Source organism: Luoshenia tenuis (assembly GCF_014384745.1).
Taxonomy (GTDB): Bacteria; Bacillota; Clostridia; order Christensenellales.
The window spans coordinates 55,083-112,753 of the sequence record NZ_JACRSO010000005.1; the positions used below are offsets into that span (position 1 = coordinate 55,083).

Consider the following 57,671-nt stretch of genomic DNA (forward strand, 5'->3'; position numbering starts at 1 on the left):
GACCCGCATCGGCCGGGTGGACCTGATCGACCGGGGATATGAGCACATCGAGCAGGACTTAAGCGCCCTGGGCGCAGACGCGGTGCGCATCGAAGGATAAACAAACCCGAAGGTACGAAGGAGAAATTAGAGCCATGGCCAAGGCATCCAAAGAAAAAAAGAAGATGAAAAAACCCAGCACCCTGGTGACCTGGCTGCTGGGCCTGCTGCTGGCGCTGACGCTGGCCGCCATTTTGAACCTCGAGGTGCTGATCGTGCGGGACGTGCAGGTCTACGGCAACGAGACCGTGGCCACCGAGGACATCGTGGGCATGGCGGGCGTAGCCCTGGGGGAGAACATCTTTAAAGTCAACCTGGATGCGGTCAAGGCCAATATTGAGGAGAACCCCTATCTGGTGGTGGATCATATCGGCTACAAGCTGCCCGATAAGATCAGCATCGTCCTGCACGAGCGCAAGGCCCGCGCAGTGCTGGAGTACCTGTCCAGCTATATCCTCATCGACGAGGAGGGCACCCTTCTGGAGCTGAAAAGCAAGGGGGAGGACGTGCCGGAACTGCTGGTCAAGGGCGTGGAGGTGGTCTCCTTTACCACCGGCAAAAAGGCGGAGCTGAGCAACCCCTACCAGATGGAGGCCTGCGGCATGGTGCTCTCTGAGTTTTATACCCAAAACGCCCAGGAGCTGATCAGCGAGATGGACCTGAGCAACCCGGACGACATCACCCTCAAGACCACCGCCGGCATCGCCGTGCGCTTTGGCCAGGCCAAGGATGTGGAAAAGAAGGTGACCTGGGTGCGCACCCTGATCCCTCAGCTTCAGGCCGAGGGCAAGGTGGGCACGCTGGATGTGACCGCCGCCGAGACCGGCGCTAGCTTCCGCGAAGAGCCGGTGAGCTGAGTTTGTAAGCGCGCCCAAATAGCCGCTGCTGCGCCCCGCTAAAAAAGCGGGGCGTTTTTGCACGCCTTAAAGCGGTTTATCGGTGGGGGTGAGGATATGCCGCGCTGTCATTCCGAAGCGTCAGCGAGGAATCTCGTGCATGGACGGGAAAGCGCCGCTCGACCTGCGGCTGCGCGGTGCAGGCACGGCCGGGCCTTACATTAAAGTGCATCCGTTAAGAACGCACAAGGCCAAGAAAGGAAAAAAACTTACTTTGGCTCTCTGCCGCCCCCAAGGGCAACGACGGGCAAAGGATAACGTGCGGGCCGGGCCGCATGGCCCACGCTTTTGTGCACAAGCCCGGGCGAGGCTCCCATCCATCCGGGCCAGGGGCGGGGAATACGGCGGCTGACGCGCGCATATGTTTTCCCGGCCAGGCGTGCGCCGCGCGTTTGGCAGCCATTTAACCAGAGGATGCAGGCAGGTTTTTCCATAAAAATAATTTGTATTTAAACTGTAAAAAGCACATTTTGCGGTTTATTTCTGGGCGAATTTCTGATATGATAATGGTTGATATAGGCTAGGGAAGCTAAAGGCAGGCCCGGCCATGCGCAAAGAGGGGGAAGCGGGCGTGGATCACGGCGCTGCGGTTTTAGACTTTGGCAGTTCCAAAGTGATTTGTGCCTACGGTACCGGCGCCCCCGGCCGTGCGGTGCAGATCAGGGGGGCAAACGCTGTTTATTACCGGGATTTCGCCATCGGGAGGGACAGCGCCAGCCCGCAAAGCTGGCAGGTAGCCGCGGCCCAGGCCGTGGAGCGCACGCAAGCGCGCGCCGGCGTATCGTTTGACAGGGCCTATCTGGTGCTGCCCGGGCCTTACTCCCGGGTAACCTGTTTAAACGCCAGCGCGTCCGTCACCGGGGAGCGGGTAACCCCCCGGGATATGCGGACGGTGCTGGATCAGGCGGCCTCTCTTTACCAGCCGGACCGGTACGCGGTGGCCCACCGCACCCCCATGTATTATACATTGGACAGCGGCGAAAAGCTGCTGGACCCGGCGGGAGCCGTGTCGGGCCATCTGCGGGTGCGCGCGGCGCTTACCCTGGCGGATCGGTTCTTCGTCCAGCGCGTAGGCGCGGTGATGGACGCCCTGGGTCTTGAAACGGCGGGCTTTGTGCCCAGCGCCCTGGGGCAGGCGTTAAAGCTGATCCCCGCGCAGGTGCGCGACGGGCTGTGCATCCTGCTGGATGCAGGCTATCACGAAAGCTGCGTTTCGCTGGTCTATGCCGACAGTGTGATCTTCTCTTCCACCATCCCGGTGGGCGGGTGGCACATGGCGACCGATCTGGCGCTGCAGCTGAACATCTCCCTGGCCCAGGCCGAGCGGATTAAGCGCAGGTTCGCCTTTGGGCTGGACCCGGAGGCGCCGGACAGCGCGATCCTTGTCCAGGTGGCGGGGGGGCGCGTCAGCCGCTTTGACTATGGCGCTGTGTGTGCTATAATTGAAGCGCGGGCGATGGAGATCGTCCAGGAGGCGATGCGGGCCGTGGCGCTTAGCGGTTACACCGTCGGGGCGGACAAGCCCCTGGTGGTGACCGGCGGGGCTATCGCGCCGCTGCGGGGGGCCAAGGCCTGGTGCGCTGATGTCACCGGGCGCAAGGTGTCCATGCCCATTCCGGTGGGCGCGGTGCTCAATACCCCCATGGATACCGCGGCGGTAGGCGGGCTGCACCTGGCGCTGCAACAAACGGAAGACCCGGAAAAGGAGGAGCGATCTTCGCTTTTCCATAAACTCATTCGAAAGCGGTTTTAAATGCTAAGGAGGTAAACATCCTATGATGGAATTGGACAATGCTGTAAACGCGTCTTTTGCCAAAATCAAGGTAATCGGCGTTGGCGGCGCGGGCAACAACGCCGTGAACCGTATGATCGAGAGCCAGCTGCGCAATGTTGACTTTATCGCGATCAATACCGATCATCAGGCGCTGACCATGAGCAAGGCCGACGATACCGTGCAGATCGGCGAAAAGCTGACCAAGGGCCTGGGCGCGGGCGCCAACCCCGATGCGGGCATGAAGGCGGCCGACGAGAGCCGTGAAGAGATCATGAAACATCTCCAGGGCGCGGACCTGGTGTTCATCACCGCCGGTATGGGCGGCGGCACCGGCACCGGCGCGGCCCCCGTGGTGGCCGAGATCGCCAAAGAGATGGGTATTTTGACCATCGGCGTGGTCACCAAGCCCTTTATGTTTGAGGGCCGCCAGCGCATGCTCAATGCCGACCGCGGCATTCAGGAGCTAAAGAGCAAGGTGGATACCCTGGTCATCATCCCCAACGATAAGCTGCTCCAGGTCGTCAGCAAGGCCACCTCCATCGTAGAGGCCTTCCGCGTGGCGGACGACGTGCTGCGCCAGGGCGTGCAGGGCATCTCGGATCTGATCACGATGCCGGCGCTGATCAACCTGGACTTTGCGGACGTGCGCGCCACCATGTTCGAGCAGGGCATCGCCCACATGGGCATTGGCACCGCTGCGGGTGAGGATCGCGCCATCGCCGCGGCCCGCGGGGCCATCGAGTCTCCGCTGCTGGAGACCACCATCGAGGGCGCTACCGCGGTGCTGATCAACATTACCGGCAACGCCGACACCCTGACGCTGATGGAGGTCAACGATGCGGCCAGCCTGATCACCTCGGCTGTGCATCCTGAGGCCAATATCATCTTCGGCGCCGGCTTTGACGATACCCTGGGCGACGAGATCCGCATCACGGTCATCGCCACCGGCTATGCCGATGCCAAGCAGGATCGCGCGGCGGAGCCCATTTTCTCCCAACCCCGGGCGACCGCGGGTTCGGCCCGCCAGGCCAGCGATGGGCTGAATATGCCCAACTTTATGAATCCGCCCCAGTCCGTGCGCCCGGCCGCGCCGGCCCAGCAGGCGCAGCCGTCCAACCCGGCTCCCCAGCAGGCGCCCCGCCAGGCCCCGCAAACCGACGATAACGGCCTTCCGTCCTTTATCCGCCGGCATAAATAAGCCTACAAGTATGCAAAGGCCCAGCCATACGGCTGGGCCTTTTTTTCTTTGCGCCGGGGCGGCGTTTGTATAAAACCGGTCTTTGTATTATAATATGTAAATAGATCCCGCAGCGTGAGGAGGAGCAAATTGGCACAGTTTACCAAGCAGGCCATCGTGGCGTCCTTTGTTAAATTACTGGGGCAAAAGCCGCTGCATAAGATCACGGTTAAAGATGTGGTGGAGGATTGCGGGGTCAACCGCAATACCTTTTATTATTACTTTCAGGATATTTACGCGCTGCTGGACGAGGTCTTTCAGGAAGAGACCCGCGCCGTGCTGGAGCAGGGGGAGCCCTTTACCTCCTGGCAGGAGGGCGTGCTGCACGCCATCACCTTTGCCAGGGAGAACAAAAAGGCCATCTACCATATCTACAATAGCATGGGGCGGGAGCGGCTGCGCACCTACCTGGACGATGTGATCGCCAAGGTCGCCCTGGAATACGTGCAGCAGGAGGCCAGGGGCCTGAATGTATGCCAGGAGGATATCGAGCTGCTGGCCGAGTTTTACAAGCACGCCCTAAGCGGCATGGTCATCGAGTGGATCCGGCGGGATATGACCACCGAGGCCGAGCCGATGATCCTCAACCTGGCCCGGCTGTCGGAAGGGGCGCTGCGCGCCATGCTGGAAAAGAACGGCCGCAGGAATTCAGACGCGCCAGAAGATGCCTAAAAACCAGACATAGGGCGGGAAATGCCCAAAATTCAGACAATGTTTGTGCCGTGTGCGAAATTCGCACACGGCTTTTTGATTGTCTGCGGCAATCCCGCGGCCCCCTGCCTATAATAGGCTTTGGAGTTTGAATTTAGGGGGTGACAGGATGGCGACGTTGCAAACGGCCCGGGCCTATTGCAGGGGCCAGAGCGACAGCCTGTGCGGCCAGATAGCCGACCGGATACTGGATGCGGCCCTTTCCCAGGACCCGGGCGCGCGGATGCGGGTGGATGTGGCGCTGGCCGGCGCGCGGGCATGGATCGGAGGCGAGCTGAGCGCCGACGCGCAGATCGACTACGCCGCCCTGGTGCGGCAGACCTTGTTGCAGGCCGGCTATCCCGATCTGGCGCAGCGCTGCCAGGTAGAGCTAGCCCTGCGGCCCTTCGCACCGGAGGCGGAGGCCGGGCTGCGGCGGGCGGACGCGGGAGACGGGGACGCGCTGTGCCAGGGGCTGTACACGGGCTATGCCTGCCGGGAGGGGGCGGCGCGCTTTCCGTTGGCGGCCGCGCTGGCCCAGGCGCTTTGCGGGCGGCTGGATGCGCTGCGCGCCGAAGGCGACCTGCCCGGCTTGCTGCCCGATGGAGGGGCCTTTGTGGCGCTGCGCGCGGGGCGGATCGACGCGCTGGTGCTATGCGCCCAGCACCTGCCCTCGCTCTCCACTGACCTTGTGCGCGCGCTGCTGGAGCAAAAGGTGGTCGCCCCCTGCCTGCCCGAGGGGCTGGAAAGCGCGGGGGCGCAGATCTTTATCAATCCCTCCGGCCGCTTTACCCAGGGCGGGCCGGCGGCCTTTGCCGGCAGTTCCGGCCATCTGGAAAGCGGCTATGGCGATGCGCTGGGGCAGCCCTCCCTTGCCGGGCGGGACGCCACCCGCACCTGCGGGGCGTACATGGCCCGCTACATCGCCAAAAACCTGGTGGCGGCGGGGCTGGCGCGGCGCTGCCGGGTCAAGCTGTGCTACGCCCTGGGCCTGGCAGACCCGGTAGCCCTGGAGGTGGAGACCTTTGGCGAGGGCGGGCAGGCGTGGCTGGGGCGGTTGGTCAGCGATACGCTGGATCTGCGGCCCGCGGCCATCATCCGCCGCTTTGGCCTGCGCCGCCCCCTGTACGCGAAGCTTGCGGCCTGCGGGCGCTTTGGGCCGGGGGCGCAGGGCGCGCCCTGGGAGCAGGAGGACCTGGCCGCGGCCTGGCGGCAAAACCTGGACGGAAAGAGAGGCCATGAAGAATGATCAAGTTTGGCAAGGCGGTTGTAAAGCTGCGGATACCGATCCTGATCCTGGCGGTGATCCTGCTGATCCCGTCGGTATTGGGGATGCTGAACACCCGCATCAACTACGATATGCTGGATTACCTGCCGGAGGATATGGATACCGTTAAAGGGCAGAACATCCTGCTGGAGGACTTTGGCAAGGGGGCCTTTTCCCTTGTGATGGTGGAGGGCATGCAGCCCCGGGATGTTTCCGCCCTCAAGGCGCAGATGGAGGGCGTGCCCCACGTGGAGACCGTGCTGTGGTACGATTCGCTATCGGACATCTCCATCCCCATGGAGCTGCTGCCCCAGAAGGTGTACGATGCCTTTAATAACGGGGATACCACCCTGATGGCGGTGTTTTTCGATACCTCCACCTCCGCGGATGAGACCATGCAGGCCATTGCCTCTATCCGCGCCCTGGCGGGCAAGCAGTGCTTCGTCTCCGGGATGAGCGCCATGGTCACCGATCTAAAGGACCTTTGCGAGCGGGAGGAACCCATCTACGTGGGGCTGGCGGTGCTGCTGGCCTGCGCGGCCATGATGCTGTTTATGGATAACTACCTCATCCCCTTTATCTTTCTGGGGTCCATCGGCATGGCCATCCTTTTAAACCTGGGCACCAACTACTTTATGGGGGAGATCTCCTACATCACCAAGGCTCTCTCGGCGGTGCTGCAGCTGGCGGTGACCATGGATTACTCCATCTTCCTGTGGCACAGCTATGGCGAGCAGCAGGCCCGGTTCCCGGGGGATAAAAAGCGGGCCATGGCCCACGCGGTCGCGGCCACCATCACCTCGGTGGTGGGCAGCTCCATCACCACGGTGGCCGGCTTTATCGCCCTTTGCTTTATGAGCTTTACCCTGGGCTTTGACTTAGGTGTGGTCATGGCCAAGGGCGTGATCCTGGGCGTGATCGGCTGCGTGACCACGCTGCCGGCCATGATCCTGCTCTTTGACAAGGCCCTGCAAAAGGCCCAGCACCGGCCGCTTTTGCCCAAAATGGATAAAGCGGCCCGCCTGGTCACCCGCCGCAGCTGGGTGTTCCTCATCGTCTTTGTGGCGCTGCTGGTGCCCGCCTTTTATGGGTACATGAATACCGCCACCTATTACGACCTGGGCGAGGCCCTGCCCAAGGATATGGCGTACGTCATCGCCAACACCAAGCTACGGGAGGAGTTTGACATGGCCTCCACCCACATGATCCTGGCGGACGCGGAACTGCCCCCAAAGCAGGCCCGGGAGATGCTAGAGGAGATCGGGCAGGTGGATGGCGTGAAATTCGCCCTGGGCTTTGATTCGGTGCTGGGTTCCACCGTGCCCGAGGAGGTGGTACCCGATACGCTTAAAGCGGTGCTCAAAGGGGACCGCTACCAGCTGATTCTGGTCTCCTCTCAGTACAAGGTGGCCTCGGATGCGGTCAACAGCCAGATCGACCAGATCGGCGCCGTGCTCAAAAAGTACGATCCCAGCGGCATGCTCATCGGCGAGGCGCCCTGCACTAAGGATATGATCGAGGTGACCGACCACGATTTTCAGGTGGTCAACGCCATCTCCATCATCGCGATCTTCGTGATCATCGCCCTGGTCCTAAAGTCCATCACCCTGCCGGTGATTTTGGTGGCGGTGATCGAGCTGGCCATCTTCATCAACCTGGGGATCCCCTACTATACCGGGGTCTCGCTGCCCTTTGTGGCGCCGATCTGCATCAGCACCATCCAGCTGGGGGCCACGGTGGATTATGCGATTTTGATGACCACCCGCTATAAGCGCGAGCGTGGGATGGGCAAAACGGGGCGCGAGGCGGTGGATATCGCCCTGTCGGCTTCCATCCCATCCATCCTGGTCAGCGCGCTGGGCTTTTTTGCCGCAACCTTCGGCGTGGCGCTGTACTCCAATGTGGATATCATCAGCTCCATGTGCAGCCTGATGGCGCGCGGGGCCATCGTTTCCATGCTGTGCGTGCTGTTCATCCTGCCGGCGATGCTGATTTTGTTTGACAAGGTGATCGTGCGCACCAGCCTGGGCTTCCGAAATAAAAACGCTTGAATGGAGGAGAGACCATGAAAGATCTGAAGAATAAAAACAAATGGGCCGCCGCCGCGCTGGCGGGCACACTGGCCCTTTGCATGGGGGTATGCGCCGTAAGCTACGGGCCGTTGCAGGCCCGGGCGCAAGGGGAGGCCGCCGCGGCGGCCCCTGCACAGGAAACGCAGGTGAAGAGCCTGCTCAGCGGCTTTGTTTCCGGCAAGGATGAGACGGTGTACGTGCTCACCGGGGCGGACGGGGAAGTCCATAAGGTGATCGTCAGCGACTGGCTGAAAAACCCCGATGGCCTGGATACCTTAAAGGATTATACCGAGCTTGAAGATCCCCAGAACGTCAAGGGCGAGGGCGGCTACCAAAAAGACGGGGAGGGCATCGCCTGGGAGGCGGCCGGGGAGGATGTGTACTACCAGGGCACCACCGATAAGGCCCCGCCGGTAGAGGTGCGCTTGAGCTATACCCTGGATGGGCAGCCCATCGCCCCGGAGGCGCTGGCGGGTAAGAGCGGCCGGGTGACCCTCCATATCGATTACGTCAATCACGAAAAGCGCACCGTGGAGATCGGCGGGGAGCAGCAGGAAATATACGTTCCCTTCGTGGCGGTGACCGGGGTCATCCTGGATGGCGAGCACTTTAGCAACGTGGCGGTGACGGGCGGCAAGCTGATAAACGATGGGGACCGGTCCGTCGTCATGGGCTTTGCCCTGCCGGGGCTCAAGGATAGCCTGGGCCTTTCCGATGAGGATGTGGACCTGGACATCCCCGAGCGGGTGGAGATTAGCTGCGATGCCGAGGATTTTACGCTGGATACCGTCATGACCCTGGTCACCGGGGAGATGTTTAACGAGCTGGAACTGGGAGATGTGACGGACGCCGCGGAGCTGACCGGCGCGCTGCAGGAGCTGCAGGAGGCCTCCGGGCAGCTGGTGGACGGTTCCTCGGCCCTGTACGATGGCTTGGCCACGCTGATGAGCAAGTCCGGCGCGCTGGTAACGGGTATCGACCAGCTCTCGGCCGGGGCGCTTCAGCTTAGGGGCGGCGCGGGAGATTTAAAACAGGGCGCCGATGCCCTGGCTACCGGCGCTGCGGGCTTAAAAGAGGGCCTGGAGACGCTGTGTGCCAATAACGATCAGCTAAACGGCGGCGCGGGAAAGGTGTTTGATTCGCTGCTGGCCGCCGCGCAAAGCCAGCTCAAAGCCGCGGGCCTCACCGTGCCTGCGATGACGCGGGAAAACTACAGCCAGGTGCTCTCCTCGGTGTTGGACAATCTGGACGAGGCCAAGGTGCGCGCCCTGGCCACCCAAAAGGCGCAAGAAGCGGTGACGGCCCAGGTGAAGGAAAATTTGGTGACCATCCGCGCCGGGGTGGAATCCGCGGCGCGCGAGCAGGTGCTGGCCGCGGTGCTCAAGGGCGCGGGGCTGGACCTGACGCCGGAGCAGTACCGCGCGGCGGTGCAGGCGGGCGGGATAGATAGCGCCGTGGTCGCGGCGGTGGAGCAGAATGTCAGCGGCCAGATGGCCTCCTCCGCCGTGCAGGGCAAGATCGAGGCGGCCGTGCAGCAGCAGGTGGATGCGCTGATCCAGCAGAATATGCAAAGCGATACGGTAAAAGAGCAGATCGCCTCTGCCGTGGCGCAGGCCAAGTCCGGCGCGGGCAGCGTATCGGCCCTGAAAGCGCAGTTGGACGCCTATAAGGAGTTTTACGACGGGCTGACCGAATACACCGCCGGCGTACAGACAGCCTATGCGGGCAGCGCAGAGCTGGCTAGCGGCGCGGAAGCCCTGTCCGGCGGCGCGGGCGAGCTGCTTGCGGGCGCTAAAGCGCTGTCCAAGGGCGCAGGCGCGCTCAAGAGCGGCAGCGGGCAGCTGCTGGGCGGCGTAGACCAGCTGGAAGGGGGCGCCCTTACCCTTAAAGAGGGCATGGCCCAGTTTGACGAGGCGGGCATCCAAAAGCTGGTCGAGGTCTTTGACGGCGACGTGCAGGGGCTGATCGACCGGTTTACCGCCCTGTCCGACGCGGCCAAGGCCTACCAGAGCTTTGCCGGCCTTGCCGAGGGCATGCAGGGCAGCGTCAAGTTTATCTATAAGACCGATGCCATCGGCGAATAGCCCTGTAAGGCGCATGGGCCTTTACCGTGCGGCGTAAAGCCGACAATTCAGGCAGAGTAAGCGGGGTTTTGGGAAGAAAAGTACCAAAATCCCGCTTTTTTTGCTACAATAATAAACAAGGGTATGTTTTTTTGTTGAATAATTTTATTCCTGCCATTCCGGGCAGCCAGGCTCTTCATGCCGTCATGCCGAAGTGCAGCGGGGAATCTCACGGCAACCGCATCGGCACAGCCCGGGGGCGGCGCGTATTCAAAACGACATTTCAGCCCGGCTGCTCATAGACGTTGGGGGCGGGCGATGAGGGGTTGATCCCCTTCGAATAGGAGAGAGGGACGAATGAAGATTTTATTGGTCATGGACCAATACTACGGCGCCAACAATGGCGCCACCATCTCGGCCCGGCGGTTTGCCGGGGTGCTGATGGCGCATGGGCACGAGGTGCGGGTGGCCTGCACGGCCATGGGGGATATGCAAAGCCAGGGCGAGCGGGCGTATCTGATGCGCAAGCAGTACATCCCGATTTTTGATAACCTGGTCACCGCGCAAGGCATGATCTTTTCAAAGCCGGACGACGCGTTGCTGGAAGAGGCCATTTCCTGGGCGGATGTGACCCACTTTTTGCTGCCCTTTGCCATGGCGCACCATGGCATCCGCATCTGCAAGCGCCTGGGCAAGCCCTATACCGCGGCCTTTCACGTGCAGCCGGAGAATGTTTCCAGCTCCCTGCACCTGGGCAACGTCAAATTCGTAAACGATGGCATCTACGCCTGGTACCGCCACTATATTTATAAGGATTGCGCGCATATCCACTGCCCCAGCCGGTTTATCGCGGGGGAGCTGCAAAAACACGGTTACAAGGGCAAACTGCACGTGATCTCCAACGGTATCGACCCGGATTTTACCTACCGCAAGCAGGAGAAGCCCGCGGCCTACGCGGATAAGTTCATTATCTTGATGATCGGGCGGCTCTCCATCGAAAAGCGGCAGGATGTGCTGATCCGCGCCATCAAGCTATCCCGGCACGCGGACAGGCTGACGCTGGTGCTGGCGGGCAAGGGGCCGCGCAAAAAGCAGCTGGAAAAGCTGATCCGCAAGCTGGAGGTGCCGGCTGCCATCCGCTTTTTTGATAAGAAGGATCTGCTGGACATGATCGCCGTGAGCGACCTGTACGTGCATGCGGCGGATATGGAGATCGAGGCCATGAGCTGTATGGAGGCCTTTGCCGGGGGGCTGGTGCCGGTTATCGCCAACAGCCCTAAAAGCGCCACGCCCCAGTTTGCCCTGGACGAGCGCAGCCTGTTCCGGGCGGGGGACCCGCAGGATCTGGCCCGCAAGATCGATTACTGGATCGAGCACGAGGACGAGCGCAAAAAGATGGAGCATGCCTATAGCGCGCTGGGCAAAAAGTACGACCTGGATACCTGCGTGCGTCAGGCCGAGGAGATGTTCCGCGAGGCGATGCGCGGGGCGTAGCGATATTGGGGAGAGGAGGGCAGAGGCATGAATGCCGTACAGGATAAGCGGGAGGGCCGCACCGCGGAAGATGAGCACGTGGTGCACATGTGGCAGCCGTTTTCCTTTGAAGTCGCGCCGGATTATGACTTCCGGCGGGATGGCTTTTTGCGCCGCACGGTGGGCGTGGCCCTGCGCGGGGCGGCCACGGTCATCCTCTCCGTGGTGGACCGGGTGTTTTTGGGGCTGAAGATCGAGGGCTGGGAGAACCTTAAGGGCCTGGGCGCGCGGGGGGCGGTCACCGTATCCAACCACGTGCATATGATGGATTGCTCCATGATCGACCAGGCGCTGTGGAACCGGCGGATGTATTACGTCACCCTGGAGAGCAACTTCCGCATCCCGCTGGTGCGCCACCTGGTGCGGGTGTTCGGCGGGGTGCCGCTGTCCCAAAAGCCCAAGGCCATGGCACGCCTGTTTGAGGAGATGGGCAAGGCCTTAAAGGCGGGGGCCTTTGTACAGGTCTATCCGGAGGGGGTGCTCTACCCCTATTATCAGGGCCTTAGGCCTTTTAAAAAGGGCGCGTTTTACCTGGCGGTAAAAAATAAGGTGCCGGTGGTGCCCATGGTGATCGCCGCGCGCAGGCCCCGGGGGCTTTACCGGCTGTATAAGCGCAAGCCCTGCCTGAAGCTGACCATCCTGCCGCCCATCTATCCCAAGCCGTTTCTGGGGCAAAAGCAGGCCATCGAGACCCTGATGGAGGACTGCCGCGCCGCCATGGACGCCCAGCTGCGCGACCAGGACGTTAGAGGGCAGGATGAATAAAATTTACGGGCTGCCGTTATTGAACGGCGGCCCTTTTTATAGGCCAAAAGGCATAGCTTTAGGATTGACTGCGTTACCCCAAAACCATATAATAAAAAGGAATATATGGTCTTTATTTGATTTTGTAATTCGTCAGAAGGGGTTGGAGGAGCATACAGAAAGGATGTTACAGATGAAAAAGAGAAGATGGGTGGCCCTGCTGTTGAGCGTGGCCGTGCTGCTGTCGCTCGGCGTGTTGCCGGCCACTGCTTTGGCTGCTGGCGACACCTTTACCGTGACCTACATGACCAATGCGGGCGTGGAAATGGGCACGCTGACCTATACGGTGGACGACCCGGCCAATGCCTTCCCCACGAGTGGGTTTGGCTCCCATTTCCCTGATTTTATGGCCCGGGCCCAGCAAAAGGGCGGGGTGTACCTCTCCAACGATCTGGCACAAAGGTGGTATGAGGATGCAGCCTTTGCGTCCCCGGCAACCTTCCCACAAGGGCAAGCGGGGGAGAATTATACCGTCTACTGTAAATTAACGGTGGGCAATATCGGGGCCGGCAGCGTCCAAAACCAGGCGGCAGATGCCTCCTATGCGGATACATCCATGGCTATCCTCGCCCTATCAGGGCAGTATGTTTCGGGTAGGAACGATGGCTATGAGGGCGCAAAGGCCGTGTTTGAAAAGAAGGTGGACGGCCAGTGGGTGGAGGTGCCCGAGCGGTATTATAACGATTCGACGGGGACGCCCTGGCCCAACGTCATTTGGCTGCACGATGTGGCAGACAGCGGAGTATACCGCCTCAAATACTTCCGCTATACCGCTACGGATAATGCGGGCAACGCGCTTTATTATGTAGATGCGTACGACGCTACCTCGGGCGAGTATACGGTCAGCATTTCTCCGGTTCAGCTGACCCTGACGGGGGTGACGGCGCAGGATCGTACCTGCGATGGAACCCAGGATGTTGCGCTCGCCGGCGGCACGCTGGAGGGCGTGCTGTATGGCGATGATGTATCCTTTGCCCTGGGGACCGGCAACATGGCCGATCCCTACGCCGGTAAAGATAAATCGGTCACTACCAATATTCAGCTTACCGGCGCTAAGGCTGGTAACTATGTGCTGACCCAGCCGGAAGGGCTGACGGTGACGATCACCTGCGCGGCCGAGCGGGTAGAAGAAAAGCCGGCTACCTGCACCCAGGCGGGCCACACCGCTTACTGGTACTGTGCGGCGTGCGACCGGTACTATGGCGACGAGGCTTTAACACAGGTTATCTCGCAGGAGCAGACGGTGTTGGCCGCCCTGGGCCACAGCCCGGAAAAGGTAGAGGCCAAAGCACCTACGGCTACTGAGGCGGGAAACATCGCCTACTGGAAATGTAGGGAATGCGGCAAGGTATTTAGCGACGAGGCTTGTACGCAAGAGATCGCTCTGGCGCAGACGGTACTGCCTGCGACGGGCGAACCGGCGCCCAGCCCTTCTGCGCAGCCCAGCGCTCAAGTAGAAATAGCTGCTTCTGCCACACCCCAAACCGGGGATGACCGGGGCGGCATGCTGTGGATCGGCGTGATGCTGCTGGCCGGCGCGGGGATTGTGGCTGGAACGCTGCTGCGCGGCAAAGAACGCAAAGTAAATAAATAAGCAGGCCACTGCCTTTAGGTTACGGCAGTAAAGTTTAGATGCTCAGCGGCTAAGCGCCCACGGATTTTTTCGCGGGCGCTTTTGCTTACCTGCATACCCCCTGCCAACCAGCGGATGGGATTTGGCATTCCGGGGGGAAGATGATATAATGATTCCTAAATATCCCAAGGTTTTAAGAAGAGGAGAAATTTAAGATGTTTGGCTTTCGCAATTTTATGGCCGGCCGCTATGGCAGCGATGCGCTGACCTATGCGCTGGTGATCTTTTCCCTGATATTGGGGCTGCTGATGAACCTGTTTCGCGTCCCGTTTTTACAGCTGATCATGCTATTGCCGCTGGGGTACTGCTTTTTCCGCATGTTCTCGCGCAATATTGAGCGGCGCGCGGCGGAGAACCGGGCCTTCCTTAAATTCTGGCAGCCCATCGGCAACTGGTTCATGGGCCGGGCCGCCCGCAGCCAGGATGCGGCGCACCGGTACTTCCGCTGCCCCAAGTGCCGCCAGGAGGTGCGCGTGCCCCGGGGCAAGGGACGCATCAACATCACCTGCCCCAAGTGCGGCAATAAGTTTATCAAAAAAACCTAGAAGGTATACTTTCCCACGCAGGTTATCATTTCTCGTTCTGTCATTCCGAGCACAAGCGAGGAATCTTCTTACGCCCTGTTGGCTGTGCCTGCACCGCGCAGCCGCAGGTCGAGCGGCGCTTTCCGCCCATGCACGAGATTCTTCGCTCGGCCTTACGGCCTCCCTCTGAACGACAACGGAGCGAGTACTAAAGTATGGCTTTTCGCACAAGGGAAAGGTCCCGCTCTGCAATGTAGAACGGAGGGCGCAAGATAGCACAGTTCGGCAATTGGAACTGCAGGCGGCGGGCGGTAAGCGAAGGCCAACGAAAAGGGCGGATGCGGTTAACGGGCGCAAGCACCGAAGGGAAGAAGCGGTTTGCTGCCTGCTAAAGCCGTACATGCGCTAAAGGGATTTGCCTGCGCGCAAAGACAAGCGGTTGCCGAAAGCTCCCCCGCCTCAGGCTGGGAATGCCGGTTTGCAGTACGCTGGGCGCCATAATGCGGTATCATTTTCCGCCGCGGGGCATAGAATGCTTAAGGCCGGATTGCGGCCAAAAAGCGTCTATGGAGGGGTGGTATGATGGCACAGCTGTCCACCTATAACGAACTGCGGCAAAAAGAGGTCATCAACGTGATCGATGGCCGACGCATGGGCAACATCGTGGATCTGGAGCTGGACGTGGGAGACGGCACCGTTTTGAGCCTGATCGTGCCGGGTTCCACCAAGATGCTGCAGTTTCTGCGGCCGGAAAAGGATATCATCATCCCCTGGGGCAATATCGTCAAGATCGGGGACGATGTGATCCTGGTCAAGTTTGACGCGTTTTGCGTGCCCCGCGGGCGGGACTAGACGAAAGCGGGCAATATTTTGTATAATAGGCAAAAGAAGCAGCATAAGGAGTACACGTATGAAATGTAGATATTGCGGCTGCACGGAGCTGCGCGTGATCGATTCGCGCCCCACGGAGGACGGGGCCATCCGCCGGCGGCGGGAGTGCACCAACTGCCTGCGGCGCTTTACCACCTATGAGAAGATCGAAACGCTGCCCATCTATGTGGTTAAAAAAGACGGGCGGCGCCAGGCGTTTGATATCGCCAAGCTGCGCGCCGGGCTGATCAAGGCCTGCGAAAAGCGGCCCATCCCTTTAAAGGATGTGGAGGCGCTGGCCCAGTCCATCGAGATGCAGTTGAACAACGAGATGGTGCAGGAGGTCACCAGCCTGCAGCTGGGGGAGATGGTGATGAAGCGCCTAAAGGAGCTGGACGAGGTGGCCTATGTGCGCTTTGCCTCGGTCTACCGCCAGTTCAAGGACATCAACACCTTCCGGGATGAGCTCAACCGCCTGCTGGGCGAGGATAGACCTTAAACATAAGGATGGAAGAGAAGATGCCAAAAAGCGATTTTGAGCCCCGCAGCTACGCCGGGGTTCTTATTTTTAAAATCCCCCTCTGGGAGGAAAAGTTCCCCGAGCTGTACCACGCCTTTTCGACCCGGGTGGGCGGCGTGTCCGATGGGGAGCGGGCCACCATGAACCTAAGCTTTAAGCGGGCGGACAGTGCCGCCGTGGTGCGGGAGAACTACCGGCGCCTGGCCGCTGCGGCCGCCGCCCCTTACGAGGGGCTGGTCATCACCCGCCAGGTGCATGGGGACGATATCCTGCCCGTAAAGGACCGGGCGCTGTGCGGCAAGGGCCTTGCGGACGGCAACATCACCCCGGAATACGATGGGCTGATGACCGACCTGCCCGGGGTAACGCTGGTTAAACACTTTGCCGATTGCGTGCCCCTGTTTTTTTACGACCCCGTGCGCCGGGTGGCCGCCATCTCGCATGCGGGCTGGCGGGGCACGGTCAAGCGCATCGGCGGCAAGACCATTCAAAGCATGGGGGAGACCTATGGCTCAAGGCCGCAGGATATTTACTGCGCCATCGGCCCGTCTATCGGCCCGTGCTGCTTTGAGGTGGACGCCCCGGTGCGGGACGCCTTTGCCCAAAGCTACGGCGGTGCGTCACCCCATATCCATGAGGACGGAAACGGCAAGTTCCATATCGACCTGCAGGCCTGCAACCGGGAGGACCTGCTGCAAAACGGCGTGCCGGCCGGGCAGATCGCCATGGCCAACCTGTGCACCAGCTGCAATGCGGCCACCTTTTACTCCCACCGGCGGGATCGCGGGCATACCGGCACCCTGGCCGGACTGATCGGCATCAGGGGCTAAGGAGCGGCGCGATTTTAGCCCAAATAATAAAACGGCCCGGCTTGCTGCCGGGCTGTTTTTATGCCCTTATCCATTGCGGCAGGGCAGGTACTCGATAAAGCGGCGCACGGCCTTGGGCGCCGCCTTGCTGTCCCGCAGGGCCAGGCCGATCTGCCGGTAGGCGGGCACATCCAGCGGGCGGATGGCCACCTGGTAGGGGACGCGCCGCAGGATCAGCTCCGGGAGGATGCTCAGCCCCAGCCCGCTTTCCACCATGGATAAAATGGCGTAATCATCCCAGGTGGTAAAGTGCACGTGGGGCCGCACGCCGTTGCGCTCCAGCACCTGGGAGATCTCGGCCTTGGCCCCCTTTTCCAGCAGCATAAACGGCGCGCCGTCGAAAGCTGCGATGGGGAAGCGCTGCTGCCCGGCCAGCGGATGGTCCGGGGGCAGGATGGCCAAAAGCGGATCCTGCTCTAAAAAGAGGGTCTCAAACTCCGGCCGGGTGGGCAGACGCAAAAAGCCGCAGTCTACCCGGCCGGCGGCGATCCAGCTCTCGATCTCGGTATAATCCCCCAGCAGCAGCTCGTAATCCACGTTGGGATAATCCCGCTGAAAGGCTTTGATGATGCCGGGCAGCCAATGGGTGGCCACGCTTGAGAAGGTGCCGATGCGGATCAGGCCGGATTGCAGCTCCCCCAGCTCCTCCACCCGGGCCTGCAGCCGCCCCTGCGCCTGGCATACCTCCCGGGCGTAGGGCAGCAGGCGGACCCCGTCAGAGGTCAGCACCACCCCGGCGCGGCCCCGCCGCACCAGCGCCACCCCCCAGTCCCGCTCCAGGTCGGCGATCATGCGGCTGATGCCGGACTGAGAGTAGTTCAGCCGGGCCGCAGCCTTGGTAAAGCTGCCACATTCCACGGCGGCCACAAAGGCCATCAGCTTTTGAAGGTTGTTCTCCATATCCATCCTTTCTATCTGTTTTTATCATGTTATAGATGATAAAAATTCGCTTTAGTCATCGATAGAAGGATGATACACTATTCTCACAGCACATGCAAGGGAGAAAGGGAAAATGGCAAAGCACTACGGCAAGTATTTTCTGGCGCTGCTGCTCTTTGGCTCAAACGGGGTGGTGTCCAGCCGCATCCCCTTGAACAGCTATGAGATCGTGTTTTGGCGCACGCTGATCGGCTCGGCTTTTTTGCTGGGGCTGCTCGGCCTGACCCGGGCGCGGGCGTGGCGTAGGCCCGAGGGGCGGCACCTGTTGTTTGTGGCCCTGTCCGGCGGGGCGATGGGGGCCAGCTGGATCTGCCTGTTTGAGGCCTATTCCACCGTGGGGGTCAGCGTGGCCACGTTGGCCTACTATTGCGGCCCGGTGATCGTGATGGCGCTGTCCCCCCTGCTGTTTGGCGAGCGGATGACCCTGGCCAAGGCCCTGGGGTTTGGGGCGGTGCTGTTGGGCATGTTTTGGGTAAACGGGGCCGCCCTGGCGGGGGGCGCGGCGCCCTTAGGGCTGGTGTGCGGGGCGCTTTCGGCCCTGCTGTACGCGGCCATGGTGATCTTCAACAAAAAGGCTAAAAGCATCACCGGCCTGCAAAACGCGGCGCTGCAGCTGCTGGCGGGCTTCCTTACGGTGGCGGTATATACCCTGGCGCGCGGGGGCGCGGCCCTGCCCGCGCAGATGGGAGAGCTGGCGCCGCTGCTGTTTTTGGGGCTGGTCAATACCGGGCTGGGGTGCTATCTGTACTTTTCGGCCATCGGGCGCCTGCCCGCCGGCACCGTGGCCATCTGCGGCTATCTGGAGCCCTTAAGCGCGCTGGGGTTTGCCGCCCTGCTGCTGGGCGAGGCGCTGTCCCCCCTGCAGTTGGCGGGCGCGGCGCTGATCTTGGGCGGCGCGGCGGCCGGGGAACTGCTGGGCCGCCCTGGAAGATGGGGCATAAAAAGAGCGCCGGGCGGTAGATGACCCGGCGCCCCGCGCTGTAGCTTAAAATTCAGGCAGCTCCGCCTCCGGCACGGGCTGGGCCTCTCCGGACAGGGCGGCAAAAAACGCATCCCCGTCCCGCAGCGCCGCGGGGCAGGCGGTGACGACCCTAAAGCCGGACGGCGTGCGCAGGGTGGCGCCATCAGCGCCCAGATGCACCAGCGCGCGCGTCCCATCTTGCAGGCGAAATTCAAATTGCAGCCCGATAGAGCCGGCCACCGTGTCCGCCGCGGTAGCCTCCCGGCCTAACTGCACCTGCTCTAATAGTTGAAGCAGGGACGCGATCTGCCGGGCGTCCTCCACCTCTTTTTTCATTGCGGCCGCAGGCACCTCGCCGGTGTAGACCGCCGCGCTTTCCACCTGCGCGGGGTCAAAACCCAAAGCCGGGGGCTGCCCGCCCGCGCAGGCCCCCAGCGCCAAACAGAGCAGCAGCGCCATACAGGCGATCAAACATCGTTTCAAATGCGTCCCCTCCTTTTTAAAGCGCGTCAAATCTTTCCCCGCCCCACCAGTCGGGGACAAGCGCCCCCAGGGTCACGGTCTTTCTCCCGGGGTAATCCATCAAGATCTCGATGCGGGCGCTGTCCGGGCCCAGCTGCATCATCAGCTCCCGGCAAGCGCCGCAGGGCGGGCCCACCCGTCCGTCCGGCATCACGGCCACCAGTTTGTCGATCTCCTGCTCGCCGCAGGTGACCATGTTGGCGATGGCCGCCCGCTCGGCGCACATCCCCAAGGAGCTGGCCGTATCCATGCACACGCCCAGGTAAATATTTCCCTTACGGGTCAAAATAGCCGCCGCCACCCCGCCCGCCTGGATAAAGGGGGAGAGGGCGCGGTCCGCCTGCACGGCCCGGGCCGCCTCATACAGCTTTTGCCAGTTATCCATGTTTTCGCCCTCCTTTTTTTCATTATAGCATATTCGTCTGATTTCCCCTTGAGAAAGGGTAAAACCTTTAGTAAAATCGTAAACCTTTTTATAAATCAAAATTTTGGTGCGTTACAAGCGGCGGGATATGTTCTATAATGGTTTCATAGTAAAACGCGGCCGATGAGGGGTTGCCCGCCCGTCGCTGGCCGGTCGATTTAGAAGAATAGGGGGAAAAGCTATGCAACAAACGATACCGCGCCCGGAGCACCCGCGGCCGGACTGGCAGCGGGCCGATTGGCTGAACTTGAACGGCGCCTGGGATTTTGCCTTCCAGCCCCTTAGCGCTGCCACGCGCGCTTGCCCGGAGCTGACGGGCGAGATCACGGTGCCCTTTTCCTGGAGCTGCCCGCTAAGCGGGGTGGCGATCGATCAACCGGGGGTGGGCTGGTACCGCAAAAGGGTGGCCTATGCGCCCCCGACGGGTAAGCCGCGGCTGTTTTTGCACATCGGCGGGGCGGATTATACCTGCGATGTTTACGTCAACGGCCGGTTCTGCGCCCGGCACAGAGGGGCGTACGCCCCGGCCTGCTGCGAGGTCACCCCGGCCTGGAAGGACGGGGAGGAAAACGAGATCCTCTTGCGGATAGAGGATGCCGACGGGGCGGACCAGACCCGGGGCAAGCAGGCCTATGGGGAGATACGCGGCGTGTGGCAGACCGTGTACCTGGAGGCCCGGCCGGAGAGCTTTATCGGCGGCATGCGCATTGCCGCGGATATGCAGGGCCATGTGACGATGCAGGGCGCGCTGCACCTGAAAAGGGCGGGCGAGTATACCCTGCGGGCGGATTTTGGGGATGTGCGCGCGGAAAAGACCATCCATGTCCCGGCGGGGGTGCTGCCGGTGGAGATGGCCTTTGATATTGAAAACCCACGCCTGTGGTCTCCGGAGGACCCCAACCTGTATGAGGGCGCGCTGACACTCTTGGGCGATGCGGTGCAAGATACGGTGGCCTGCTATTTCGGCTGCCGCAGCATTGGTACCTGCCCGTCCCCCAGCGGGAAGTACAGCTGGATTACCCTCAACGGCCAGCCGGTGTACTTAAACGGCGTGCTGGACCAGGCCTATCACGAAAAGGGGCACTTTACCTATCCCACCCAAAAGGATATGCGCGAGGAGATCTGGCGGGTCAAGCGGCTGGGGCTGAATTTGATGCGCATCCACATCAAGCCCGAGGACCCGGTCAAGCTCTACTGGGCCGATAAGCTGGGCGTAATGGTGATGGAGGATATGCCCTGCTTCTGGGGCGAGCCCACGCCCAAAGCCCGGGCCGCCTACGAGCGGGAGGCCCAGGCCGTGCTGGAGCGGGATTTCAACCATCCTTCCATCGTCAGCTGGGTAGTGTTTAACGAGACCTGGGGGCTTTTCACCGGCCAGGGGGAGGAAAAACGCTATCTGCCCGAAACGCAGGCGTGGGTGCGGGCGCGCTACCGCTGGACCAAGCACTTTGACCCCACCCGGCTGGTGGAGGATAACTCCCCCTGCAATAACGACCATGTGGAAAGCGACATCAACTCCTGGCACTTTTACCGCAACGGCTACGAGGTGGTGCGGGATCATATCCGCGAAGTCGTCGGGCAGACCTACGCGGGCTCGGCCTTTAACTACATCGGCGGGAACCGGCAAAACGGTGCGCCGCTGATGAACAGCGAGTGCGGCGCGGTCTGGGGGGTGGATCACTCCGCCGGAGATAGCGATTTAAGCTACCAGTACCATTATATGATCAACGAGTACCGCCTGCACGAGGCCATGTGCGGCTTTATCTTTACCGAGCTGCATGATGTGACCAACGAGTTTAACGGCTATTACCGCATCGATAATACAGATAAGGACTTTGGGTACGACGACTTTGTGCCGGGCATGAGCCTGCGGGACCTGCACAGTCCGGATTTTGTGGCGGTTGACATCGCCCCCTGCACCCGCGTATCCTGCGGGGAGAGCGTGCGCGTACCGCTTTTCGGCTCCAGCTTTTCCCCGGCCCACCACGGCCAGACCATGCGCCTTGCCTGGACGCTGAGCTTTGAGGACCCGGTGCTGGGCCGCGTCACCCTGGAAGAGGGCGAAAAAGAGCTGCCCTGGCCGGGCTATGGCGTGCAGGACCTGGGGGCGGTAACCTTTAGCATGCCGGATTGCGACGCCCTGTGCGTGGCGGCCTTTACCCTGCTGGCCCCGGATGGGGAAGTGGTCATGCGCAATTACACCACCTTTGATGTGCGCAGCGCCAGCGGCCAAAAGCACCCCTGGCCGGGCCGCGCGGTGGAGGTGCCGCTGGAAAGCGCCACGGCGCGCGGGTTTGCCCGCTCTTACCTGGCGCTGGAAAACGAGAAGCTCAGCGCGGGCGGCTTTGGCGCCTTTATCTTCAAGGTGGATACCGCCGCCTTTGCCGGCTGCACGCAGATGGAGGTTTTGTTTGAGGCCTCCGCCCGGCAGGTATTAAAAAAGGATTTGGGGACAAACTACACCCAGGCGGACGACCTGCAGTACTTTGTGCAGGATCTGGGGGATGTGCGCCAGACCAACCCCAACAGTTATTACATGACCGATGAAGAGCGCTTCCCCTCCCGGGTGCGGGTCTACGTGGAAGGACAGTGCATCGGCCGGTGCTATCTGCCGGACGCCCCGGCGGACGCGCGGGGGGTGCTGACCTACCAGTCCCAGCGCAACGTGCGCAGATTGGAGGACGCGGGCTCGTACGGATACCTTTGCCGCTTAAAGGTGCCCAGTCGCCTGCTGCCCGCCATCCTTGAAAAGGGCGAGATGAGCGTGGAGATCCGCGTGCCCAGCAGCGTGCACGGCGGGTTGGCCCTGTACGGGCGCCTTGCGGGGCGCTATCCCATGGGGCTTACGGTGCGCGGCTGGTAAAGTTATTAGGAGATTGCAGGAAATTTGTAAAATGGGCTTGACAGGCCCTTCACCGGAATGGTAGAATAATCATCGTTCCGGTGAACATTGGGGAATAATGTAACGGCAGCATACGTGACTCTGACTCACGGCGTCGGGGTTCAAATCCCTGTTCCCCAGCCAGCGGACGGTGTCCGCGCCCGATATCGCAATTCACTTTTGTGGGTTGCGATATTTTTATTGCCCAAAAGGGAATATCCATTCCGTCAGCCTTTGCCAGCGGCAGGTTGCCGCTCCCAAATTCGCAAACCGCTTTGGTGGTTTGCGGATTTTTTTAATCCCGAAAAGTGGCGTTCATGTCGTCAAAGCGTGCCAGCTGCCCGTAGCTGCACTTTAGTAACGCAGCTTGCATTTGCAATCTGCGGTATTTTTTGCGGATTAGGTTTGCAGCGCAAGGCCCGGCGGGAGAACTTCCCGCCGGGCCTTTGAACGGTTTGGCGCCGCAGTACTATCTAAGCGTTATACCGTCAGTATGCCTTCGCAGCAACGGAAATCGGTATCGATGTTGTGGGCGATCACCCGCGCCCTGAGGTAACGGGTGGGGCAGATGCTCTGCCCGTTGTCGCTGGGCAGGGCCAGGTCCTCGGGCAGGACGAATTTGATGCACTTGACCTGCACATCCCGGCAGGTCGGCTGGTCGTGGGCGGGCAGGGTTATGGCCTTCATGCCGCGCTGGTACTCCAGGCCGTGCTCATCCACCTCGGTGAGGATCACGCCCAGCGCTACCCGCTTGCCGGGGCACACGTTTTTCACGGTCACGTCCATCTGCACGATCCGCCCCAGGGATTCGAGATAGCTGTCCCCCAGGTCCACCATAATGGAATCCGAGCAGCCCACCGTTTCAAAATCGATGGGAACGGGGCAGTCCTCGGGGTTGACCACCACGCCGCAGTCCACCGTGACGCTGGGATCGGGGAAGATCACGATATTGCCCTCGTCGTCGGAGTACTGGATGGAGGCGTTCACCTTTTTAACGCCAGAGCTCTGGCCGGTGTGCTGGATAAAGAACTCCAGCGAGGCGCCCTCGCTGGCGGTTACGCCCAGCTCGGCAATGCGCCATTTCAGCGTGTGCGCATTGAGCATCATCGCCGTCCCCTTGGTGGGAGAGGAAAGGCTGGTGATGATAAAATCGTCGTTTAGTATCTCGTCGATCACGATATTGGTGGCGCCGGGCTTGGTGATGTTGGCCGCAAGCGCGGCAAACAGCTCTTCCAGCTTGGCGTCGTCCGGGGTGACCGCCACGTGGGAGGCGTCCGGGTCGGTCGCCCACTCGTTTAAGGTGTTTACGTCCACCCCATCCGAGCCCACCAGGCCAATGCAGTAAATGATGATGCCTGCCGCACGGGCCGCCGCGGCCACGGGTGCGGGCGGCGCGCCGGTGGTGGTGTTGCCGTCCGTAAACATCACGATGACCTTCTGGTTGGCGCTGGCCGGGTCAAACAAGGCGATGGCCTTGGAAAAGGCATCCGCGTGGTTGGTATTGCCCCCCGCGCTCAGCGCGTCCACGGACGCCTTGAGCGTGGCTACGGAGGTGATCAGCTGCGTATCCGCGGTGGCGGTGCTGGCAAAGCTGACGATGCCGATATGGCTGCCCGAGCCAATCACGCCGTCCTTTACGCCGTCGGTCGCCTCCTCGATGATATCGATAAAGGTCTTGGCGCCAGCCTTCATGTTGGCCAGCGGCGTGCCGGTCATGGAGCCGGAGCGGTCCAGCACCAGAGCGATGTCGGTGGGGTTGGTGGTAATATCCGGCGCGGCCGTTAAGGCCAGGGTCACTTTCAGCGTGCCGTCGCAGCCGATCCGGTCGATACTGACGACTTTGTTGGAATTGGTTACACCCATGATCAATTCTCCTTTCTCGGCCGGGCGCTGCCCGGCCATACTTTAAGATATGTGCAGCGGATATCCGTTGCTACCGAAAAAGGAGATATATGGGAAATATATTTTTTGCCGGCTGGAATATATCTGTAGGGGGGAGAATGAGGGATGCAAAATGGCCGGGGAAGCCAGAAAGAGCGGCATCCCCGACCTTGCAGATGCGGTGAAATTTTAGGCTTTACCGGGCGATCAGAGCCTGCAGGTCATGGATGAACTGGCAGGCGTGGTAGCCATCGCATACGGCGTGGTGCACCTGCAGGGCGAGGGGGATAAGGTATTTCCCATCCGCCTCCACATACCGGCCCAGCGTAAAGATGGGCAGCAGGTAGGTGTATCCCTTTTCAAGGTTTAAGTTGAACCCCTCAAAGGTGGCCCAGGGGATCATGGATACGTTAAAGTGGTTCTCGGGCAGGCCGGGCTTGGCCAAAAAGCCCGGCTTATCGCCATAGGCCGCCAAATCGGCCTCGTAGGCGGCGCAAAAGGCGTCGTAATCCTGGCAAAACGCGGTCCAGATGGTGGAAAAGGTATGGGTATCCTTATGGAATACGGTGTAGCAGGGCAGCATCTGGCTGTACAGGCCCAACTGCCCTTGGGCGTTGATCGCGTAACGGAAGGCTTCGTGGCGGTTGACGGCGGCAGTGATGGCGTAAAGCATGGTTGGGTAAAGCTTTTGTCCCCTTTGCAGGATGGGCGTAATATCCAGCTTTACGCACATGCTATAGGTACAGGGCTGGGCGGAGAAATAGTGCTCAAAATACTCTTCCCGCGCCCAGGTCTCCCGGTTGACCGGGGTAAAAACCATGGTATCCTCTCCTTTAAAGCAGTCTAAAGCGGAGGGCCTGTGCGCTACATCTCCCTGCGCCCGTCAGGGTTGGCGTAGCACATCTCCTCATGGTAGTCCGCCTGGGTGATCTTCTCAGTAGGCAGGTGCAGGTATTTAATGTGCGCCTCGGCCAGCACCTGGCCCTCCAGGTCCAGGATCTGAGCCTGGCTTTCGATAAAGCGCGCAGTGGCCCGCAGCACCTGGCCCCGGCCGCGCAGTTCCACGCCATAGGGGACGGGCTTGCGGTATTTGGTCGTCAGGCTGAGGGTGACGGCCAGCGCCTCGGGGTGTTCCACCCAAAAGGCGCGGCAGCCCAGCTCGTCCAGCATGGCGGTGATCAGCCCCCCGTGCACCCGGCCGGGGTAGCTTTGGTGCTCGGCGCGGTAGCAAAAGGCGCTCATCACGCTGCCATCCTCCATCTCGTAAAAGGGCGCCTGCACGCCGTAAGGGTTGTCCAGCCCGCAGATCACGCACATGCGGCTGTTATTTTGTTTGGATAGGATCTTCATCTTCGTTGCCTCATTTATTTTCGTGATTTTTTTGCCGCGCACCCGGGCAAAAGGGGCGCCGCACCTCCAGTTTACTTCGTCAAAAGCGGCCCTGTCAACGCATGGCGGCGGGCGCAGGCGGGCATACTAGCGCCGAGGTGATACGATGCCGGTAGGCTATATAATCGTTGTGGTGCTGATAATCCTTTTCGCTTTTGACGCGCTGCCGGACTGGGATGCGCGGCTGCACGTCAAAAAGATATGGCTGCTGGCCGCGCTGGCGGCCCTGGCGCTCTCCGGTTTTGCGCGGGGAGTGAACCTGGGGAACCTGCTGTGGTTCAACCCCATCGCCCTTGCACTGGTGCTGGGCTTTGGCGCGGCGCTGATCTGCAAACAGGGCGTGCGGGGCCTGCTGGGGCCGGTGTTTGCCATCATGCTGGGCACGCTTTTGCGGGTGGGCTTTGCCGAGCTTTTGGACCAGTGGTTCTACCCCTCTTTCTGGATGCTGGGGCTGATCGAGGGCGTATTCGCCTTTGGCCTGGGGCTGACCCCCATCGGGTCGGTGAGCTGCGCGCTGATCGGCCCGCCGGTCAGCCAGATCGTCTATGGCATATTTGCGGGTGCGGGCGGGGTATCGGTAGCCATTGGGGACGCCTTCAGCGCACAAATGGTGGCCGTGGCCACTGCCGGTGCGCTCAGCCTGGTGCTGCAGTGGGCGCAGTACCGCCGCCGCGCCAGGCGCCTGCAGGTGCCGCTGCGCTAAAAAAAATCCATTCATGCGTTTATGCCCAGAGATTTTTCCTGCCTCCCTTGATGAAGGGAGGCAGCGCTTTGACTGGGCATTACGTTCTAAACGGATGCGCTTCAGTGTAAAGCCCAATGGCCGTCCTGAGACTCCTCGCTGGCGTTCGGCATGACAGGATTGGAAGTGATAACCTGCGTGGGAAAGTGGGGATTCTCATTTAAGTATATGAAATAAGAACGAAGCAAAAAAGGGAGGATTTTCAGCCGATCCGCTGCTTGCTTTCCCTTTCGCTCACCTCCCTCTGACGAGGGAGGTGGCGCGGCTCTGCCCGCGCCGGAGGGAGAGAAACCTTCCGGCGCAAACCCATCCTTTTCCATGGGCGTCTACCCCCTTGCGCCTTTGCAAAGCGGCCCGCGCTCTGCTATACTTGTAGCAGAGATAAAGGGGGGCATTTTCATGCAGGTCGGGTTATCCACCGCCAGCTTTTACCCGCTGATCTATAACGAGCAGGCCGTAGAGGAGATCGGCCGCCTGGGGATCAGGGATTGCGAGATATTTTTATCCACTTACAGCGAATATACAAAAGAATTTGGAGAGGAACTGTACCGCCGGGTGCGCCATTGGGGGCTGCGGGTGCATAATGTGCACACGCTCTCCACCCAGTTTGAGCCGCAGCTGTTTGCCCGCGTGCCCCGCCAGCGGGCGGACGCGCTGGGGTTCTTCCGCCGCGTGCTGGCCATTGGCCAGCGGCTGGGCGCGGAAAATTACGTGTTCCACGGCCCGGCCAACCTTAAGCGCACGCCGGTGATCCACTATAACTATCCCTTTTTGGGGGAGCGCATTGGCGAGCTTTGCCAGGTAGCTGCCGAATACGGCATGGCCGTAGCCTGGGAGAACGTGCACTGGTGCCAGTTCTGCCGGCCGGAGTTTGCCGCGCACATTCTGGAGGTGTGCGACCACCCCGGCCTCAAGTTTACGCTGGATATCAAACAGGCCATGCAGGCGGGGTGCGACCCGCTTAAGTTTATCCCAGCCATGGGTAAAAGGCTGAACAACGTGCACCTGTGCGATTTTGAGAGCGACGGCACGCTGCGCCTGCCCGGGGAGGGCGGGTTTGATTTTGGCCGCCTCAAGGCCGCGCTGGACGGGGCGGGCTACAAGGGCCCGCTGCTGGTGGAGGTGTACGCCAGCAATTATCAGGATTATGCCCAGCTGGGCCGCAGCGTGCAGCGCATGCGGGAGATCTTCTGCCCCGGGGATTAACGGGGGCGGAACCGGTCCAAAAGCTCCTGCACCCATTCGGCCTTAGGGCCTTCCACCAGCGCAAAGGGCTGGCTGTAAAGCTGGTCGCGCTCAAACATCATCACCACCGGGTCTGTGCGGGCCTGGCCGGGCTCTACCTGCAGGTGGAAAAGGGCGTAGTCCTCATACCCCTCGCAGTAGGCCAGCACGCTGATTTCGCCCCACTCCTGGGGGTGCAGCTGGTCGTAACGGGTATCCCGGAGGATGGGGACGGGTATGTCGGGGGTGTAGCCCTGCTCGTCGGTATGGTAGTGCTCCCCGGTCTCGGCGATCACCACCTCGGCGCCCGGCAGGTCGGCGCCGGTGTGCCCGTCCTGCACGCGGATGCGCAGCGTGGCCTGCGTCTGGGCCTCGGGGGCGTTTAAGCCGCCCAGCGGCGAAAGCCAGGCAACCCCAAGGCACAGGAGGATCACCGCTGCACACAGCGCGGCCGAACCGACGATCAGGATCTTACGATTTGGCAGATGCATATCTATACCCCTTCCGTATCACAGTCTTTTCTACTATATGCGCGGCCTATAGCGCCATAGCCTTAAGAAGATAGTAAAATTATGTAGTAAAATCGTAAAATTATATTGCGAAATGGATTTTGCACTTTGAAACCTGCGCTTTTTCGTCTATAATATTCATTTGAAAAAGAATTGTAAAATTGATATTTCTAAGTAGAGAGAGGATGTATGTTCATGCGCTACGAGGATGCAAATTGGCAAAAGGCGATGCGGCTGAAGGTGGACTACAACAACATGCTGGCCGGCTACTCCAAGGCCGCGGCGGCCATTACCCCTCAGGAGATCGCGGCGTTAAAGGATAAGGCGGCCGAGGCTTTCCAGTTCATCGCCCAGAACCGGGGCAAGGGCACCATGGAGTGGAGCGAGCTGCCCTACAACCAGGATGCGGTGGTGGCGGATATCCTGCAGGAGGCAAAGGCCATCCGCGAAAAGTGCGATACCTTTGTGGTGCTGGGCATCGGCGGTTCGGCGCTGGGCCCCATCGCCGTGCAGCAAGCCCTTAACCATTTAAATTATAACGAGCTGCCCGCCGAAAAGCGGGGCGGCCCGCGCGTGTACGTGCTGGATAATATCGACCCGGAGCGCATCAGCGGCATTTTGGATATTATCGACCCCAAAAAGACGGTGTTCAACGTCATCACCAAGTCCGGCTCCACCTCGGAGACCATGAGCCAGTATCTGATCTTCCGCGAGATCTTAAAGGGCGCGCTGGGGGAGGATTATGCCGGCCATATCGTGGCCACCACGGATGCTGAAAACGGCTATCTGGTCAAGATCGCCGCGCAGGAGGGCTTTAAGGCCTTTGTCATCCCCGCGGGGGTGGGCGGCCGCTTTAGCGAGATGTGCCCGGTGGGCCTGCTGGCCGCGGCGGTAGCGGGTATCGATATCCGCGAGATGCTCGCCGGCGCGGCGGCGATGGATAAGATCGCCAGCAATACCGACATTATGCAAAACCCCGCCTGCCTGGGCGGCCTGCTGCAATACATCGCCATGCAAAAGGGCATGAACATTACCGTGATGATGCCCTATGCCGACAGCCTGCGCTACATGGCGGACTGGTACGCCCAGCTGTGGGCCGAGTCCCTGGGCAAGCAGTATGCCCTGGATGGGAAGACCGAGGTGTTCACCGGGCAGACGCCGGTCAAGGCACTGGGCGTGACCGATCAGCACTCTCAGGTGCAGCTGTATACCGAGGGGCCCTTTGACAAGGTGGTCACCTTCCTGGCGGTGGAGAAGTTCCGCTGCGATGTGACGATCCCCCACGGCCATGAGGATATCCCGGCCGTCGGTTTCCTGGGCGGCCACACCATGGCCGAGTTGCTGGAGGCCGAGATGAACGCCACCGAGTACGCCCTTTATAAGGCCAAGCGCCTCAGCTGCAAGGTCACCCTGCCCGAGGTCAACGCCTTTACCATCGGCGAGCTGCTGTATTTCTTTGAGATGCAGGTCTCCTTCGTGGGCGCGCTGCTGGGTATCGATACCTTTAACCAGCCCGGCGTTGAGGAGGGCAAGGTTGCCACCTATGCGCTTTTGGGCCGCCCGGGCTTTGAAGAGAAAAAGGCGGAGCTGGATGCCCGCCCGGCCAAGGACCCGGCCTTTATCCTGGAATAGGCAAAAGAGCAAAGCAAAAGCGGCATGGCTTAAAGCCATGCCGCTTTTTTTATTCCGCGGCGCTTATATTTCCGCTGTGCCGCCGGCGCCGGCCCCTAGAGGGCGCGATGGCGCGCGCCCTCTCCGGCCCCGGCGGCGGATAGCGCCCCGCCCTCAAAGCGGGCCAGGAGGTAGGCTCTGGCCTGCTGCGGGTTGGCCGCGCGTTTTTGCGTAAGGTATTGGCAGGCGTCCAGCCACTGCGGAGCGGGGAAATCCTCCAGCGCGGTATCCGCCAGCAGGGCATACAGCTTATCCTGCCGCTGAGGTTTACACCGCAGGTCCGACAGATAATCGCACTGCATTTTATAAGATAGGTATTCCAGCAATGTAATCGGTTGGTTCATGCTCTGTCTTTGCCCCTTTCATCGCGCTTGCCGCCTCCTGCGCAGCGGTTTGTGATGCATACACGCGCGTTGGGCAATGGGCTGGTTTGCAAAACCACAGAATAAACATTCTGTGGTACGCGTGTATAGGGTTTTGCTGCACAAAGTACACATTGGACGCTTTTAGTATAGCGCCACTGCCCGTAAAAATCAACCGGCGCCGCTGGAATTCGACAAGTTTCGCCGCGGGTTCCAGCGCAAATAAGCCTGAAGTTCCACATATTTCCAGGCTGTTTTTTTCGTGCTTTTTTACTGGAAAAATCTTCCATACTGCCTCAATAATCCAGTCTTTCTAAACTGCCCCCGACCCGAAGGCACCACAGAATGTTTATTCTGTGGTTTTTTTATTTCCCCCTAAATCACCATCTTCATCTTGCGCAGCGTGCGCTCGTGCTGCCGGGTGCTGGCAGCCACGTAGATGCGGGTGGTCTCAATGGACGAGTGGCCCAGGATATCCGCCAGATGGCATAGGTTGCGCTCAATGGCGTAAAAGCTGCGGGCAAACAGGTGGCGCAGGTTGTGGGGATACACCTTGCTGGGGATGATGCGGGCCAGCGCGCACAGCTTTTTCATCTCATGGCAGATATTGCTCCGGTCCAGCGGCTTTCCGCTTTTGGTGCAAAAGATAGGCCCCCCCTCAAGGCCGCGCTTACGGGCATAGGCCAGCAGCTTTTTGCACAGCTCCTGGGGCAGTAAAATGGTGCGGCACTTGCCCTTGAGGTAGAGCTCCACGCTGCCGCTTTGGGCGGCCTCCACCGTGATGTAGCACAGCTCACTCACCCGGATGCCCGTGCTGCCGATGGTCAGCATCAGGTGGTAAAGCCGCTCCTTGCCGCTGGACCTGGCGGCGGAGAGCAGCCTGTGGTACTGGGCGGCGGTCAGCTCGCGCTTTTCTTCGATAAAGGCGCTGCGCTGAACTTTGAGCAGGCGCACCTTGCAAAGGGGCAGCTGCATAAAGTCCAGGAAGCTGTTGATAGCAGAGAGCTTGGCGTTGATGGTGCTGCTCTTAAAGCCGCCCTTTAACTGCTCCCGGTAGGCCAGGACAGCAGCCTTGCTCAGCGCTTTGCCGGTCAGGAAATGCCCCAGCGCCCGCACCTCGTGCAGATACTTTTCCACCGTCGCGCGCGATTTTTCGCTTTCCACCAGATAACCCCTAAAGGCCGCGAGGTTCTTATTGGTCACAAAAATTGGTCGCATTTCTTATCCTCCAAAATATTTGTTACCATTAAGTATGCCCCATAATTGTAATGCAGCGGTGGATAAAACATTGAGGAGTTTTCGTAGTTTGCTGGAAAATACTGTAAACGACAGTAAAAGGCCCAGGTGAAGCGCCGCTCCAGCTGGGCCTTTTGCAAATTATGCGGTTTTATTGTAGGATAATCTATATCCGGCGCCCTGCGTTGGCCTGCAGCCTCAGCCGCTCGATCAGGCGGCGGGTGGGGGGCAGCAGCACCAATATCAGGCAGATAGCCAGGTCCGGCCCCACCACGGAGGCGTTATAGCCCAGCGAATACAGGGCCACATTGGCCCCCTCGGGCGCGTAGGCGCCAAAAAAGAACACCCCGGCCAGAAAATGGCAGGCAAACCGCCCCAACCCGGCGACGAGCACGCCCAAGGCCAGGTTTTTGCGGAAGAAACCGGCCAGCCCCAGGCAGGCAAAGGCCAGGATATAGTCCAGAAACAGCCCCATGGGATGGGTGACGTAAAAATCCTGAAACAGCTGCAACAGGCCGTAGGCCGTGCCGGCCAGTATGCCCGGCAGCCCGCCGAAGATGAAGCTGAAAACCATGACCGGCAGCATGCTGCCCGGGGTGACCGAGCCGCCCTGAGGCATGCGGTAAAAGCGGATATAGCTTAGGATGAACCCCAGGGCGATGCAGATGGCGGCATAGGTCAGCATGCGGGCGTTCCACCTTTTGCGGCCCAGGGCCAGCAAAAAGGCCAGCGCCACCAGGGCAATAAGCGTCATCCATACCTCGGGCTTAACAAGGCCAAAGCTGGAGAATATTTGGGATAGGTCCATTAAACGCACAGCTCCTTTCAGGGGGCTTGTTGGGCGGCCCCGCTCCCCGTATCATAGGGAAACGGGCGCTGCTTTGTCAAGTACGCGCCCGGCTTTTGAGGGCCCAAGGCACATAGGGAGGAATAAGATGAGACAGAAAAACAGTCCCTTTTTTGCATATATGTCCCGGATGAAGCTGATCCGCCGCTGGGGTTTGATGCGCAACACCCGGGAGGAGGACATTGCCCAGCATTCGCTGCAGGTGGCCATGGTGGCCCACGCCCTGGCGGTGATCCGCAACCGGGAGTTTGGCGGCCAGACGGATCCGGAGCACGTGATGGCATTGGCGGTTTACCACGAGGCCGGGGAGGTGATCACCGGGGATATGCCCACGCCCATCAAGTACTTTAACCCGGAGATTCGCAAAGCATACCACGCCATAGAGGACGTGGCCTGCCATAGATTGCTGGACATGCTGCCCGAAGCGCTGCGCGCAGATTACCAGCCGCTGCTGCTCCAGCCCCGGGAGGGGGAGGCGCACGCGCTGGTCAAGGCGGCGGATAAGCTGTGCGCCTATTTAAAGTGCGTGGAGGAAGAGCGCAGCGGCAACGATGAATTCCGATCGGCCAAAGCGGTTACCCTAAAGGATATAGAGGCGATGGGACTGCCGGAGGTGGAGCGCTTTTTGCAGCTGTTCGGCCAGGGGTTTGGCCAGACGCTGGATGAATTGAACCAGGACGGGGATTAACATTTTCTTAAAGCCGCCGGGGCCCCTCTAGGCGAAGGGCCGCAAATGTGCTATAATAAGGCATATTTTGGATAAACTAAGGGCGCTTTGGGCCCCGAAGGACGATAGCAGGCAAAGGATGTGCTTAGGCTCCATGACGATACCCAATATTTTGACCGTGATACGCCTTTTGATGGTAGGCGTATTTTATTGGCTGTTCCAGTCGGGCGAGTGGATATGGGCGTGCGTCGTCTTTGTGGTGGCCGGCATTACCGACCTTTTGGACGGCTATATCGCCCGAAAGTATAATATGATCTCCAACTTTGGCAAGCTGATGGACCCGCTGGCCGATAAGCTGATGGTGCTGACGGCCATCTTCTGCCTGTGGTCGGCCCATCTGGTGCCCACGGCGGTCATTATCATCATCGTCGTGAAGGAGCTGGCGATGATCGCCGGGGCCTCCTTTATCTTTGGCAAGCGTAAAAAGGTGGTGTACGCCAACTGGGTGGGGAAGATCGCCACAGCCTGCACCTTTGCGGCCATCGTGCTGCTGTTTTTGGACCAGTGGGTGCGCCCGGTGGGTTCCATCGTGCTCTACATCGGCGTGACCTTCCAGGTGCTGGCGCTGGTGCAGTACGCGGCGCTGAACCTTTTTGGCTGGCAGCCCAAACACGGTAAGCTCAAGATTTCCGCCCCGATGAACGACCGGGAGGTTGACAAATAAGGGCGAAATCGGTAATATTATTTGAAAGCCGATGACCGGGAGGAGGGCATGGGCTGCGCATCCCAGGGTAAAAAAGAGAGGGGCCCCCAGGCTGAAAGGGCTCTAAGGGGATGGCGGTCTGCCCGGGTCGCCCGCAAGGCGCCCGCGTGAAAGAGCAGTAGCGCCGGGCCGGTGACGCCGTTACCGTCGCTTTCAAGGAGGGCGCGCCTGTTTGCGCCAATCTGAGGTGGTACCGCGGAAAACGCCGTTTTCCGTCCTGAGCTGTAAGGACGGAAAACGGCTTTTTTGATGGAGGAAGGCATGAATTATCTGTTGGAGCGTCTGGAAGAGATCGGCATCCCGGCGCTTGTTCTGCTGGCGCTGGGCATCGTTTTGGCCTTTGGGGCCAAGCCCTTTTGGGAGCGCAGGGGCAAAGAGGGCGAACATCTGGCGGCGTGCGTGCTCTACACCAAGCTGGCCGCGCTGGCACTGGTGCTGGCAAGCGTGCTGCTGGGCATGGTGTTTTAGAGGGATGTTTGATGGCGACCTGCGCGCTGGGTTTTAGGAAGAAAAGACTTATGTCAAGCGCGTACCCGAACCGCGCAGGTCAAGCGCGGGCGAGAGGCCATGCAGGCGATCCCTCGCCCGTAGCTCTGAAGGAAGCTATCCCCGGGCCTCGGGTCAAGATAGGCCCATCAGCGCGGCTAACGGGCGCTTAAAAATATAAATACACAATGTACGCGATTTTAGCTTTCTGATTTTTAAAGGAGGATGTTTTTATGGCGAGCGCACCCATGGATAAGGTGTACGATCCCCAGTCGGTTGAGAGCCGGCTGTACAAAGAGTGGATGGACAAGGGCTACTTCCACGCTAAGCGGGACCCGGATAAAAAGCCCTTTACCATCGTCATCCCGCCCCCGAACGTGACGGGGCAGCTGCACATGGGCCACGCCCTGGACAATATGATGCAGGACGCGCTGATCCGCTTTAAGCGCATGCAGGGCTACGCCGCCCTCTGGCTTCCGGGCACCGACCACGCCAGCATCTCCACTGAGATGAAGGTGGTGGAGCAGCTGCGGGGCGAGGGCACCAATAAGCGCGACCTGGGCCGCGAAAAGTTTTTGGAGCGCGCCTGGGAGTGGAAGCGCACCTACGGCGGGCGCATTGTCGAGCAGCTCAAGCGCTTGGGCTCCTCCTGCGATTGGGAGCGGGAGCGCTTTACCATGGACGAGGGCTGCAACAAGGCCGTGGTCGAGGTATTCAACCGCCTGTACGAAAAGGGCCTGATCTACCGAGGCAACCGCATCATCAACTGGTGCCCCCACTGCGAGACCTCCCTTAGCGACGTGGAGGTGGAGTACGAGGAGCAAGCCAGCCACCTGTGGCATATCCGCTACCCCCGCGTGGACGGCAAGGGCGAGATCGTGGTGGCCACCACCCGGCCTGAGACCATTTTGGGCGATATGGCCGTGGCCGTGCACCCGGAGGACGAGCGCTATGCGGACCTGATCGGCAAGATGGTGGAGCTGCCCCTTTGCAACCGGCAGATCCCCGTGATCGCCGACGAGTACGTGGAAAAGGACTTTGGTACCGGCGCGGTGAAGATCACCCCCGCCCACGACCCCAACGACTTTGAGGTGGCCATGCGGCACGGCTTAGAGGTGCTGCGCGTGATCGCCGACAACGGCAGTATGAACGAGAAGGCCGGCGCCTATGCCGGGTTAGACCGGATGGAATGCCGCAAAAAGCTGGTGGAGGACCTGCAAGATGGCGGCTTCATGGTCAAGATCGAGGATTATACCCACAACGTGGGCCATTGCGAGCGCTGCAAGACGGTGGTGGAACCCATCGCCTCGGAGCAGTGGTTCGTCAAGATGGAGCCGCTGGCCGGCCCGGCGATCGCGGCGGCCAAAAACAAGGACGTACAGTTCGTGCCCGAGCGATTCGAGCGCACCTATTTAAACTGGATGGAGAATATAAGGGACTGGTGCATCTCCCGCCAGCTGTGGTGGGGCCACCGCATCCCGGCCTGGTATTGTCAGGATTGCGGGGAGATCATCGTCGCCCGCGAGACGCCGGAAAGCTGCCCCAAGTGCGGCAGCCACAGCTTAAAGCAGGATGAGGATGTGCTGGATACCTGGTTCAGCTCGGCGCTGTGGCCGTTCTCTACCCTGGGCTGGCCGGAGCAGACCGAGGACTTTAAGTACTTCTACCCCACGGATATCCTGGTCACAGGGTATGACATCATCTTCTTCTGGGTGGCGCGGATGATCTTCTCGGCTCTGGAGCAGACCGGCAAGGCACCCTTCCACCACGTGATCATGCACGGCATCGTGCGCGACAGCCAGGGCCGCAAGATGAGCAAATCCCTGGGCAACGGCATCGATCCGCTGGAGGTGGTGGACAAGTATGGCGCCGACGCGCTGCGCTTTAGCTTAGCCACCGGCAACTCCGCCGGGAACGACATGCGCTTTTACTGGGAGAAAGTGGAGTCCAGCCGGAACTTTGCCAATAAGATCTGGAACGCCGCCCGCTTTGTGATGATGAATGCCGAGGGGAAAGAGATCCCCGAGATCGACGTATCGCAGCTGGACGCGGCGGATCAGTGGATCCTCACCCGGTATAACCTGGCCGTGCAGGAGGTGACGGATTTCTTAGAGAAGTTCGACCTGGGGCTTGCCGCCGCCAAGATCTACGACTTTATCTGGAGCGAGTTCTGCGACTGGTACATCGAGCTTTGCAAACCCCGGCTGCAAAACGGGGACGCGGGCGTGCTGGGCGTGCTGGTGTACGTGTTAAAGGGTATGCTCAAATTGCTGCATCCCTTTATGCCCTTTATTACCGAGGAGATCTACGGCCACCTGCCGGGCGTGGAAGGCAGCATTATGGTAAGCGATTGGCCAGAGGTGAACGAGGCGCTCTGCTTCCCCGAAAAGGCGGCCCAGATGGAGGGCGTGATGGAGCTGATCCGCGCCGTGCGCAACCTGAGAAGCGAGATGAACGTTCCCATGGGCAAGCGCACCAGCCTGACGGTGCTGCCCCAGGGGGATTGGGGCGACGCGCTTGCGGCCGCCCAGGTGTATATCTCCCGCCTGGCCTATGCCTCCGCGGTCAACTTTATCGCCGGTAAGGGGCAGGTGCCGGAAAAGGCGGTCTCCGCGGTGTGCGCCGCCGGCGAGGTGTTTATCCCCTTAGGGGAACTGGTGGATGTGGAAAAAGAGCTTGCGCGCCTGAATAAGGAGCTGGAGGGCCTGCGCAAGGAAGTGGCCCGGGCCGAGGGCAAGTTGAGCAACCCCGGCTTTGTCAATAAAGCGCCGGAGAAGATCGTCGCCGAGGAGCGGGAAAAGCTGGCCTTAAACCAGGATAAGCTGGAGCGCCTGGGCGAGCGCATCGCCGCCCTGCAGGAAATGCGCTAAAGGCGTATCTGGACGAAAATAAAGGGGATTCTTCGCACCTTGAGGCGGAGAATCCCCTTTTCATAGGCGGGCGATGGGCTTACAATGGAGATACGCATCAGAATACGGCAAAGGGAGTGCGGCTATGGATTACGCGCAGGCAATATCTTATATCGACGGGTGCCAGCGGTTTGTGGGCAATAAGGACGGGTTAAAGAATATCCTAGGGCTGACGGACGACCTGGGGCAGCCGCAGCGCAAATACCCGGTGATCCACGTGGCGGGCACCAACGGCAAGGGCAGCGTATGCTGCTATGTGGATACGGTACTGCGCCGGGCGGGCTACAAGACCGGGCTTTACACCTCCCCCTACCTGCAGCGCTTTAACGAGCGCATCCGCATCCGCGGGGAAAACGCGACCGATGAGCAGATCGCGCGCTGGGCCACGCAGGTCAAAGCGGCGGTGGATGCCCGGCTGCAAAGGGGCTTTATCCACCCGGCCATGTTTGAGGTCATCACCGCCATGGGCTTTTTGGGCTTTGCCCAGGAGCGGATAGACGCGGCTGTGGTCGAGGTGGGCCTGGGTGGCCGGCTGGACGCCACCAACGTGGTGCAGCCTGCCATTACGGCCATCGCCGCCATAGGCCTTGACCATACCCGGGTGCTGGGGGATACGCTGGAACAGATCGCCTTTGAAAAGGCGGGCATTATCAAGCCCGGCGTGCCGGTGGTGCTCTACCCCCAGGGGGAGGGCGTGCGCGCGGTGGTGCGCAAGGCGGCCCGGGAAAAGGGCGCGCCGCTCATCGACCTGGCGGACTGGCAGATTGACATCCGGCAGGAGAGCCTCGCCGGCGTGCGCTTTGACCTGCGCGGCCCCGGGGGCGAGGCGCTTTGCGATCTGCACATCCGCATGCTGGGCCGCTACCAGGCCTATAACGCGGCGGTGGCCGCGGCGGTTTTGCTGACGCTGCAAAAGATGGGCTGGCAGCTTACCGAGGGGGACATCCGCGAGGGGTTGGCCCAGGCTTCCTGGCCCGGCCGCTTTGAGGTATTGGGACAAGACCCGCTGACCCTGATCGACGGGGCGCACAACCCCCAGGGCGCCCAGGCCCTGCGAGAGGGGCTTAGGGCCTACCTGCCAAAGGGCATGCCGGTGGTGCTGTGCTGCGGGGCGCTAAACGGCAAGGACGCCGCCGGCGTGATGGCGGAACTTTCCGCCTTTGCCGCCGAGGCCGTGCTGACCGACCCGCCGGGGACGGACCGGGCAAAACCCGCGCAGGAGCTGGTCCCCTATTTTGCGGGCAGACCCGTCACCGTGGAGCGGGACGCCCGCGCGGCGGTAGCCTATGCCGTGCGGCGCGCGCAGGCGCTGCAGGGGGCGGCGGTGGTGGCCGGCTCGCTCTACCTGGCCGGGGCGGCGCGCACCTGGCTGCGGGGAGATGCAAAGGAAAAATAAATATTCGTTAAAAGAATATTTATCCGGTTTTGTGCGGGCCGCACTTTCTTGCGGGCCGATGGCGTGATTGCCCGGATCGATCAGACGTTGTAACTGGTTTTCCAACGCAAACAGGCCCTCGGATATTTCGGGAGCCGGTACATAAAAATGCAGATTATGATAAGAAAAAAGGCGCTCTTGGGCCGTTACCCAAAAGCGCCTTTGCTTTTTCTAAAGGTATTATAGCACGCCCGCAAAGGAGCGGGCAAGGGGGTAAAATGCATTTTTTTGCAAAGCGCCTGCATAATCCCTTGCCTGGCGGCGCAAACTGGGATTGACAAATGGGTGGCGTAAGGCTATAATCCCATTTAAGAAAAGTCCATAGCCGCATAGCGGCAAAAGTTGAAAAGCGATGAAGGGCAAAAGTAGCCCGGGTTCGCCCCGGTAAGAGAGCGGCGCGTTTGGTGTAAGCGCGGCACGGGGCGCCGGAGGAAGAACAGCCCAGAGCCGCCTGGCCAAAAGGGGAGTACCCCAAGTAGGGCAGGACGCGGCCGGCGCGTGAAAGCCGGGGGCAATGGAGCCTGTTATTGTGATGGAATGGGACAGTTGCCTTAAGAGAGGTTGGAGGCGTAGCCTCCGCAAAATTGGGTGGTACCGCGTAAGAGATCAGTCTTTCGTCCCGTTGAGGGATGGAAGGCTTTTTTTATTGCGATTTGGCCCCAAAAGGGGAAGGGACAGCGGCGTAAGAAGCGGCAAAAATCAACTTTGGCCCTGCGTCAATGCGGCGCGGGCGGGTATTTTACTTTGGCATCAATAGGGCGAGGAGGATGGATATGAAGCGCACAAGTTACTGCGGCACGCTGCGGCAGGTGCAGATGGGCACGCGCCAGACGGTGATGGGCTGGGTGCAGAACAAGCGGGATATGGGCGGGGTGATCTTTATCGATCTAAAGGACCGGGAGGGCACCTTGCAGGTGGTATTCAACCTGCAAAACCTGCCGGCGCAGGAGTTTGCCCTGGCCGAGGGGCTGCGCCTGCAAAGCGTGATCGCCGCCTGCGGCCCCATCTGCAAGCGGGATGAGGAGACCTATAACGAAAAGCTGCAAACCGGCACCATCGAGCTGCGGGCCGAGCATGTAGAGCTGCTCTCCCAGGCCCGGCCGCTGCCCTTTTCACTGGAGGAGGGGGATAAGGTGCGGGAGGAAAAGCGCCTGCAATACCGCTACCTGGACCTTCGGCGTCCCCAAATGCTGCAAAACCTGAAGATGCGCCACCGGGTGCAAAAGTGCGCGGAGCAATTTCTGGACGAGGCGGGGTTTATCAGCATCGAGACCCCGATGCTCACCAAATCCACCCCCGAGGGCGCGCGGGATTACCTGGTGCCCAGCCGGGTCCATCCGGGCAGCTTTTACGCACTGCCCCAATCCCCCCAGATCTTTAAACAGCTGCTGATGGTGGCCGGGGTGGACCGCTATTACCAGGTGGCCCGCTGCTTCCGGGACGAGGACCTGCGGGCCGACCGGCAGCCGGAGTTTACCCAGGTGGATATGGAGATGAGCTTTGTCGACCAGGAGGATATTCTGGAGCACCTGGAAAAGCTGTTTCGCCACATCTTTGAGTGCTGCATGGAAAGGCCGCTTGCCCGCCCCTTCAGGCGGCTGACCTGGCAGGAGGCCATGGATACCTACGGTAGCGACAAGCCGGACCTGCGCTTTGACCTGCCCATTGTGGACCTGACGGACATCGCCGCGGGCTGCGGCTTTTCGGTCTTTCGCCGGGTGTGCGACCGCGGGGGCGTGGTGCGGGCCATCCGCGTGCCGGGCGGGGCGGCCTTTACCCGCAGCGATATCGAGGACCTGACGGCGCGGGCCCTGCGCTATGGGGCGGGCGGCATGGCCTGGATTTTGCTCCGGGAGGATGGGGAGATCAACTCCATCCTGACCAAGTACTTTACTAAAGGCGAGATGCAGGGCATCCTTGCGCGCACGGGGGCGCAAAACGGGGACTTTATCCTCTTTTGTGCCGATCAGCTCTCCACCGTGCGCCGCTGCCTGGGCGGCCTGCGGCTGGACGTAGCGGAAAAGATGGGCCTCAGGGGCGAGGGGGAGTTCCAATTCGCCTTTGTGACCGATTTCCCCCAGTTTGAGTATTCCGCTGCCGAGGGGCGCTTTATCGCCATGCACCACCCCTTTACCATGCCCTATCCCGAGGATATCCCCTACCTCACAAGCGACCCCGGCCGGGTGCGCGCCCAGGCGTACGACGTGGTGCTAAACGGCATCGAGCTGGGCAGCGGCTCCATCCGCATCCACCGGGAGGATATCCAAAAAAAGATGTTTGCGGCCCTGGGCTTTACCGAAGAGCAGATCGAGCAGCGCTTTGGCTTTATGGTGCACGCCTTCCAGTACGGCACCCCGCCCCACGGCGGATTTGCCTTTGGCCTGGACCGGTTGGTGATGCTGCTGTGCGGCGCCTCTTCCCTGCGGGAGGTCATCGCCTTCCCCAAGACCAAGGACGCCGCCTGCCCGCTGACCCAGGCCCCTGGGCGGGTGGACGCAGAACAGCTGGAGACGCTGGGCATAGCCCTTGCGGGGGAGGAGGCGCCCCGGCAGGGCGGCAATGCGCCCAAGCGCCCGCCGCTGCAGGTGGATAAGGTGGCAAAGCTGGCCTGCCTGCGCTTTGACGAACAGGAGAAGGCGGCCATTAAAAAGGATCTGCAGGACGTGATCGCCTTTGCGGACAGCCTGGCGGCCCTGGATACCGCGGGCGTGCCCCCCACGGCCCACGTGGTGCCGCTGCAAAACGTGTTCCGCGAGGATGTAGCGGGCGTGCAGATGGACCGGGACGCGCTGCTCCGTAACGCGCCCACCCGGGCCGAGGGGTATATCGCAGTGCCCCGCGTGGTGGAATAGGAGGGATGAAAGTGGAACGGATCATCGATTGGAGCGCCGCGGCGCTTGCGCTAAAATTGGCGGCGGGCCAGGTCAGCGCCCAGGAGGCGGCCGAAGCCTATTTACAGCAAATAGAAAAGTGCGAGGCGCAGCTGGGCGCCTATATCAAGGTGACGCGGGAGGTCGCCCTGGCCCAGGCCGCGCAGGTGGACGCGCGCCGCGCGGCGGGGGAGCAGTTGCATCCCTTAGCCGGGGTGCCTATGGCCCTGAAGGATAACCTTTGCACCCAAGGGATTGAAACCACCTGCGGCTCTAAAATGCTGCAAAACTTTTGCCCGCCCTATTCGGCCACGGCGGCCCGGCGGCTGGAAGAGGCCGGGTGCGTGCTGCTGGGCAAGGTAAACATGGATGAATTCGCCATGGGTTCCTCCACCGAGAACTCCTATTATCACCCCACGCGCAACCCGGTAGACCCAACCCGGGTACCGGGGGGCAGCTCGGGCGGCTCGGCCGCGGCGGTGGGGGCCAGGGAGGCGGCCTTTGCCCTGGGCTCGGATACCGGCGGGTCCATCCGCCAGCCGGCGGCCTTTTGCGGCGTGGTGGGGATGAAGCCCACCTACGGCGCGGTCTCCCGCTATGGGCTGGTGGCCTTTGCCTCCTCGCTGGACCAGATCGGCCCGCTGACGCGAGACGTGCGGGATAGCGCGCTGGTGCTTTCGGCCATCGCCGGGAAGGATGAGAGGGATTCCACCTGCGTAGGCCGGAACTATGGCGACTTTCAGCAGGATATCGGCCGGGAGGTGACCGGCCTGCGCCTGGGGCTGCCCCGGGAGTTTCTGGAGGAAGGGATCGACCCGCAGGTCAAAGCGGCGGTGCTTGCGGCGGCCAATCGCTATGAAAAGCTGGGCGCCCGGGTAGAGCCGGTATCCCTGCCCACCTTAAAGCACGCCCTGCCCGCCTATTACGTGATCTCCAGCGCCGAGGCCTCCTCCAACCTGGCCCGGTTTGACGGGGTGCGCTATGGCTACCGGGCCAAGGACTACGCGGATATGGATGAATTGTACGAGCGCACCCGCAGCGAGGGCTTTGGCCCCGAGGTCAAGCGGCGCATCATGCTGGGCACCTTCGCCTTAAGCGCCGGGTATTACGATGCGTACTATAACAAGGCCCTGCAGGTGCGCACCCTGGTGGTGCGGGAGTTTGAGGCCCTGTTTAAGGATTTTGACGCGCTGCTTAGCCCGGTGGCGCCCACCACGGCCTACCGCCTGGGCGAGAAGATGGCCGACCCCATGGCGATGTACCTGGGGGATATCTACACCGTGCCGGTGAACATCGCGGGCCTGCCGGCGCTTAGCCTGCCCTGCGGCAGGGATGAGGAGGGCCTCCCCATCGGCATGCAGCTGATCGGCCCGCCCTTTAGCGAGAAAAAGCTCTACCAGCTGGGATACGCGTTTGAACAGGATGATGCAAAGGAGGCGGAAAAGCATGCTTAAAGGCTATGAAATGGTGGTGGGCCTGGAGGTGCATGTGGAGCTGAAGACCAAAACCAAGATCTTTTGCGCCTGCCCGACCGATTTTGGGGCCGAGCCCAACACCCAGGTCTGCCCGGTTTGCCTGGGGATGCCCGGGACGCTGCCGGTTTTAAACCGCCAGGTGGTGGATTTTGCCGTCAAGGCCGGGCTGGCCACCCATTGCACCATCGCCAGCTTTTCCAAGCAGGACCGGAAGAATTACTTTTACCCCGACCTGCCCAAGGCTTACCAGATCTCCCAGTACGACCTGCCGCTTTGCGAGCACGGGTACCTCCATATCCAGACCCCGGAGGGGGAAAAGCGGGTGGGCATCACCCGCATCCATATTGAGGAGGACGCGGGCAAGCTGGTGCACGATGAGCAGTTGGGCACGCTGATCGACTGCAACCGCTGCGGCGTGCCGCTGATCGAGATCGTATCCGAGCCGGACATCCGCAGCGCCAAAGAGGCGGTGGCATACGTGCAAAAGCTGCGGGCCATCATGCTGTACACCGGCATATCGGATTGTAAGATGAACGAGGGCTCGCTGCGGTGCGACGTGAACCTATCCGTGCACAAACTCGGCGCCCCCTTTGGCACACGCACCGAGATGAAAAACCTCAACTCCTTCCAGTCCATCGAGCGGGCGATCGGCTATGAATACCGCCGCCAGGTAGAGGCGCTGGAGAGCGGCGAGGCCATCGTCCAGGAGACCCGGCGCTACGACCAGCAAAGCGGCAAGACCTATTCCATGCGCCGCAAGGAAGATGCGGACGATTACCGCTACTTCCCCGACCCCGACCTGGCCCCCATTGTGCTTACGCGCGCCCATATCGACGCGCTGGGGGCGCAGATCCCCAAGCTTCCGGACGCGCGCAAGGCGGATTACGTATCCCGCCTGGGGCTTGGCCCCATCTTAAGCGAGCGGCTGACCGAGAAAAAGGAGATCGCCGACTATTTTGAGCAGGCCGCCGGCTATACCCGCAGCCCCGAGACCCTGGGCAACCTCATCATCTCCGAGGTTTTCCGCCTGATGGGCGAGGGAGAGGATACGCGCATCCCCATCGCGCCGGAGCATCTGGGGGCGGTCGCGCAGATGGTGGCCGACGCCCACATCAACTCCAGCACGGCCAAGCGCCTGATCGGCCGGATGTGGGAGGCGGACGAGGACCCCAAGGCCCTTGTGGAGCGGGAGGGCTTAGCGCAGGTGAACGACCCCGAAACGCTGCTGGCCGCCGTGCGCAAGGCCCTGGCGCAAAACCCACAGGCGGTGGACCAATACCGCAAGGGTAAGCTAAGCGCATCTAAAGCCCTGATGGGCGCGGCCATGCGCGAGACCGCCGGCCGGGGCAATCCCCAGGTGCTGGAGCATCTGGTGAATGAGCAGCTTAAGCAGAACGATAAAAATTAAAACCATCAAAGCAAAAACCAGGCGCGCGGGGCCCTAAGCCATGGAGCAGGATTTCCCGCACGCCTGTTTTTTTATTTCATAGCTAGTTATTTACTGCTTTACACCAGGCCGGCCTGCGCGCAATCGGCATAGAAGGCGTACCGGTCTTTGCCCAGCTGCTTGGCGCAGTACAGCGCCCGGTCCGCCCGCTGCAGCAGTGCGGAAAAATCGCCCGCATCCTCGGGGAAGCGGGCCACACCCATGCTGGCCGAGCTGTTAAAGCGCCGCAGCAGCGGGTCGCCATGGAAGATGGCCTGCAGCTGGTGCAGCTTGCCCTCCAGCGCCTCCCGGGTCAGGCCGCTTTGCAGGTAGACCACAAACTCGTCCCCGCCGTAGCGGGCGGTCAGGTCCTCCTGGCGGAAGCACCGGCGGATGCGCTGGGCGATGGTGTGCAGCACCTCGTCCCCGGCGGCGTGGCCCAGGGTATCGTTAACGGCCTTAAAGTCGTCGATATCGATAAAGATCAATGCGCCCGGTTTTTTGCTTTTGCCCGCCAGCATACCGGCGGCCAGCTCCTGTAGCGCGGCACGGTTATAAAGCCCGGTCAGCGCGTCCAGCTTGGCTTGCTCGCGCCACTGAGTGGCCTCGGTTTTCAGCTCGTCGATGTTGATCAGCTTGCCCACGATATTCAGGCACCGGGTCTTTTGCTCATCCCAAAGGGCGGTGGCGTACAGCTCGAACCAGGCGTAGCGCCCCTGGCGGGTCTTAAGGCGCAGGCTGCCCTTGACGCCCACCGGCTCTTGGCGGCATTTTTCGATGATGCGCAGCGCCACCTGCCGGTCCGCCTGATGGATCAGGTCGCTTTGCCCGATGCGCCAGGCTGCCCTGTCTACCTCGCCTGCCCGTCCAAACTGGGTAAAGAAGGGAGCGGAAAAGCTGGCCCGGTCCCGGGTCAAGTCATAATCGAACACCACCACGGTGCGGATGGCCTCCCCAGCCGTTTCGGCATGGGCGATAAAGCTGTCCGTAGCCGGGTCGTACTCCAGCAGCACTTCGGCGCGGGATTCGATGGCGGCCCGGTACAGGTGCTGGGCCTGCTTTAGCTGGCGCTGCGTTTCTTCCCGCGCCACAGCGGCGGGCGGACGCAGCGTAATGGCCAGGGCCGGTTCTCCCGCCCATTCGAGCGGGGCTGCGCATAGTTCCAACCGGTTTGCCCCATCATCTATGGCCAGAGAGGCGGCCAGCTCACCCAAGGGGGTGAAAAGCTGCGGCCATACCTGGCGGCAGGGCAGGCCGGGCCGCGCGTCGGGCGCGGCCTGGGCCATGGCGGGGTTTAGGTAAAGGATGTGCAGATCCTTTTGGCGCAGGATGATCAGCCCGCAGTCCTGCACCGCGCCCATAGATTGTGGATGGTTCGTTTGCCCGTTCATGTGCCTCTTCCTTCTATTTAAGCGAAAAGCGTTGGTGCCGCACCGGGGCGGGCGCCAAACAGCGCGCGCTAGGTCAAATTAGGTTCCGCCTGCTGGGCGCATGGGGATATGCCCCACCGCGGCGGATACGTCCGCGCGAAAAAGTAGACTTTTTCGTTCGCTATCATGTATACTGGAACAAGGAGTAAATTGGTAATTTATATTCGATTCTATGGGATTATAGAAAAGGTTTGTCTGCGTCGGGGTGCTGAATTGATTTTTATGCACCGAACGAAAAAGTCTACTTTTTCGTTCGCCCCGGCGCTTTCGTTTTATACGCGCAAAAAGCGCACTTGCGGGTAAAAGGGCGCCCTGGCGGATTAAAAAAGATCAAAACGCGGCGGCAATGTCCACTTCGGCCGCGCGGCCGCCCGCATTAGGCCTGCTGCCAGACTTTTTACACGGGCTTAACAGTATGACAACATAATAATGGGTAGAAAGTGGCCTTACACAAGAAGCTGGATTTTTATGCAGCCCGTTCTAAAGCCGGGCGAGCGGGCGGCGGCGGGGGAAGATTCGCCTTTTTTTGCCGGGCAGGGGCGCGGATGAATCTTGCAAGTTTTCATTTGGAATACTATAATCAAGATACGTGCCCGATGTGCAGGGCGCGCAAGCCTAAAGGAGGGGTTTTTTGCAGATGCTTCAGGTGGAATTTGACGATATGGCCCAGGTGATGAGCGTTTTCGGTCCGTATGACGAATATGTCAAGGCCATCGAAAAGGCGCTGGGCGTGGCTGTCAAATCCCGCGATAACGTAGTGGAGGTCTCGGGCGAGGCGGACGAGGATGTACGTATCGCCGCGGAGACCCTGCGCACCCTTAAAAAGATGCTGGCCAAGGGCGAGCAGATGAGCGAGTGGATGGTGGGCCAGGCCATGGATATGGTGCGCAGCGGCAACGCCGACGACGCCATCGAGGCCATGAGCGACGTGGTAGCCGTGACTTACCGGGGCAAGCCGGTCAAGTGCCGCACCATCGGCCAAAAGCGGTATATCAAGGCCATCAAGAACCATACGGTCACCATCTGCATCGGCCCTGCCGGTACGGGTAAGACCTATCTGGCCATCGCCATGGCGGTGGCGGCCTTAAAGCGCAAGGAGTGCAGCCGCATCATCCTCACCCGCCCGGCGGTGGAGGCGGGGGAAAAGCTGGGCTTTTTGCCGGGGGACCTGCAAAGCAAGGTAGACCCCTACCTGCGCCCGCTGTACGATGCGCTGTTTGACTTTCTGGGGCAGGAGCAGTTCAACCGCCTGCTGGAAAACGGCACCATTGAGGTAGCGCCGCTGGCTTACATGCGCGGGCGTACCCTCAACGACAGTGTGGTCATCCTGGACGAAGGGCAAAATGCTACACTGCCCACCCTCAAGATGGTGCTGACCCGCTTTGGCGAGGGATCCAAGGTGATCCTCACCGGGGACATCACCCAGATCGACCTGCCGCGGGAGAACGCCAGCGGCCTTAAAAAGGCGGCGGATATCCTGACGGATATCGAGGGCATCTCGGTCGTGTACCTGACCAATAAGGACGTGGTGCGCCACAAGCTGGTCAAAGACATCGTCAACGCCTTTGAAAAGTACGAAAAGGCCCAGGGCGGAGGGGCAAAAGCCGCCTCCCGCCGGTTTGTGCGCAAGGAAGGCTAGCCTCCACATAAGCGCACGTTTTATTATCAATAATCCCCCTGTCCCAATCGCGGGACAGGGGGATTGGCTTATGCCCGAGAAAGGCGCGGATGGGCTATTGGGCGCCCTCGCGCGTCAGGTTGTTCAGCCATAGGTATTTGCGGTACCGGGGATAGATCCAGGGCAGTTTTACGATCTCATCGGCGCACATCAGGATATAGACCACGATGACCGGCCAGTGGAACACGAAGGTGCCCAGCAGCGCCAGGGGCAGCGAAAAGCACCAGGAGGCAAAAAATACGCTGAGGGCATCATACCGGGCATCGCCGCCCGCCGGGAATACGCCGCATACGATGACCGTATTGACGGAATAGGCAAAGACGTAAAACGCGCTGAAGATCAGCATGATGATCAGATACGCCTTTGCGGTTTCCGACAGTACGAAGAACTCTGCCACAATGGGGCCCAGGATGCATAAAATCAGCATATGGATGCCGCCGACCCAAAAGGAGATGTGGCAAAACCGTTTCCCGTACACCTTGGCCCTGTCAAACAGGTTCTGCCCAAGCAGCTTGCCCACCATAATGCCTGCCCCTGCGGAAATCCCCTTGCACACGCAGGTGATCAGCTCCTGGGCGATGGAGGTGATGGAGGCCGCGGCCGTAGCGTCGGAGCCGAGGTGCCCCATAATAAACGAGTGCATGGAAAAGCCCAGCCCCCACGCCAGGCTGCTGCCCAGCATCGGCAGCGCAATCTTGAACAGGTCCCGGGTCACGTCGGCGGAAAACCATTTAAAGCCCGCCCAGTCGGGGTGGACGCTCTCGCCGCGATGGGATTCGGCGATGCACCAGATGAGCGCGACCAGCTCAACAAACACGGTGGAATAGGCCGAACCGTTTGCGCCCAGCTTTGGGGCCCCGGCAATGCCGTAGATCAGAAAAAGGTCGAGGACAACATCGGTAATGAGGGTCACTACGGAGATCATGACGCTTTTGGAGGCTTTCCCCTCCAGCTTCATGATGAGGTAATAACACTGGGTGATGCCGCTGAACAGATAGGAAACGCTTACCGCGCGCAGGTAGGATGCGCCGGTGGCGATCAAAGCGGGTTCCGGGGTATAGACCCGCATCAAAAGCTCGGGCACGAACATGGCCAGGGCAAAAAAGACAAAGGAGATGCCCAGCGCCCATTTCATCAGCGAGCAGAACAGGTTTTTGACCATCACCCGGTCGCCCTTGCCCCAGTACTGGGCCAGCAAGACCCCACCGCCGCCCACGACAGCGCCGCTGAACAGATGCATGATAAACGCGATCTGGTTCGCCAGGGAGACCGCGGCCACGGCGTCCTGCGTCAACCGGCCCAGCATCAGCGCGTCCGTTGCGCCAATTAAGGCCACAAGCAGGTTTTGCAGACCGATGGGGATGGCGAGGGAAAACAATTCTTTATAAAAGCTCTTTTTTTCGGTGGCGTCAATTGCGTGCGTCGTATTCATATGTCTTATCTCCCGCTCGTATGAATTTTACGTGTTTTGATACGCCGGTTTATTTGGATAAAAAACGTAAAAACAGGGGCGCGAAAAATCGGCGGCGGACGCGAAGCCCGCCGCCGTAAACGGCTATAGGAACACCGCCCCTAAACGCCTTTTTTCCGCCGCCTTATTTTTCCCACCCAGTGGGGCCGCTAAGGAGCGGGAAGTGGGCGATCAGGTGGCAGATGGCCCCGTCTTTGACCTTAAAGGCCTCGACGATCATCATGCCCCGGCCACCGTCGGCAATGTTTCCGCCGCCCTCCAGCATGCATCCGCTGACCACCAGCCCCCGGGCGGGGTCTACCACCGGAAAGCTGCGGGTGCCCACTGGCGTGGGCCAGCGGAAGGGCGGGTTGTGTTTAAAATCCCCCCGGAAGGAGTGGGAGTGGTTGGTGGTACGGTAACCGTTTTCATAGCGCTGGGCATCCGGATGGATGGGCAGCTTCTCCCAGCCTTCCTTGCGGTCCAGCGCGTCCCAATAGGCGTTGATGATGGCGATCAGCTCCTCCCGGGTGGCGCGCTCTTCCTCCGGGATGGGGATCTCAAATTCCAGATCCGGCAGTTTGATCTCCTCGATCTGGCTGAAAAAGTAGCGCAGACGCTTGTCGCAGGCCAGCTCTTCGATCTCGGCGATCAGCCCGTCGACCACCTTGATGCGCACGGTGTAGTGGTAGTTGGCGGCGTAAACATGGGTCTGGATCTCAAAATCCTGGTTGCGCTCCACGGTCTCATTGGACATCACGCCGAAAAAGACCATTTCGCCGCTGACCGGGTCGATAAAGGTCTGCCGCTCTTTGATGACCAGCGTGTTGCGCCACACCTCGTTGTCCCCTACGGCGATTTCACGTCCGTTATAGGTGGCCCGGCAGTTCGCGGCCAGGGGCAGGGCGTCCGGCGCTTTTTCGATCAGCGCCTCGGTGTACTGTTCCATAATGCGCACGAGCTGCGCGCGCTTTAGTGCCTGTTTTGTCAAAACAACGTCCCCCTTTGTAAAATGCTGTCTAAGTTTTGAGGACAGCATACCATGTTTACAGGGTGTAATCAAGGGCGGATGATGCTGTTTTGCCGCCAGGGGCAGGGGCTTACAGCCCCATCTTCTCCCGCAGCACTTGGCCCACCAGTTCCATCAGTTCCTCCCGGGAGAGCGTAAGCTCCCCGAAGGACTGGGCCAGCGCCTCGGTAACGGCTTTAAGGGTCTCGGGGTCCTGCAGGTCGGGCAGGTTATCGTCCAGACGCGCGGCGATCTCGGCGGCGATCTGGCCCTTGAGGTCACTGACGCCATCGCTTAGCAGCTGCTCGATCTGGGGCCTGAAGTGCTCGGCCGCCGCGGCCACCCCGCGCTCCACCCCTTTGCCCACCACCATGGGCGTAAGCGCCAGGGCGCTGACCAGTGCGGCGGTAATGGCGATCAGGCAGATCTTTTTGGTCTTATCTTCCATAAAAGGTTCCCTCCTTATCAGCCTTGGGGGGCTGTCCCTTTATTGTACGGCGGGCCCGTCCCCTTTATGCCGGGCCGCTTTACAAAAGGGGATGACAGTGTGTATACTGTCCTTAATATGATAGCTTAAAGGGGGAGTTTTTTATGGCGCTGATCAAGGCCAACTTTATCTCTTATATCCTGCGGCGCGAGGTGCATGTGGATGTGATCCTTCCCTCGCCCACCATTCCCGAGAGCTTGGGGATGGGCGGAAAGGCCAGCCACAGCCGCCCTGCGCCGCTGCCGGTGCTCTACCTGCTGCACGGCATGGGCAATAACGAGACCAACTGGGTGCGCTATACCAATGTGGAGCGTTACGCCGAGGAGCGGCAGATCGCCGTGGTGATGCCCGCGGGCGAGAATCAGGAGTACCGCAACCAGCCCGGCCCCGGGGGCAACCGCCAGTTTGACTTTATCGCCTACGAGCTGCCCGAGTTCGTGCAGGCCAACTTCCCGGTCTCCGACAGGCGGGAAGATACCTATATCGCGGGGCTTTCCATGGGCTCGATGGGCTCGCTGCTGCACTCTTTCTGCCATCCGGAGCGGTTCCGGGCGGTGGGTTCCTTCTCCGGGCCGCTGATGCAGATCCCCAAATCCATGAACGAGGGCGGCGGCCTGCCGGATTACGCCGCCATGAGCCCGCAGGAGGTGCGCGCCCAGTTCAGCCCGGATGTTGCGCGCATCGAGCAGGCGGCTGGCGAGGGCGGCCCGCTGCCGGATTATTACGTGGCCTGCGGCAAAAAGGACTTTTTGTTCCCCGCCGCGGTGGCCTTTGCAGACCATCTCAAGTCCCTGGGGCTCAAGGTGACGGTGGATTTTGAAAAGGACTATGGGCACGAGTGGTATTGCTGGGATGAGAACATCGCCGAGTTTATGGACTGGCTGCCCCGGACGGACGCGTACGCCGGCTCCAAGCGCCAGATTTAGCCTGTGCGCTAGGCTGAGGTTTTTAGGCGCGCAAAACAAAAATAGCGGCAGTAAAAAAGCCCTCCTTTATGGGAGGGCTTTTGCTGATCTGCGCCCCCTGGACAGAAATCTGCTTTACATTTGGGCGATAATTCCCTATAATAAATCCCGTAGCGCGGCTGCATGTGCGTGGCCGCAGTAGTATTTTGTAGCTTTGGGGTGTTTTTTGTACAAGTAGAATGGAAGGATGGTTTAGTTGAAGTACGCATTTCTCGTGCTGTACATTGTACTGCTAGTCGTAGTTTCTTTTGTCGCATCTAAAAAGGTGAAAAATTTAGATGATTTCCATCTGGGCGGCCGCTCCATCGGCCCCTGGCTCTCGGCGTTTGCCTATGGCACGGCGTATTTCAGCGCGGTGATCTTTATCGGCTACGCGGGCAAGCTGGGGTGGAACTTTGGCCTGGCGGCCACCTGGATCGGCATCGGCAACGCCTTTATCGGCAGTTACCTAGCCTGGCGCATCCTGGGGCCCAGCACCCGGCGCATGACCCAGCGGCTGAACGTGGGCACCATGCCCGAGCTTTTTGCCGCCCGGTACGGCTCCAAAGGGCTTAAGATCGTCACCGCCGCGGTGATCTTTATCTTTTTAACGCCTTACAGCGCCTCGGTCTATCAGGGGCTGGCCTACCTGTTTGAAGGGGCTTTCAACATCCCCTTTGAGTATTGCATGATCGGCATGGCGGTGCTGACTGCGGTCTACCTGCTGGCGGGCGGGTACTTTGCCACGGTGCTGACCGATCTTGTGCAGGGCATCTTCATGATCCTGGGCGTGGTAGCTATGATTTTCTGCCTGTTAAACAGCTTTGGCGGCGGGGCCGAGGCCCTGAGCAAGCTGGCCGCCATCGCGCCGCAAAACGTCACCGTGCTGGGGCCGGATCCGCTCAATCTCTTCTGGTTGTTTATGCTGACCAGCCTGGGGGTATGGGGCCTGCCGCAGATGGTACATAAGTTCTACGCCATCCGCTCGGATAAAGCCATCAAGACCGGGGCCATCGTTTCTACGGCCTTTGCGGTTATCGTGGGCTGCGCGGCCTACTTTGCCGGCGCCTTTGGACGGGTGGCCTTCGCCGAGGTGCCCATCGACCCGGCGACCATGGCCGCCAATTACGATATGATCATGCCCCAGATGCTGATGAATACCATGCCCGAGCTGGTGCTGGGGCTGATCGTGGTGCTGGTGCTCTCGGCCTCCATGTCCACGCTCAGCTCGCTGGTGCTGGCCTCGGCCTCCACCATCAGCATCGACTTGATTCGCGGGGTGTTCTTCCCTAAGATGAGCGATAAGCAGACCAAGCGCGTGATGCAGGTGTTCTGCCTGCTGTTCATCGCCATATCGGTGGTGATCGCCCTGGGCAAGAACAACGCCATCGTCAACATGATGGCCTTTAGCTGGGGCACGGTGGCCGGCTGCTGCCTGGGGCCCTACGTCTTTGGCGTGCTGTGGAAGGGCGCGACCCGGGCGGGCGCCTGGGCGGGCGTGATCGCCGGGGTGGGCGTATCGCTGGCGCTGGCCTTTATCCTGGGGCCGGGGCAGGCGCCCTTTAGCGGGTGCATGGCCATGTTCGCCTCGCTTTTGGCGGTGCCGGTGGTCAGCCTGTTCACCAAAAAGACGGCAGCGCAGGAGCTGGCAGCGGCCTTTGGGACGGGCGAGTAGCCAGAAAAACAGAGCAGACAAAGCCTTTAAGGCTAAAGGGCGGGGAAGGTTCCCCGCCCTTTTTGCGTGGTTTACAAATGGGACGGGTTTTGGGTATCATAAAAGGGATGGCGCCCCGCGGCCCCGGGCAACTTAACGGGGAAGGGCTCCAGAGAGCATTGGAGATACAGGAGATGCAAAGCAAGCGCATATGAAAGAGAGCATGACTTCCGGGCGGCCGGCCCGCTCGCTGCTGTTATTTGCCCTGCCCATCGTGCTGGGCAATATCTTCCAGCAGTTTTACAATATCATCGATTCCATGGTGGTGGGCAACTTTGTGGGGGAGCAGGCGCTGGCCGCGGTGGGCGCATCCTATGCGGTCACGCAGCTGTTTATCGCCATCGCCACCGGGGCGGGCATCGGCTGCTCGGTCATCATCTCCCAGCTGTACGGCGCCGGGCAGATGGAGCGGATGAAAAGCGCGGTCTCCACAGCGCTGCTGGCCACGGGCGCCCTCAGCCTGGGGCTGACGGGGATAGGTTTTTTATCGAGCGGCGCACTGCTGGAGCTGATGCGCACGCCCGGAGACATCTACGGCCAGGCGCAGACCTACCTGAACATCTATTTTCTGGGCGCGGTGTTTCTCTTTTTTTACAACATCCTCACCTCGGTTTTCAACGCGCTGGGGGAGAGCCGCATCCCGCTTCTATTTTTGCTGGTAAGCTCCCTTGTCAATATCGCGCTGGATCTGTGGTTCGTCGCGGGGTTGGGCTGGGGCGTGGCCGGGGCGGCCTGGGCCACGCTGATCGCCCAGGGCGTCAGCTGCCTGCTCTCGTTTTGGGTGCTGCGCCGCAGGCTGGCGGCGCTCCCGGCAAAGCAGCCTTACCCCCGCTTTTCCAAGGCGCTGCTGGGCAAGATGTGCCGCGTGGCGGTGCCCTCCACGGTGCAGCAAAGCGTGGTCTCGGTGGGCATGTTTTTGGTGCAGGCGGTGGTCAACGGCTTTGGCTCCTCGGTGATCGCCGGGTATACTGCCGCCATCAAGATCGATTCGATCTGCATCCTACCCATGGTATCCATGGGCAACGCGGTATCCACCTTTACGGCGCAGAATATCGGCGCGGGCCAGATGGAACGGGTGCGCGCGGGGCTGCGGATCAGCATGGGCGTGATCGCGGCCATCAGCCTGCCGGTCACGCTGGCGCTCTATCTGTTTGGCGATGCCCTGGTGGGCCTGTTTTTGGACGCGCAAAGCGGCGGCGCGGCGATCGCGGCGGGGGTGGAGTACCTGCGGGTGGTCTCGGTCTTCTACATTGCGATGGGCGCCATGAAGGTGGCCGCAAGCGTGCTGCGCGGCGCGGGGGATATCTTTTACTTTATGCTGGCCACCATGGCCAACCTGGGCGTGCGGGTGGCGCTGGCCTATGCCTTAAGCCCGGTTTTGGGCGCTTCGGCGGTGTGGTGGGCCATCCCCGCGGGCTGGGCCGTGGGCTTTGCCATCGCCTTTTTGCGCTACCGCACCGGGCGCTGGCGGGAGCGGCGGCTGATCTAAATGGCGGCAAATGTAAAATTAAGGTAAGATTAAGATTTTAAACGCGCCGCCGGGCCGGAAATGTGGTAAAATAGGGGCAAGGCTTAGGGCTGGCTAACCCCAGTCCCTAAAGGATGGAGGAGATACCTTTGGGTAAGATGTGCAAGCTCCTGGGCGGTGTATCGGCAGCGGCGGGCGTGGCCGCTCTCACTTCTCCGGCTTATGCAGCCGGGCTGGACGCGGTGCTGATGCCTCAGACCGGGGACACGCACGATAACCTGGGTTTGATCCTCGCCTGCGCCGGGGCGGCGGTGGTGATCGCGGCGGTGTTGATCGTGCTGGCCGTGCGCCGCAAAAAGGAAGCGGCGGCGTCAGATTCCAAGGAGGAGACCCAATAGGCCGTTTGAACCGTAAAATTGCCGGGCAGGGGGAGACCCCTGCCTTTTTCGCGCCCTTTTGCCAAGGCCCGGGCGGCCTGCAATTTGTGGTTTTCAGCTTGCACTATACACCGGGCGGCAAAATGGGGTATAATTAAATTGGACTTTTTTACCGCGCGCCCCGTGGCTTTTGCACCAGCGCGCAGCAGGCGCGTCCGTCCCCGGGCATATGTGAACTTTGTGCGGACGGACAGCAGGAGGGAATGCAGATGAAAAGTGCGGAAAAACGCAAAAAAATACCGCCGAAAAACAGCGGGAGAAAGGGCGCCCAGGGCCGCTCGGTTCGGCGGGTGCGCCAGCCGCTGATGCGGCTGATCATCTACTGCGTGCTGGTGGTGATGGTCACGGCGATCCTGTCCATGGCCATGACGCCCAAGCGGTATGACCTCAAGCAGGGCTCCATCGCCCGGGAGACCATTTACGCCACCAAGGACGTGGAGGACAAGCTGGGGTATGACCGGGCCGTAGAGGCCGCGCGCAAACAGGTCAACGAAAAGTACACCAAGGACGAGGCCGCCACCGACGAGGCCCTGCAAAAGGTGGACAGCTTTTTTACCGCCTTTGAGGCGGCGCGCACCAAGGCCGAAAATGAGCGCTTGGCCGTGCAGGCCGCCTATGAGGAGGAGCACGGCAGCAAGCTGCAGGTGCCCGCGGGGGAGAATTTCCCCTACCCGGATGAATTTATCGCCGAGCTGAAAAGCGATGATACGATCCGGCTGCTCAGTACCGAGCAGCTTTATACGGTGCTCTCGGCCAGCGCCAGCGACCTGACCCGGCTGCAGACCCTGCTGGAGGTCAACATGCGCGGCGCTTTGGACAGCGGCATCCAGGAGGATCAGCTGGCCAAGGAGCGCGAGGAGCTGCGCACGGCCTTAGAGCAGGAGGACAACCGCTTCTCCGAGGACCTGATGGCCCTTGGCAACCTGATCATCAACCAATCCCTGCGGGCGAACATGATCTATGACGAGGAGGGCACCCAGCTGGCGCGGGAGCAGGCCGCCCAGGCGGTGGAGGCCCAGGTCTGGCGCAAGGGGGATGTGATCGTCAGCGAGGGCGACGTGGTGACGGACGTGCAGATCGCGGCGCTGAGCTCCCTGGGCGTGCTGGCCGACCAAAAGATGGACCTGTGGCTGTACGCGGGCATCGCGCTGCTGGTCATCATCATGGTGCTGCTGATGATGCAGTACCTGCGCGCCTTTGAAACCAAGGTGCTGACCAGTATCCCCAAGCTGATAATGACCGGGCTGACGCTGGTCTTTACGCTGCTGATCAGCCTGTTGATCAGTACCATCAACCCGCGCCTGGCGCCGATATCCACCTGCGCGCTGCTGCTTACGCTGCTGGTGGGCCCGCGCATGGCGCTGGTCATCAACTTTTTCGCCTCCATCATGGCGGCGATGATGCTCTCGGGCGGCAATGGGCTGATGACCATTACCACCTTAGGCATCCTGATCTCGGCCATGCTCAGCGGTATGGCCGGGGTATTCATCCTGCGCCGCAACATCCGTGAGCGCAGCGGGCTGATCATTGCGGGCCTGGGCGCCGGGGTGATCAACGCCCTGGTGATCATCGCCCTGGGGCTGATTACCACCAGCAACCTAAAAGAGGTGCTGATCGGCGGGCTGTGGGGCCTGGGCAGCGGGGTATTAAGCGCCGTGCTCTGCCTGGGTACCCTGCCGGTGTGGGAAACGGTGTTTGACGTGGTGACGCCCACCAAGCTTTTGGAGCTGGCCAACCCCAACCACCCGCTGCTGCGGCGGCTGTTGCTGGAGGCGGCGGGCACCTATCACCACTCCATCATCGTGGGCAACCTGGCAGAGCGCGCGGCGGACGCCGTTGGGGCGGATATGATGCTGACCCGCACGGGCGCGTTTTTCCACGATATCGGCAAGCTCTCGGCCCCTTATTTCTTTAAGGAGAACCAGGTGGGTTCGGTCAACCCCCACGATGGGCTGGCCCCCGAGGTATCGGCCAGCATCCTGACCGCGCACACCCGCGACGGGTTGGCGCTGGCCCAACAATTTAAACTGCCCAAGGCCATCGGGGATATTATTTTGCAGCACCACGGCACCACGCTGACCGGTTACTTCTACGCCACGGCCTGCAAGGCCGCGGCCGACCCGGCGCTGGTGGATGAGCGAGATTTCCGCTACTCCGGCCCCAAGCCCCAGACCCGGGAGGCCGGCATCATCATGCTGGCCGATACCGTGGAGGCGGCGGTGCGCTCGCTGGAGAAGCCCACCCAGGGCCAGGTGGAGGAGATGATCCGCCGCCTGGTGCGCGAAAAGCTGATGGACGGGCAGCTGGACGAGTGCGACCTGACCCTGCGGGACTTAGATACCATCTGCGAGGTGTTCGTGCGGGCCTTAAAGGGCATCTATCACGAGCGGGTGGCCTATCCTAAGGTGGAAAAGAAGGGTGAAAAGCCCGGGGTCGCGCCCGCCAAGGCGGAGATTCAGCCGCCGCGCGCTGCCCCGCTCTCGGGGCAGCAAACGGCCCCTGAGCGGGAACCGGCGCCCCGCAAAGAACCCCTCCAGACGCCGCAGGCCGAGGCGGCGGCGGAGCCGGCCCAGGAAGATGCCGGCGGCAAACAGGACGAACAGACGAAAGGGGATGCTTGAAAATGACGGTAGATTTGGAAAAC

General features: G+C 60.9%; 49 protein-coding genes and 1 tRNA gene (2 of these 50 cut by a window edge). 36 read left to right on the plus strand and 14 right to left on the minus strand.

Annotated elements, in window-relative coordinates:
* From murA to pgeF, 15 genes are all read left to right on the plus strand, one after another.
* Positions 1–100 carry the 3' portion of a UDP-N-acetylglucosamine 1-carboxyvinyltransferase gene (gene murA, locus H8699_RS10740; RefSeq protein ID WP_249285685.1) on the plus strand. The gene continues 1,160 nt to the left of window position 1, outside the view, so only the last 100 of its 1,260 coding nucleotides appear in the window; the start codon falls outside the window, past its left edge; the stop codon is at positions 98–100.
* Positions 101–134: 34 nt separating this feature from the next.
* Entirely contained in the window at positions 135–896 is a 762-nt protein-coding gene (locus H8699_RS10745; RefSeq protein ID WP_249285686.1) for a cell division protein FtsQ/DivIB, read from the plus strand.
* 586 nt (positions 897–1,482) lie between these two features.
* Positions 1,483–2,688 (plus strand): cell division FtsA domain-containing protein, encoded by a 1,206-nt coding sequence (locus H8699_RS10750; RefSeq protein ID WP_249285687.1) that lies wholly within the window; start codon positions 1,483–1,485, stop codon positions 2,686–2,688.
* Positions 2,689–2,710: 22 nt separating this feature from the next.
* Positions 2,711–3,907, plus strand: coding sequence for a cell division protein FtsZ (gene ftsZ, locus H8699_RS10755; protein WP_249285688.1), 1,197 nt, complete (start codon positions 2,711–2,713; stop codon positions 3,905–3,907).
* Positions 3,908–4,036: 129 nt separating this feature from the next.
* On the plus strand, positions 4,037–4,618 hold the full coding sequence (locus tag H8699_RS10760; protein ID WP_249285689.1) for a TetR/AcrR family transcriptional regulator: 582 nt from the start codon (positions 4,037–4,039) through the stop codon (positions 4,616–4,618).
* 148 nt (positions 4,619–4,766) lie between these two features.
* Positions 4,767–5,885, plus strand: a complete 1,119-nt coding sequence (locus tag H8699_RS10765; protein ID WP_249285690.1) for a methionine adenosyltransferase domain-containing protein — start codon at positions 4,767–4,769, stop codon at positions 5,883–5,885.
* The gene (locus H8699_RS10770; protein WP_249285691.1) at positions 5,882–7,954 is read left to right on the plus strand and encodes an efflux RND transporter permease subunit; all 2,073 of its coding nucleotides are present in this window, start codon (positions 5,882–5,884) and stop codon (positions 7,952–7,954) included. The genes H8699_RS10765 and H8699_RS10770 overlap by 4 nt, the downstream gene beginning before the upstream one ends.
* A 14-nt stretch (positions 7,955–7,968) precedes the next feature.
* Positions 7,969–10,059 carry a YhgE/Pip domain-containing protein gene (locus H8699_RS10775; protein ID WP_249285692.1) on the plus strand — a complete coding sequence of 697 codons (2,091 nt, stop codon included), beginning with the start codon at positions 7,969–7,971 and terminating at the stop codon, positions 10,057–10,059.
* 336 nt (positions 10,060–10,395) lie between these two features.
* Positions 10,396–11,532, plus strand: a complete 1,137-nt coding sequence (locus H8699_RS10780) for a glycosyltransferase (RefSeq protein WP_249285693.1) — start codon at positions 10,396–10,398, stop codon at positions 11,530–11,532.
* Positions 11,533–11,559: 27 nt separating this feature from the next.
* On the plus strand, positions 11,560–12,336 hold the full coding sequence (locus H8699_RS10785) for a lysophospholipid acyltransferase family protein (RefSeq protein ID WP_249285694.1): 777 nt from the start codon (positions 11,560–11,562) through the stop codon (positions 12,334–12,336).
* 172 nt (positions 12,337–12,508) lie between these two features.
* Positions 12,509–13,969 (plus strand): YDG domain-containing protein, encoded by a 1,461-nt coding sequence (locus H8699_RS10790; protein ID WP_249285695.1) that lies wholly within the window; start codon positions 12,509–12,511, stop codon positions 13,967–13,969.
* Positions 13,970–14,163: 194 nt separating this feature from the next.
* Positions 14,164–14,553 (plus strand): zinc-ribbon domain-containing protein, encoded by a 390-nt coding sequence (locus H8699_RS10795; protein ID WP_249285696.1) that lies wholly within the window; start codon positions 14,164–14,166, stop codon positions 14,551–14,553.
* 558 nt (positions 14,554–15,111) lie between these two features.
* Complete coding sequence (locus H8699_RS10800; protein ID WP_249285697.1) at positions 15,112–15,384, plus strand: YlmC/YmxH family sporulation protein; 273 nt, start codon at positions 15,112–15,114, stop codon at positions 15,382–15,384.
* 58 nt (positions 15,385–15,442) lie between these two features.
* Positions 15,443–15,901, plus strand: a complete 459-nt coding sequence (gene nrdR, locus H8699_RS10805) for a transcriptional regulator NrdR (RefSeq protein ID WP_138296442.1) — start codon at positions 15,443–15,445, stop codon at positions 15,899–15,901.
* Positions 15,902–15,921: 20 nt separating this feature from the next.
* A complete protein-coding gene (gene pgeF / locus H8699_RS10810; protein WP_249285698.1) occupies positions 15,922–16,752 on the plus strand; it encodes a peptidoglycan editing factor PgeF in 831 nt (276 codons plus the stop codon).
* A gap of 66 nt (positions 16,753–16,818) precedes the next feature.
* Here the strand turns inward: pgeF and H8699_RS10815 are convergent, their stop codons facing one another.
* The gene (locus tag H8699_RS10815; RefSeq protein WP_249285699.1) at positions 16,819–17,691 is read right to left on the minus strand and encodes a LysR family transcriptional regulator; all 873 of its coding nucleotides are present in this window, start codon (positions 17,689–17,691) and stop codon (positions 16,819–16,821) included.
* A 112-nt stretch (positions 17,692–17,803) separates the two neighbouring features.
* On the opposite strand from H8699_RS10815, the gene H8699_RS10820 reads away from it, so the two are divergent.
* On the plus strand, positions 17,804–18,694 hold the full coding sequence (locus H8699_RS10820; RefSeq protein WP_249285700.1) for a DMT family transporter: 891 nt from the start codon (positions 17,804–17,806) through the stop codon (positions 18,692–18,694).
* Between the two features lie 21 nt (positions 18,695–18,715).
* Here H8699_RS10820 and H8699_RS10825 read toward each other — a convergent pair whose 3' ends face one another.
* Together H8699_RS10825 and H8699_RS10830 are read right to left on the minus strand one after the other, a co-directional pair.
* Positions 18,716–19,174 (minus strand): hypothetical protein, encoded by a 459-nt coding sequence (locus H8699_RS10825; RefSeq protein WP_249285701.1) that lies wholly within the window; start codon positions 19,172–19,174, stop codon positions 18,716–18,718.
* Positions 19,175–19,190: 16 nt separating this feature from the next.
* A complete protein-coding gene (locus H8699_RS10830) occupies positions 19,191–19,598 on the minus strand; it encodes a cytidine deaminase family protein (RefSeq protein WP_249285702.1) in 408 nt (135 codons plus the stop codon).
* 220 nt (positions 19,599–19,818) lie between these two features.
* On the opposite strand from H8699_RS10830, the gene H8699_RS10835 reads away from it, so the two are divergent.
* Together H8699_RS10835 and H8699_RS10840 are read left to right on the plus strand one after the other, a co-directional pair.
* A complete protein-coding gene (locus H8699_RS10835; RefSeq protein WP_249285703.1) occupies positions 19,819–22,500 on the plus strand; it encodes a glycoside hydrolase family 2 protein in 2,682 nt (893 codons plus the stop codon).
* 88 nt (positions 22,501–22,588) lie between these two features.
* Positions 22,589–22,662: transfer RNA gene (locus H8699_RS10840), tRNA-Gln, on the plus strand.
* Between the two features lie 336 nt (positions 22,663–22,998).
* On the opposite strand, the gene H8699_RS10845 is transcribed toward H8699_RS10840, so the two are convergent.
* The 3 genes from H8699_RS10845 to H8699_RS10855 form a co-directional block, all read right to left on the minus strand.
* Complete coding sequence (locus tag H8699_RS10845) at positions 22,999–24,381, minus strand: vWA domain-containing protein (RefSeq protein ID WP_249285704.1); 1,383 nt, start codon at positions 24,379–24,381, stop codon at positions 22,999–23,001.
* Between the two features lie 214 nt (positions 24,382–24,595).
* Entirely contained in the window at positions 24,596–25,219 is a 624-nt protein-coding gene (gene catA / locus H8699_RS10850) for a type A chloramphenicol O-acetyltransferase (protein WP_249285705.1), read from the minus strand.
* Between the two features lie 44 nt (positions 25,220–25,263).
* Positions 25,264–25,749, minus strand: a complete 486-nt coding sequence (locus H8699_RS10855) for a PaaI family thioesterase (protein WP_249285706.1) — start codon at positions 25,747–25,749, stop codon at positions 25,264–25,266.
* A gap of 145 nt (positions 25,750–25,894) precedes the next feature.
* Between H8699_RS10855 and H8699_RS10860 the strand changes: the two genes are divergently transcribed.
* Both H8699_RS10860 and H8699_RS10865 read left to right on the plus strand, forming a co-directional pair.
* On the plus strand, positions 25,895–26,491 hold the full coding sequence (locus tag H8699_RS10860) for a hypothetical protein (protein ID WP_249285707.1): 597 nt from the start codon (positions 25,895–25,897) through the stop codon (positions 26,489–26,491).
* Positions 26,492–26,929: 438 nt separating this feature from the next.
* Positions 26,930–27,736 carry a sugar phosphate isomerase/epimerase family protein gene (locus H8699_RS10865; RefSeq protein ID WP_249285708.1) on the plus strand — a complete coding sequence of 269 codons (807 nt, stop codon included), beginning with the start codon at positions 26,930–26,932 and terminating at the stop codon, positions 27,734–27,736.
* Here H8699_RS10865 and H8699_RS10870 read toward each other — a convergent pair.
* On the minus strand, positions 27,733–28,245 hold the full coding sequence (locus H8699_RS10870) for a carboxypeptidase-like regulatory domain-containing protein (RefSeq protein ID WP_249285709.1): 513 nt from the start codon (positions 28,243–28,245) through the stop codon (positions 27,733–27,735). The two genes, H8699_RS10865 and H8699_RS10870, sit on opposite strands and share 4 nt — an antisense overlap.
* 213 nt (positions 28,246–28,458) lie before the next feature.
* Here H8699_RS10870 and H8699_RS10875 point away from each other — a divergent pair, with 213 nt between their 5' ends.
* Positions 28,459–29,895: a glucose-6-phosphate isomerase gene (locus tag H8699_RS10875; protein WP_249285710.1), complete on the plus strand. Its 1,437-nt coding sequence runs from the start codon at positions 28,459–28,461 to the stop codon at positions 29,893–29,895.
* A 95-nt stretch (positions 29,896–29,990) separates the two neighbouring features.
* On the opposite strand, the gene H8699_RS10880 is transcribed toward H8699_RS10875, so the two are convergent.
* From H8699_RS10880 to thiT, 3 genes are all read right to left on the minus strand, one after another.
* Positions 29,991–30,278 carry a hypothetical protein gene (locus H8699_RS10880; RefSeq protein ID WP_249285711.1) on the minus strand — a complete coding sequence of 96 codons (288 nt, stop codon included), beginning with the start codon at positions 30,276–30,278 and terminating at the stop codon, positions 29,991–29,993.
* Between the two features lie 393 nt (positions 30,279–30,671).
* Positions 30,672–31,514, minus strand: coding sequence for a tyrosine-type recombinase/integrase (locus H8699_RS10885; RefSeq protein ID WP_249285712.1), 843 nt, complete (start codon positions 31,512–31,514; stop codon positions 30,672–30,674).
* Between the two features lie 184 nt (positions 31,515–31,698).
* Positions 31,699–32,340 carry an energy-coupled thiamine transporter ThiT gene (gene thiT, locus H8699_RS10890; RefSeq protein ID WP_249285713.1) on the minus strand — a complete coding sequence of 214 codons (642 nt, stop codon included), beginning with the start codon at positions 32,338–32,340 and terminating at the stop codon, positions 31,699–31,701.
* A gap of 127 nt (positions 32,341–32,467) precedes the next feature.
* Between thiT and yfbR the strand changes: the two genes are divergently transcribed.
* The 8 genes from yfbR (at position 32,468) to gatB (ending at position 44,392) form a co-directional block, all read left to right on the plus strand.
* The gene (gene yfbR, locus H8699_RS10895) at positions 32,468–33,067 is read left to right on the plus strand and encodes a 5'-deoxynucleotidase (protein WP_249285714.1); all 600 of its coding nucleotides are present in this window, start codon (positions 32,468–32,470) and stop codon (positions 33,065–33,067) included.
* Positions 33,068–33,200: 133 nt separating this feature from the next.
* Entirely contained in the window at positions 33,201–33,770 is a 570-nt protein-coding gene (pgsA, locus tag H8699_RS10900; protein ID WP_249285715.1) for a CDP-diacylglycerol--glycerol-3-phosphate 3-phosphatidyltransferase, read from the plus strand.
* Positions 33,771–34,070: 300 nt separating this feature from the next.
* Positions 34,071–34,277 carry a hypothetical protein gene (locus tag H8699_RS10905; protein ID WP_249285716.1) on the plus strand — a complete coding sequence of 69 codons (207 nt, stop codon included), beginning with the start codon at positions 34,071–34,073 and terminating at the stop codon, positions 34,275–34,277.
* Positions 34,278–34,528: 251 nt separating this feature from the next.
* Positions 34,529–37,165 carry a valine--tRNA ligase gene (locus H8699_RS10910; protein ID WP_249285717.1) on the plus strand — a complete coding sequence of 879 codons (2,637 nt, stop codon included), beginning with the start codon at positions 34,529–34,531 and terminating at the stop codon, positions 37,163–37,165.
* Between the two features lie 124 nt (positions 37,166–37,289).
* Complete coding sequence (locus tag H8699_RS10915; protein WP_249285718.1) at positions 37,290–38,600, plus strand: bifunctional folylpolyglutamate synthase/dihydrofolate synthase; 1,311 nt, start codon at positions 37,290–37,292, stop codon at positions 38,598–38,600.
* 812 nt (positions 38,601–39,412) lie between these two features.
* Positions 39,413–41,491: an aspartate--tRNA ligase gene (aspS, locus tag H8699_RS10920; RefSeq protein WP_249285719.1), complete on the plus strand. Its 2,079-nt coding sequence runs from the start codon at positions 39,413–39,415 to the stop codon at positions 41,489–41,491.
* Positions 41,492–41,496: 5 nt separating this feature from the next.
* Positions 41,497–42,963, plus strand: coding sequence for an Asp-tRNA(Asn)/Glu-tRNA(Gln) amidotransferase subunit GatA (gene gatA, locus H8699_RS10925; RefSeq protein ID WP_249285720.1), 1,467 nt, complete (start codon positions 41,497–41,499; stop codon positions 42,961–42,963).
* On the plus strand, positions 42,956–44,392 hold the full coding sequence (gene gatB, locus H8699_RS10930) for an Asp-tRNA(Asn)/Glu-tRNA(Gln) amidotransferase subunit GatB (RefSeq protein ID WP_249285721.1): 1,437 nt from the start codon (positions 42,956–42,958) through the stop codon (positions 44,390–44,392). Before gatA ends, gatB begins: the two co-directional genes overlap by 8 nt.
* A gap of 98 nt (positions 44,393–44,490) precedes the next feature.
* On the opposite strand, the gene H8699_RS10935 is transcribed toward gatB, so the two are convergent.
* Positions 44,491–45,801, minus strand: coding sequence for a GGDEF domain-containing protein (locus H8699_RS10935; RefSeq protein WP_249285722.1), 1,311 nt, complete (start codon positions 45,799–45,801; stop codon positions 44,491–44,493).
* Positions 45,802–46,477: 676 nt separating this feature from the next.
* Here H8699_RS10935 and H8699_RS10940 point away from each other — a divergent pair.
* Entirely contained in the window at positions 46,478–47,479 is a 1,002-nt protein-coding gene (locus H8699_RS10940) for a PhoH family protein (RefSeq protein WP_249285798.1), read from the plus strand.
* A gap of 94 nt (positions 47,480–47,573) precedes the next feature.
* Here H8699_RS10940 and H8699_RS10945 read toward each other — a convergent pair whose 3' ends face one another.
* The 3 genes from H8699_RS10945 to H8699_RS10955 all read right to left on the minus strand — a co-directional run bounded on the left by H8699_RS10945 (position 47,574) and on the right by H8699_RS10955 (position 50,425).
* Complete coding sequence (locus tag H8699_RS10945) at positions 47,574–48,950, minus strand: MATE family efflux transporter (protein WP_249285723.1); 1,377 nt, start codon at positions 48,948–48,950, stop codon at positions 47,574–47,576.
* Positions 48,951–49,113: 163 nt separating this feature from the next.
* The gene (locus H8699_RS10950; RefSeq protein ID WP_249285724.1) at positions 49,114–49,959 is read right to left on the minus strand and encodes a hypothetical protein; all 846 of its coding nucleotides are present in this window, start codon (positions 49,957–49,959) and stop codon (positions 49,114–49,116) included.
* Positions 49,960–50,068: 109 nt separating this feature from the next.
* Entirely contained in the window at positions 50,069–50,425 is a 357-nt protein-coding gene (locus H8699_RS10955) for a hypothetical protein (RefSeq protein ID WP_249285725.1), read from the minus strand.
* A 143-nt stretch (positions 50,426–50,568) separates the two neighbouring features.
* Between H8699_RS10955 and H8699_RS10960 the strand changes: the two genes are divergently transcribed.
* From H8699_RS10960 to ybeY, 6 genes are all read left to right on the plus strand, one after another.
* A complete protein-coding gene (locus H8699_RS10960) occupies positions 50,569–51,390 on the plus strand; it encodes an alpha/beta hydrolase (protein ID WP_249285726.1) in 822 nt (273 codons plus the stop codon).
* 235 nt (positions 51,391–51,625) lie between these two features.
* Positions 51,626–53,083, plus strand: a complete 1,458-nt coding sequence (locus H8699_RS10965) for a sodium:solute symporter family transporter (protein ID WP_249285727.1) — start codon at positions 51,626–51,628, stop codon at positions 53,081–53,083.
* Positions 53,084–53,273: 190 nt separating this feature from the next.
* Positions 53,274–54,611, plus strand: a complete 1,338-nt coding sequence (locus H8699_RS10970; RefSeq protein WP_249285728.1) for an MATE family efflux transporter — start codon at positions 53,274–53,276, stop codon at positions 54,609–54,611.
* 137 nt (positions 54,612–54,748) lie between these two features.
* A complete protein-coding gene (locus H8699_RS10975) occupies positions 54,749–54,988 on the plus strand; it encodes an LPXTG cell wall anchor domain-containing protein (RefSeq protein WP_249285799.1) in 240 nt (79 codons plus the stop codon).
* Positions 54,989–55,236: 248 nt separating this feature from the next.
* Entirely contained in the window at positions 55,237–57,648 is a 2,412-nt protein-coding gene (locus tag H8699_RS10980) for an HD family phosphohydrolase (RefSeq protein WP_249285729.1), read from the plus strand.
* A 2-nt stretch (positions 57,649–57,650) separates the two neighbouring features.
* A protein-coding gene (ybeY, locus tag H8699_RS10985) for an rRNA maturation RNase YbeY (RefSeq protein ID WP_249285730.1) crosses the window boundary here: on the plus strand, positions 57,651–57,671 show its beginning. It continues 492 nt past the right edge of the window; only the first 21 of its 513 coding nucleotides appear in the window; the start codon lies at positions 57,651–57,653; the stop codon falls past the right edge of the window.

Bases quoted from the DNA above. Each gene is read 5' to 3' on its own strand.
- H8699_RS10745 (WP_249285686.1), top strand. From the start codon at position 135: ATGGCCAAGGCATCCAAAGAAAAAAAGAAGATGAAAAAACCCAGCACC.
- H8699_RS10750 (WP_249285687.1), top strand. From the start codon at position 1,483: ATGCGCAAAGAGGGGGAAGCGGGCGTGGATCACGGCGCTGCGGTTTTA.
- ftsZ (WP_249285688.1), top strand. From the start codon at position 2,711: ATGATGGAATTGGACAATGCTGTAAACGCGTCTTTTGCCAAAATCAAG.
- H8699_RS10765 (WP_249285690.1), top strand. From the start codon at position 4,767: ATGGCGACGTTGCAAACGGCCCGGGCCTATTGCAGGGGCCAGAGCGAC.
- H8699_RS10770 (WP_249285691.1), top strand. From the start codon at position 5,882: ATGATCAAGTTTGGCAAGGCGGTTGTAAAGCTGCGGATACCGATCCTG.
- H8699_RS10775 (WP_249285692.1), top strand. From the start codon at position 7,969: ATGAAAGATCTGAAGAATAAAAACAAATGGGCCGCCGCCGCGCTGGCG.
- H8699_RS10780 (WP_249285693.1), top strand. From the start codon at position 10,396: ATGAAGATTTTATTGGTCATGGACCAATACTACGGCGCCAACAATGGC.
- H8699_RS10785 (WP_249285694.1), top strand. From the start codon at position 11,560: ATGAATGCCGTACAGGATAAGCGGGAGGGCCGCACCGCGGAAGATGAG.
- H8699_RS10790 (WP_249285695.1), top strand. From the start codon at position 12,509: ATGAAAAAGAGAAGATGGGTGGCCCTGCTGTTGAGCGTGGCCGTGCTG.
- H8699_RS10795 (WP_249285696.1), top strand. From the start codon at position 14,164: ATGTTTGGCTTTCGCAATTTTATGGCCGGCCGCTATGGCAGCGATGCG.
- H8699_RS10800 (WP_249285697.1), top strand. From the start codon at position 15,112: ATGATGGCACAGCTGTCCACCTATAACGAACTGCGGCAAAAAGAGGTC.
- nrdR (WP_138296442.1), top strand. From the start codon at position 15,443: ATGAAATGTAGATATTGCGGCTGCACGGAGCTGCGCGTGATCGATTCG.
- pgeF (WP_249285698.1), top strand. From the start codon at position 15,922: ATGCCAAAAAGCGATTTTGAGCCCCGCAGCTACGCCGGGGTTCTTATT.
- H8699_RS10815 (WP_249285699.1), bottom strand. From the start codon at position 17,691: ATGGAGAACAACCTTCAAAAGCTGATGGCCTTTGTGGCCGCCGTGGAA.
- H8699_RS10820 (WP_249285700.1), top strand. From the start codon at position 17,804: ATGGCAAAGCACTACGGCAAGTATTTTCTGGCGCTGCTGCTCTTTGGC.
- H8699_RS10830 (WP_249285702.1), bottom strand. From the start codon at position 19,598: ATGGATAACTGGCAAAAGCTGTATGAGGCGGCCCGGGCCGTGCAGGCG.
- H8699_RS10835 (WP_249285703.1), top strand. From the start codon at position 19,819: ATGCAACAAACGATACCGCGCCCGGAGCACCCGCGGCCGGACTGGCAG.
- H8699_RS10845 (WP_249285704.1), bottom strand. From the start codon at position 24,381: ATGGGTGTAACCAATTCCAACAAAGTCGTCAGTATCGACCGGATCGGC.
- catA (WP_249285705.1), bottom strand. From the start codon at position 25,219: ATGGTTTTTACCCCGGTCAACCGGGAGACCTGGGCGCGGGAAGAGTAT.
- H8699_RS10855 (WP_249285706.1), bottom strand. From the start codon at position 25,749: ATGAAGATCCTATCCAAACAAAATAACAGCCGCATGTGCGTGATCTGC.
- H8699_RS10860 (WP_249285707.1), top strand. From the start codon at position 25,895: ATGCCGGTAGGCTATATAATCGTTGTGGTGCTGATAATCCTTTTCGCT.
- H8699_RS10865 (WP_249285708.1), top strand. From the start codon at position 26,930: ATGCAGGTCGGGTTATCCACCGCCAGCTTTTACCCGCTGATCTATAAC.
- H8699_RS10870 (WP_249285709.1), bottom strand. From the start codon at position 28,245: ATGCATCTGCCAAATCGTAAGATCCTGATCGTCGGTTCGGCCGCGCTG.
- H8699_RS10875 (WP_249285710.1), top strand. From the start codon at position 28,459: ATGCGCTACGAGGATGCAAATTGGCAAAAGGCGATGCGGCTGAAGGTG.
- H8699_RS10880 (WP_249285711.1), bottom strand. From the start codon at position 30,278: ATGAACCAACCGATTACATTGCTGGAATACCTATCTTATAAAATGCAG.
- H8699_RS10885 (WP_249285712.1), bottom strand. From the start codon at position 31,514: ATGCGACCAATTTTTGTGACCAATAAGAACCTCGCGGCCTTTAGGGGT.
- thiT (WP_249285713.1), bottom strand. From the start codon at position 32,340: ATGGACCTATCCCAAATATTCTCCAGCTTTGGCCTTGTTAAGCCCGAG.
- yfbR (WP_249285714.1), top strand. From the start codon at position 32,468: ATGAGACAGAAAAACAGTCCCTTTTTTGCATATATGTCCCGGATGAAG.
- pgsA (WP_249285715.1), top strand. From the start codon at position 33,201: ATGACGATACCCAATATTTTGACCGTGATACGCCTTTTGATGGTAGGC.
- H8699_RS10905 (WP_249285716.1), top strand. From the start codon at position 34,071: ATGAATTATCTGTTGGAGCGTCTGGAAGAGATCGGCATCCCGGCGCTT.
- H8699_RS10910 (WP_249285717.1), top strand. From the start codon at position 34,529: ATGGCGAGCGCACCCATGGATAAGGTGTACGATCCCCAGTCGGTTGAG.
- H8699_RS10915 (WP_249285718.1), top strand. From the start codon at position 37,290: ATGGATTACGCGCAGGCAATATCTTATATCGACGGGTGCCAGCGGTTT.
- aspS (WP_249285719.1), top strand. From the start codon at position 39,413: ATGAAGCGCACAAGTTACTGCGGCACGCTGCGGCAGGTGCAGATGGGC.
- gatA (WP_249285720.1), top strand. From the start codon at position 41,497: ATGAAAGTGGAACGGATCATCGATTGGAGCGCCGCGGCGCTTGCGCTA.
- gatB (WP_249285721.1), top strand. From the start codon at position 42,956: ATGCTTAAAGGCTATGAAATGGTGGTGGGCCTGGAGGTGCATGTGGAG.
- H8699_RS10935 (WP_249285722.1), bottom strand. From the start codon at position 45,801: ATGAACGGGCAAACGAACCATCCACAATCTATGGGCGCGGTGCAGGAC.
- H8699_RS10940 (WP_249285798.1), top strand. From the start codon at position 46,478: ATGCTTCAGGTGGAATTTGACGATATGGCCCAGGTGATGAGCGTTTTC.
- H8699_RS10945 (WP_249285723.1), bottom strand. From the start codon at position 48,950: ATGAATACGACGCACGCAATTGACGCCACCGAAAAAAAGAGCTTTTAT.
- H8699_RS10955 (WP_249285725.1), bottom strand. From the start codon at position 50,425: ATGGAAGATAAGACCAAAAAGATCTGCCTGATCGCCATTACCGCCGCA.
- H8699_RS10960 (WP_249285726.1), top strand. From the start codon at position 50,569: ATGGCGCTGATCAAGGCCAACTTTATCTCTTATATCCTGCGGCGCGAG.
- H8699_RS10970 (WP_249285728.1), top strand. From the start codon at position 53,274: ATGAAAGAGAGCATGACTTCCGGGCGGCCGGCCCGCTCGCTGCTGTTA.
- H8699_RS10975 (WP_249285799.1), top strand. From the start codon at position 54,749: ATGTGCAAGCTCCTGGGCGGTGTATCGGCAGCGGCGGGCGTGGCCGCT.
- H8699_RS10980 (WP_249285729.1), top strand. From the start codon at position 55,237: ATGAAAAGTGCGGAAAAACGCAAAAAAATACCGCCGAAAAACAGCGGG.